The following is a 57,671-nucleotide window of genomic DNA, read 5'->3' on the forward strand; positions in this document are numbered from 1 at the left end:
GAAATTATATCCAAAAACAGCTTATTCTAAGTAATCTTCGACAACTTTGGTTAAACACTTTTTGTGGAGGTCTTAATGTGGGTTGAATTTATCCAACTATTGTTTTATTAGCGGCCTATGTGTTACCTGGCTTGTAAGCGCGATTGTTGAATAAATTCTTTTGGTGTCAAATTATATGCTTTTATGAACGCTTTTGTGAAATAGGATGCCGAGCTAAATCCCACAAGAAACGCCACTTCGTTAATGCGATAATCTGATTCAATCAGTAAGGCGCAGGCACGTTTTAGCCTGTAGTTTCGTACATAGTCGCCAGGGGAAGTTCCGCTAATCGCTTTCAATTTTCGTTGGAAATTAGAACGGCTGATTTTAAATATATCCACCAATGATTCTACATTGAATTGTTCGTCTGAAAGATGTTTTTCGATTTCAGCGTTGAGCTGTGTTAAGAAAGCCTCATCGTGAGCATTGGTTGCTAAAGAAGAATAGGAGGATAATGGTGAAGCATGGAAATTCTCCAATAGATATTTCCGGTTTTGTAGTAAACTGCTGATTTGCGCTTTTAGAAAGGTCATCGAAAAAGGCTTTTCAATAAACACGTCGGCACCAGATAGTAAGCCTTCAACTTTCGTCGCATTTTGTATTTTTGCGGATAGCAGAATGACAGGGATATGCGAATAATTAATGTCATTTTTTAAACGCTTTACAAATGTAATCCCGTCAATCTCCGGCATCATGATATCGGAGACCACAAGATGATAAACTTTATTGTCTAACATGGTCAAAGCTTTTGACGCACTATCAGCAATATCAATATGATATGATACGGCTAACGAATGGCTGATAAAGGCCGTAATGTCCGGATTATCGTCGACCACCAGGATCTGGGTGGGATTATATTCCGGGCTGTCAAGGATCATGGGCAGTTCCTCAACTATTGGACCTGTAGCTTCATGGGCGAGTTGCATGCTTCTAATCGTGAAAATAAACTTAGCACCTCGGGGCAGCATATCTTCAATTTTTATCTCAGCACCCAGCCGGTTCGTCAGATGTTTGACTAAGGATAGTCCGATGCCTGTACCGCTACGGTCTTTATTGGAGTTAAGTTGATAAAAGGGATCAAATACAAGCTTTTTAAAGTCATCCGGTATTCCTGGACCATCATCCGAGACTGTAATCGTAAAAGATTTGTCCGAGTTTCTTTTCAAGTTGATCAAAATATAGGAATGTGCGAATTTCGTCGCATTGGTCAGTAGGTTACTCACAATTTTCATCACAGCATCCAGATCGGTTTCAATAATCAGGTCTTGATCCTGGGGAATTGATAGATCGAAACGGACCCGGTTGCGGTTTACTGATTTTCTGAACCTATCGTAGAGATCTTCTAGCAAATTTTTCAAATTTACAGATTCAGGACTTAGTGGCGGTCCATTCCCATCCATTTTGCGAAAATCAAGTAACTGATTAATCAACACGGTAAGCCGTTCACAATTTTTCTCTATGATCCGGAGATTGTGCATGGTTTCTTTATCTTCGTTTTCTTGTAGTATTATTTCTTCCAAGGGTGCTGTAATCAGGCTCAAAGGTGTACGGATCTCATGCGCAATGTTAGTGAAAAAGTCAATTTTTGATCGGAAGGATTTCTGTTCCTGTTCAGACTGGAAGGCCATTAAATCGCGAGCTTGCTTACGTTTGTTCGCCATGATATAATATCGTAAACAGACATAGCACAATGCAACGAATAGAAGTGTATACGTTATTTTGGCTGGCAAGGAGAGCCACAGCGGCGGTAGTATTTCAATTTGCACCGCTGCACCTTTTTCATTCCATAAACCGTCATTATTGGATGCCTTTACATGGAAAACATATGTTCCCGGCGAAAGATTGACATAACTTACACTTTTGGTGTTACCCGCTGAAGTCCACTCATCATCAGCTCCCTCCAGTTTATAGGCATATTGATTCTTGGAGGGGGATGCAAAGCTCAAGCTTACAAAGGAGATATTGAATGAAGAAAATTGGTGGGTTAGTACAATCTTTTCGTTCTTGTTCAATTGAACCTGAACGTTTTTTTCTAAGTTGGGATTATGCTTGCTGAGTAATTGTATCTGCGTAATGAAAACATTTGGTACAGCTTGATTTTTGACTGCGCTAATTTCATCGGGATAGAAGCTTGTAAATCCGTTGATCCCGCCAAAATAAAACCGACCATCGCTGGCTTTGAAAGATGCTTTGAAATTAAACTGGTTCGTTGAGAATCCGTTCTCCGTTGTATAGAGTTTGTAATTTTTGGGATTGTCAGGATGAAAACAGATAATGCCTTTGTTGCTGCTGAGCCAAAGGTTGCCCAGGGCATCATCGAGTATGCCGTAAATCACATTGTTTGGCAAGCCTTGCGCTTGCCCGATATTGCGAAAGCTATCTTTCGTCTTATCATAAATGAATATTCCTTTTCCCTCACTTGAAAATAATAATCGATGTTGGCTATCAACATAAATACTGGTTAGTTTACTCGAAGAAATGGGATCATTTGGCCGGATCAAACTATAATGAACCCAAGCTTGCTTACGGAGGTCAAATTTTATGGGGCCTGATTGGTACGAGGCGAGCCAGATATTGCCCTCATCATCTTCTTTGATGTCATAGATAAACTGGGTGACTTCAGGGATACGGACAAATTTCTTTTTTTGCTGATCATATCGACTGAGCCCGGCCGGTGTTCCTATCAGAAGATCCCCTTTTTTTGTTTTAAACAGCGAAAAGATGCAATCATCGTTAATTGTTTCCGTATTGTTGGCATCATGTCTGAAATTTTGACGTTGACCAGTTGCCAGATTGTAACGATCAAGCCCGCGGGAAAAAGTGCCGATCCAAAGATGATCGCCATCCAGAAGCAGGGCATGGGTATTATGATAAGAAGCTTTTATCGGTTGCGAAATTTGTTTCTTTTTTTTGTCGTAGTAGTTGATGCCTCCATCTTCCGTTGCGATCCAAAGGTTCCCCTTAGTATCTTCACAAAATTGGCTGACAGCTTTTCCGGACAGAAACCCGGGAAGAATATCCGGGAAAAAGGTCTCCACAGAAAGTAATGCGGTATTGAGATAATTTATACCCCCAAAATAAGTGCCGATCCAGATGGCATTTTCGCGATCTCTTGCGATGGAATAAACATTCTGGTCACTTAGACCGTGTTTATAATAAGGAATGTCTAATCTTTCGGACGTCCCCGTTTCAGTGTGAAACAGGAAGAGTCCGTCATCTGAACCAACAAGAAGCTGGTTTTCGCGAAATTCTCGCAGGGCACGGATATGCGTGACATAGGGATGGCTGGTATTATTTAGAAAGCGACTGAATTCGTTTGATTGTTTGTTGTAACGAAGCAGGCCCTGCGACCAGGTACCTAACCATAGGTCACCTTTAGGGTCTTCCCACATGGAAAGAATTTCAAATTGAGGATCTCCAACTTCGCTGAAAAGCGGGCCGACGATATCAAAATGTGCCTGCTGATTGTTGAAGCGAAGGAGCCCCAGACGTGTGGCTGCCCAAATAACACCGGAACGATCCTGTAGGATAGCCCAGGTCGCATTCTGCCCCAATGTGACTCCCTTGAGTTGTAGCTGCGTAATTTTAGTTGTACTTGGGTTATATTTCCAGATGCCCTGGGACATGGTTGCAATCCAAAGACTTCCTTGCCGATCGACATGAAGGGCGTTAATCGCTGAGTTAAATGTTCCTTTGCCGCTTATGCTAAGCTCAATCTTTTGAAAGGCTGCTGTAATCTTGTCCATGATATACAAACCGTCGTCAGTTCCGATATACAAGTGGCTCGGCGATTTTTCAGCTATACTTCGGACAAAATTATTTCCTAATGACTGTTTCTTTTCTGGTTGGTAATGGTAATTTTTGAAGCTATTCCCATCGTAGCGATTCAATCCATCTTTCGTTCCGAACCACATAAATCCTTGCCGATCCTGGACAATGCAATAGATCGTGTTTTCGGAAAGGCCATCTTCCACCTGCAATTTTCTAAAATGAAAATTTGAATAACGTTGTGCTTGGCAGGTGACCGAACAGACCAGATACAAAAAAACAATACCAAAAATGAGAACCCCTTTCATACCAACTAAAATAAAACTAATAAATGATTCTGTTGATATGGCTGATAACCGATAAATGGTCATTATCGGTTAAAAGATGTATAAACTGGTCAAAAAGCGGGAATGACTTATTTTTACCATTTTTTGGATCATATCTGCTATTTTGTTTCTGTAACGCCTGTTACATTTGAAATAGGTTTAAAGCTAAAACCCGGCCATGGGTTCTTGTCTTTGCCTATTTATAAAAATAACCAGTTTTATACGCTAATAAATCAAATTATGAAGGGAAAATTTTTCATTCTTTTCTTGTGCTTGCTATCCTTTGCAGTAAAGTCACAAACGAGTAACCTTCAAGGGAGGGTATTGAATGAAACGGGACGGCCGTTGCCGGGTGTAACCGTTACCATAAAAGCATCAGGAACCGCAAAGACGACGGACGAAAATGGCCGTTATACAATTGCTGCCAGTAGCGGGCGGGAGCTGATCTTCTCTTTGATTGGTTTTCATTCCAAAACAATTTTATTTAACGGTGAATCAACTTTAGATATCACGCTTCAGGAAGAAAATAAAGACCTGGAAGAAGTCGTTGTGATTGGGTATCAGACGATCAAAAAATCGGATCTGACGGGCGCCGTTTCTGTCTTTAACCCGAAGGAGATGAAAAACACCACGGTAACAGGGACTGTAGGGGATGCTTTGGCGACATTACCCGGGCTCAGTGTACGCACGGCAGGCAATCCGGGAGCAGAGGGTAAGGTTGAGATCCGTGGTACCGGGACATTTGGGTCAAGCACTCCTTTATATGTCGTCGACGGGGTTGTATCGGGAGCAAATCGGGATTTTAATTTCAATGATATTGAGAGTATCCAGGTACTGAAAGATGCCTCCGCTGCTGCGATCTATGGTTCTAGGGCCGGGAATGGTGTTATCATCATAACAACCAAACAGGGTAAAGAGGGGCAGATGAAAATCGAACTTTCCTCCCGGGCCACCGCACAATGGCTGCCACGTTACAACTTAGCCGACCGAAATCTATGGCTAAGTTTGAATGATCTGGCATTTAGCAATGGCAATAGGCAATCGGCCAACCATTTCGAGGGCAATACTGATTGGCAGGAAGAGGTATTTAAAACAGGCTGGCTGCAGGATCAACAGATTGCTTTCTCAGGTGGAAGCAAAGAAAGCCGTTATTATATTTCGGGTAACTATCAGGCTAACACAGGGACGACGATCGGAACATCCAGTAAACGTTTTACGCTACGCTCCAATATGTCTACTTCACGCAATTTTGGAGAACATGTCAAATTAAGTATCGGCGAAAATATCGTGCTGAGTAATTTTAATGTACATGAACTCAATACCAATCCCATTGTCGATGTCTATCGCATGCTGCCAACCATTCCAATCTACGATGAAAATAATGCCGCCAAAGGAGGATATGGTATTGGTGATGGGAATCGGGATGTCACCTTTGGAACCAATCCTTTCGCCAAAGAGGATTTTGAGCAAACGGAAAATGGCAATCTGCGCACCAGAGGAAATGTATTTACCGAATTGGAACTGTTCAAGTCATTCAAATACCGTTTTAATTTTGGCTTTGACCTGAGTAATGATCGTCACATGTATCTTCGAAAAGAAGGTTTCTGGACCTACAACCAACCTTATGATCCTTCCTCCTTAAATAAAAACCAGGCACAATACCGTGGGTTGGTGTATGATAATACCTTAGAATATGCGAAAAAGTTTGACAAACATGATGTCTCTGCCGTTGCGGGTATCAGTTATCAAACCTCCAATTATGAACAGCTTTGGGGAACGAAAAATAATGTGCTCATGTCGGGAAAAAACTATTTTACCAACTTGGATGCTGCACTGGACAACCCAAAGACTGGCAATTATCAAGATCTCGAAAAATTATTTTCTCTCTTTGGCCGGGTTAATTATGCCTATGATGATAAGTATCTGTTCAGTTTTACCATGCGCCGGGACGAATCATCCAAGTTTAATCCAGATTATCGGGTGGGCTATTTTCCATCTGTCTCCGCAGGCTGGCGTATAAGTAAAGAAGATTTTTTTCAGGTACCTTGGATCAATGATTTAAAGTTGCGCGCCAATTATGGTGTTTTGGGTACTTCCAATATAGGTGTTTGGGACTGGGTTTCTTTCATCAATGTATTTCCGCAGGTCGCTTTTGGAATTGATCAGACCGTTCAAAACGGGATGACCCAAGTTAAACTGGCCAATGCCGATCTCAAATGGGAGAAGGTCGCGCAGTTGAATGCCGGATTTGATGCCCAGCTATTCTCCCATAAGCTCAATCTATCCCTGGATTATTTTATCAAAGAAACCAAAGATGTATTGACACCGATGCAAATCTTGATGGCTACAGGCAACAACGGCGGAAATCCTTATGTGAATGCTGCCTCCCTACGCAATACAGGTATCGAACTTGCAACGCAATGGCGTGATAATATTGGTGAATTCGGTTATCAGATCGGCGTCAATGCATCCTATATCAAGAATAAGATCCTCAAATTAGGATATGACAAAAAGGAGTTTACGCAATGGGATACAAAATCCAAAGTTGGTAGTTCCATCGGTAACTGGTATCTAATCAAAACGGATGGTCTTTTCCGTTCAGACGAAGAAGTACAGGCCTATAAAAATAGCCAAGGACAATTGATTCAGCCGAATGCCAAACCAGGTGATGTTAAATATATTGACTTTAACGATGATGGACAGATTACAGATGCCGATCGGCAGTATTTAGGACGAAGCATACCATTATATCAATTGGGGATGAATCTAGGCCTAGATTACAAAGGTTTCGATTTTCAGGTACAATTGACAGGAGCATTTGGCTTCAAATCCTTTAATGGGCCACGCAGTGCGTACGACCGTTTTGACGACAATTCAAACTACCGCGCCGATTATGATCCTTGGACTCCAGAAAATCCCAATGCCAAAGACCCGCGTCCTATTTATGCGGATTCCCGAAATGTTCGCGGCGATCAAGACCGATGGTTGGAGAATGGAAATTATGTTAAGATCAGGCAGCTCGCTTTAGGGTATAACCTGCCGCGTACGTTGTTAGGAAAGACCTTGAAGCAGGTTCGGTTTTATGTTAATGCACAGAACCTGATCACCTTTACCTCCTATCGTGGGCTGGATCCCGAATTTTTGAATGGCAATATTTGGGATCGAAGCTATGATGGTGGCGCATTTCCAAATGCCAAAGGTTTCACTTTCGGAGCCCAAATTACTTTTTAAACCTAATTTTTGAACGCAATGAAAAAGCTACTCTATATTTTATTGGCGGCGAGCCTGATGCAAGCCTGCAAAGTGGATGTGGAAAATCCCAATACCATTACTGTTAAGACCTATTGGAAAACCGAACAGGATGCAGTACGTGGGGTCAACGCAGTGTACAATATGTTCTATAAACCGGGTACCTTTAGCCGCTGGATGTGGTTTCGTTTGGATCTTACCTCAGATGAAGGATTTAGTCAAAGTCCCTGGGCCGAACTTAAAGAATGGACACAGTTTCGGTACAATAACTACAACTTCTGGGAAGGAAATGCCTGGACCTATCGCGATTGCTACGAGGCTATTTTCCGCGCAAATCAAGTGCTGCATTATACCCCAGATATTACATTTGCCAATCCATCTGATCAGGGACCGATTCTTGGACAAGCCTATTTCTTGCGGGGACTATATTACTACTACCTTGCGCTATTATGGGGTGGTACCAATCCCAGCCTTCCAATTGTATTGGAGCCTTCAACCCCGGGAATTCAACCGGAAGGCCATACCGAAGTGGATGTTTATGCGCAGGCAATCGCCGACTTTAGTAAAGCAGCAAGCTTATTGCCCGAAGTATGGGGCAGTTCCGAAAAAGGAAGGGCAACTAAGGGCGCGGCATTGGCTTTTCGGGCAAAATCATATATGCAGCTACATCAATGGAATGAAGCTAAGGCAGATTTGGCTTGGCTGGTAACAGGTGCCGGAAAGGGCTATTATAATTTGACAGCCAATTATTTTGATAATTTCGATAAAGCGAAAGAGAATAATGTGGAATCTGTTTTTGAGATCCAATATTCAGACGCCAATCCCTCTCCGGCGGGCGATGGTGATTTAGACGTGGGGCCCAACCTAGGCTTGAACCGTGGACAATTTTTTGCCCCTCCGGGCATTGGTTGGACCGATGGTGAACTTCGGCCCTGGTTAGTTGATGCATTTAAGAAAGAAAAGAATATGGCCAATGGATTTGATATACGGTTGCGGTATACGGCATTTTATAATGGTATGCAGGACGACTTTCCGAATAATAACAAAATCTATCGATTGACAAGTGATGCGGCCCAGTGGAGTAACTGGCCGGGACGTGTCTTTTTTAGAAAATATGGGTCTGATTATTTCCGTGATTTTGATGACTATTACAATCCAACAAATGTGCGGTTAATTCGTTTTTCCGACGTGTTGTTAATGTACGCAGAATGCATTGCAGCCTCAAATGGTTCACTGACGGAGGCTGTCGCGCTTGTCGACCGTGTACGTGAACGTGTAAATATGCCAAAATTAGCTTTAAATTACCCCGGTGCAACTACCGATAAAACCGCATTCCTGAAAAGATTGCAGACCGAAAGGGTATTGGAACTGGCTACAGAAGGACATCGCTGGGCAGATCTAAAACGTTGGGGGTTGGTAGATTCACAAGAAGGACTTGCCGAATTGAAACAAAGGGATGCCGATTTTAATAATTTTACCCTAGGGAAACATCGTTCGCTACCGATTCCCTCAGATGAGGTCAACAATAATCCAAATGTAAAGCAAAACCCAAATTATTAATGGCTAGGCCGTATAAACTTTATAGGAAATGAAAAAGCTAATTTATATCTGTTTACTGCTGCTATTTTCACTGTATAGCTTCAGCTGCTCAAAATCCGAAAAGAGTGATTTTGTATTCGAACCCGCCGTGCCGCTGGGTGATCCATTTATTCTGTTGCATGAAGGCACCTATTACGCTTACGGTACCAATGCCGAGAACGGTATTGAAGTGTATACTTCAGATGATCTTCGTTATTGGAGCAAATCCAATACACTGGCATTGAAAGGTGAGGATTCCTGGGGTGGACGTTGGTTCTGGGCGCCAGAAATCTACTATATCAAGGATAAAAAGAAGTTTTATATGTATTACAGCGCTAATGAACATATTTGTGTTGCGACCTCAGATTCCCCGTTGGGACCCTTTGTTCAAGAGCCAAAAACACCCATGCTAGCAAGTGAAAAGGCCATTGACAATAGCCTGTTTATCGACAATGATGGCACAGCCTATCTCTATTTTGTCCGTTTTAATAATGGGTCGGCAGTGTGGTCGGCGCAACTTGCAGCTGACCTGAAGACGATTAACAGCAGCAGCCTGAAGCAGCACCTTGTGGTATCACAGGAGTGGGAAAAAGTGTGGGGACTGGTTAATGAAGGTCCATTTGTTATTAAACATAACAATCTATATTACATGACCTATTCGGCGAATAGTTATGAAAGTCAGCGCTATGGCATTGGCTTGGCCACGGCAAGTTCCCCCACGGGGCCATGGACAAAATATGCTGGCAACCCAATTCTGCAGCTGCCTGCGGATTTAGTCGGTGTCGGCCATAATGCACTTTTTCTGGATAAGGAAGGGAAGCTCAAAATCGTCTTCCATGCGCATCACAGCAAAGATAGTATCCATCCACGGGCCATGTATATTGCAGATGTTAGTTGGACAACGGATGCGGTTCCCCTCATGAAGATATCCAGCGAAATTATCCGTCCGAAAATAAAAAGAAAATAAACCAGCAAAATGTATATAGCCAGAAATGGGTACTCAAAAACAATCATTCGAATGAAAAAACACTTTTTAATTTCCTTATTACTAGCCGCAAACGCATATGCCTTGAGGGCGCAGGAGATGAGCCAGGCGATCCTATTAAAGTCGCCCGGCAATCCGGCCAAACGTTTTGAATTACTTGACAAAGGTGGGCAGACACTGGAATCCACGGAGACCATGCCTGTTGATGTGACGCAGACTGTCGTCAAAAATGAGGGGAAAACTATTGTTAAGGTAGTTTTGACCGCCAAAGAACGTGTGTATTTTAATTTTGAAAAGACATTTAAAATTAAAAAATATACACATGCAGAAAGCGAGTTTCTGATGCCGGGTTTTTGGTACCATAAAAATATGCGTTCACCGCAGGAGGCCCCTTCTTTTAAAACCAGCGATAGCTGGCAGGTTCGAGAAGATCGCCTTAGTACACCTTTGACCGGCGTTTTCAATGCGGCATCCCATACTTATTATACTGTTATTCGATTAGATAAAATAAACCAGGATGCCTTGACCACACACCCAAGTGGAGAGGTGATTTTAAGTGGCAAAACTGATCTTGGATTTACAGGATTTAAAAATGCGGAAGGTGCCTCCGCTTTGGTTTTTGGTTTTCCTTACCACGAGGCCCCCAAGACCTATCTCCGAAAACTGACCTTGGCTCCCGAGGTCGTTGCCTTTGAAAAACTTGAAAAAGGTGAAACAAGACAGCTTTCCTGGGAGATCAGCGAAGGTAAAGCCGATAATTATGGTGATTTTGTGTCCAAAGTGTGGAACTACTCATTCGACAGACAGCAGCCATCGACACTTCCGACAGCTTACACTCCAGAACAAGCCAAAGGTATTTTGGCAAACTTCTTTAAGGACAGTTATGTAGGGGATAAAGAACTAAAATACTATTCTGGTGTCCATATGCGTACCGATGACTGCAACAATACTGGCTCTGCGGAAGTTGGATTTGTGGGACGTGTATTGCTCAATGCATACAATGCGCTTGAATATGGAGAAGCCCATGCACAGACTCCATTGGTCCGTAACGCTACAGCAATATTTGATAGCTACCTGCAACATGGATTTACAGCAAATGGATTTTTCAGGGAGTTCGTTGATTTTACACACAACAGCGAAACACAAGAATTCAGTATTCGGAGACAGTCAGAGGGGATCTTTGCGATACTTAACTACCTCAGCTACGAAAAGAAAAAGGGTAGAGAGCATCCTGAATGGGAACAGCGCGTTAAAAAATTGCTTAGCAACTTCGCCAAGCTCCAGCAGTCGGATGGAAGTTTTCCACGTAAATTTGACGATCAGCTGCAGGTGAAGGATGGCAGCGGCGGTAGTACACCTTCAGCGACAGTGCCATTGGTTATGGCTTCCGTCTATTTTAAACAGGGCGAATATCTTCAACAGGCGCAAAAATCCGCAAGATATTTAGAGCGGGAAATCATATCTAAATCGGATTACTTTTCGTCTACCTTGGATGCTAATTGTGAAGATAAGGAAGCCTCATTATATGCTTCTACAGCAATGTATTACTTGGCGCAAGTAAGTAAAGGAAAAGAGCGGCAACATTATTTGGAGCAGTGCAAGAAAGCAGCTTACTTTTGTCTCACTTGGTACTATACCTGGGATGTGCCTTTTGCCGATGGCCAAATGTTGGGCGATGTCGGTTTTAAATCCCGCGGCTGGGGAAATGTCTCCGTAGAGAACAACCATATTGATGTTTTCATCTTTGAATTCGCAGCTGTTCTTGATTGGCTTGCCAAGGAAACCAAGGAACAGCGGCTCACTGCTTTTTCGAGTGTGATTAAGAGCTCCATGTTACAGTTGATGCCGGTTAAGGACCATCTTTTCAATATCGCCAAGGTAGGTTATTATCCAGAAGTCGTACAACATACAAATTGGGATTATGGTAAAAATGGAAAAGGATTTTACAACGATATTTTTGCGCCCGGCTGGACCGTCGCTTCCCTCTGGGAGTTGCTGAGCCCATCCAGAACGGAAGATTTTTTGGCCGCAGCGCAAAAATAGTAATGGTATTTTTGTATAAGTAGTAGTGTGTTTATATAGAAGCCATGTCGTGAGATGTGGCTTTTTATGTACGAACCTTGTGGGAATAAAAACGCAATAAGGCCTTCTTTTTGATGAATTGTCGACTCCTGCTGTTGAGGTATAAGTGTTCAGTTAATATGTTAAGAAAAAAATATGTATTTTTACCTATATCAATTCTTACAGCATCATGATCCGCAATGTTTTAAAGAATATTTTTATCATCATTTCGGTGCTAATCGCCCTGAGTTCATGCAAAAATAAAAAAGCTGAAAAATTCGATGCTCTTATTACGGCCAAAGAATCCCGGGCGTTTTCGATGCTTGTTGGCGAGAAAGGTCTGGAAACGATCAAACTAAATCAGCTGATAGCGCAGGAATATGGTCAGGCTTTACATACCATTGATCAGCAGGAGCTGGTATTTGATTCCATTATTAACGATATTAAGAAGGCGGACATTGTTGGGCTATTAGAAGGAAAAGAAGTTCAGTTAGAAGCTATAAATTACTATAGGGCTTTAAAGGATCTTTTTATGTTTAGCAGACGGGAGATTGTACAGGAGAAACTCATGCACAGTGGAACAAAGGAGCAGCAATATGCTGCACAGGATCAGCTGCTTGTACTTGCCCGACAGAAACAGGTTTGCTATCAACAGGTCTATAAAAGCAGTGAAAAACTGCATGCCAAACGGAAAAAATTTGAAGCTGAAAATGGACTTAAATAAGCTGCTATCAGCTCTTTTCATTCATGTTTTATTTAGCTTATTTTATTGAGTTTTTGTGCGTCCCATCAATTGCCCCATTCTTCTCGTAGTATTGCCATAATGAGTTTGTCATGAAATTTATTATCTCTATAGCATGCTTGGCGCATCTTGCCCTGGAATTTGTCTCTTCTCAATCTCGATCGGACTGCTGTGATTAACCCTTCTGCCCAGCCTTAACTTTCTGTAATTTCCACATCGCTAGTATAATAATGATCAGGAAGGTCGAAAAGATAAAATAACGCGATGCCAACCCATTTTGCGTTGTCACTTTTCCGCTTATCGCAACAATAAAGTTGGATAGCGATGTTACAATATAAACCATTCCACCCATTAAACCGCCGGCAGTACCTGCATATTTAGGGAAAAATAACATGCTAGTGGTAAAAAAACTTGTAAATAAGACACCCGAAATCGTATGAATAAGAAAAGCAAAACCTACCATAATATACAGATTCTGTTGAAATATGCCGACCAGCATTAAAGCGACAACAAGAGATGCTTGTAAGAAAACTGGAGCAATCACACGGGGAAAAAAGTCAAGATGCATACACTTTTTTGTGATAAACCCACCGATCATCCAAGAAAATCCCAAGATTAAGGTACAATAGCCAATTGTGACGGATGAAAAATGAAATGTATTTTCGATAATAAAAGGGCCTGTAATATTGAACAGCATGACAATGGAGTAACTAAATCCCAAGACCAAAATCCCCAAAATAAAAAGCCTATTCTGCAACATCATTTTATACAGGTTCAGGTTGTCCCTTAGATTGATCTTTTTCTTTTGGGCAATACTTTCCCCACTATAAAGAAGTTCAAATAGCAATAGGCCACTGGCGTAAAAGGCTAGAAAATAGAAGTTGGCTTGCCAATTGAATATTTGTTCCAGATAACCGCCCAGAAATGGTGCTAGTATCGGCCCGCAGGACCATACAATAGTAAAATAACTGAGGTAATTTTTCAATCGCTCACCCGTATACAGATCAACGAAAAGTGCACGCGTTGCCACCACCAGAATAGATATGGCCACACCTTGGACAACCCTTAACAGACAAATGAAAAACACGCTCTCTGTATGCGCTATCAACAGGCTGCTCAGTATCAACAGTGTTAAGGCTAGAACCTTCGGGTGATAGCGGCCTATACTGTCAAGAATGTTGCCTATAAATAACTGGGAAATACCATAACTGAGTAAATAACTTGTTAAAGTCAATTGAATATCCCGCTCGTGAACATGTAAACTTTTGGCCATCGCCGGAAACGAAGGCAGGTAGATGTCCGTTACAAACCCGGAAAGGGGCATGGAAACAAATGCCATGAACGTAACTAGCTTAATGCGTTTTGCGGATGCTTCTCTCAACATTGTCTTGCTCTTTTTTATGAAACAAAACTAGAGACTTTTTTAATAGCGTCAATACCATTTGACAAAGTAAAAATTACGAAAATCAAATATCATTTATTTTTCTGTCTGAATTTAAGCGGGGATGTTCCCGCATTTTTTTTAAAGAAGTTGTTGAAATGAGCTGGTTCTTCAAACCCGAGTGTATAACCGATTTCGGCTACATTCCAATCGGTGTAGATCAAGAGGTTTTTAGCTTCTTCAAAAATTTTTCTTTTAATAATTTGTGTCGTGGTCAGATTGGTAACCGATTTGACAGAAGCATTGAGGTGGTTGACATGAACATTTAGCTGTTGGGCGAAATCTGCGGCTGTATGTAAGGATAGGGGATATGCCGGGGAGTCCAGGGGAAACTGTTTATGGAGCAGTTCGTCGAATAGGCGGTACATCCGGAGACTTCCGGATTGGTCCTGTGGGGCTACATCTTCTACTCTCCATTCCAGTGCAAGGTGGAGAACTGCCGCTAAATTGCTCTTGATCGCACTGCAGCGTAACGGATAAGCAGAATTATTCAGACGGAACATATTGTCAAAAAAAGTTGTAATTAGGTTTAGTTGCTCCGCATCCAGAAAAACAATCGGCTTACTCCATTCTTTGAATAATGAGGTCTTTTTAAAAGGTTCAAATGTTTGGCTCCCAGTGAAAAACTCTTGATTGAATAAACAAAAGTAGCCTTCTTGTTTATTTGTGTCACAGACCCAGCTATACGGAATATTCAATGCCGGTAAAAAAAGAGCCGGACGATCGATATACAACTCATGTGGACCATATTTAAACCAACCTTTCCCCAAGATTAGACTGATCTTATAAAAATCACGTCTATTGTAAGGCGTTTTAAAATCACAGTACTTACGGGGTGATATATTAAAATGTGATTTTCCGAGCTCCACATCCAATATTGTCCCATCGCTGGCATGCAGATGGCTCAATCGCTTATAATAATCTTGTATAGTCTCTAATGTTTCACTCATGATTTTCCAAAGTTACAAAAATCAAATGTAATCTTTTTTGTTGATCGGCATGTGTGTCACTTATCAGGGGATTTTAATAATTGTTATTCAGTTTTACTTTCAAAATGATAAGTTCCCGAACCGATTTCTCTTGTTGTCTCGGGTAGTATTACTTTTGCTTTGGTGTTCGCAGGTATAGTGACATCAAGTTTTAATAATCCGTTTTCTAGTGTCCATGCCGATTTTACCGGACCATATGGGCTTTCTAATTCTGCGGCGGCATTGGTTATTTTACCACCTGGTTTGGGTGCGATGACAATAGCTTTGTAACCCGGTTCTTCAGCGACCGAATTGATTCCCGCAATCGTTCTGTACATCCAGTCCCCAATTGCTCCATATGCATAATGGTTGTATGAGTTCATATCTGGTGTTTGAAAAGAACCATCCGGCTTAATTCCGTCCCATCTTTCCCATATTGTCGTTGCACCCATTTTGACCGGATAAAGCCATGAAGGATAGCTTTCCTGCATCAGGAGATCGTATGCTACATCGTTATGGCCAAATCTGGTCAGTACATGACATAAATAAGGGGTACCCAAAAATCCTGTAGTGAGATGATTACCATAATCACGGATGTTCGCTACTAAGCGATTTGCACATGCAGCTCGAAGTTCCTCGGGCAACATATCAAATTGTAGCGCCAGCACATAAGCCGTTTGTGTTCCAGAAACCAATCGTCCCGTAGCTGTCATATATTCCTTCACAAAAGCGGATTTAATATTTGCCAGCAATGCGGTGTACTTCGCGACATCTTCCTGTCTGCCCAATACTTTAGCTGCATTGATCAATAATTGGGTAGAGTGTGCATAGAAAGTCTGGGCAATCAGGTATTTATCTGTAACTGCAGCTCTTCCGTCATTGTCATCATTAGGACGGTAGAAAAGCCAGTCTCCAAAATGAAAACCCGAGTTCCAAAGATTATTTTTGGCTACGGAAGAGATGTAATCAACCCATTTTCGCATACTCTCAAACTGTGTTTCCAGCAACTGCCGATCACCATAAGCCACATACATATCCCATGGAATAATTGTAGCTACATCTGCCCAGCCTGCTGACGCCCCATCATTCGCCCCCAGTACATTGGGGATCACATGGGGGATTGAACCGTTGGGCTGTTGATCGGCCTTCACATCTTTAAGCCATTTGGTGAAAAATCCCGCAACATCCATATTGTAGGCCGCTGTATTGGCAAAGGCCTGTGCATCACCCGTCCAGCCTAGACGCTCATCACGTTGTGGACAATCCGTGGGTACATCTAAAAAGTTTCCCTTCTGTCCCCATTGAATATTATGTTGTAGCTGGTTCAGTAGACTATTGGAAGTAGCGAATTTTCCGGTGGTCTCCATCGCAGAGTATAGCGCGACAGCAGTAAGGTCTTCGGTTGTCAATTCTCCCGGATAACCCTCGACCTTTACATACCTGAAGCCTTGAAATGTAAAATGAGGTTCAAAGACCTGTTCGGTATTCTCCTTTAAAATATAAATATCCTGTGCTTTTGCAGATCTTAGGTTTGTAGTATAAAAATTACCTTCTTTTGTAAGTACCTCAGCATGGCTCAGCGTGATCTTGGTCCCGGCGGTACCCTTGGCTTTGAGCATGACCCAGCCTACCAGGTTTTGTCCGAAATCCACAACGGTATCGCCTGCTGGTGTTTTAAAAACTTTAAGCGCTTTGAACTGTTCATGCTTTTTGACCGGCGGACCGCTCATTGCGACAAGTTTTTCCGATCCTTTCTCCATTGTTGTGACCGCATTCCATTTATTATCTTCCCGATAGCCAATACTGTCCCAACCACTTATTTCCATTCGGGCATCATAGATTTCACCATCATAAATATCTGATGCCATAATTGGTCCGTAAGTATATTTCCAACTTCCATCGGTTTGGATCGTCTCCGTGGTGCCATCTGTGTACTCCATCACAAGCTGCAAGAGCAATCCGCGCGTATCGCCATAAAAATTGTGCTGGTTTCCAAAGCCAATCCGTCCTTTATACCAGCCGTTTCCGAGACTAACTCCAAAAACGTTGGAACCGCTTTTTAGGATCGTGGTTACGTCGTAAACCTGATATTGCAAATGATCCTTATAACTGGTCCATCCTGGAGCAAAATAGGTGTCACTGACGCGCTGACCATTTATACGCGCTTCGTATAATCCCTTCGCGGTAACGTAGGCAATTGCCGATTTAAGCTTTTTATTGACGACGAATTCTTTTCTGAAAATAGGGCTTCTTGCCGCAGTATCTTTTCCGGCCACTTTGATCCATGTCGCTGTCCAATCCGTGGGGCTAATGCCCATGTGAAAAAATGCGGGTTCAGACCAGGCAGAAGTATTGCCGTGATTGTCTTTTACCCGAACTTGCCAAAAATATCTCTTTTTTGCTTGTAATGCAGCTCCCTTATATTTAATCAGTACAGACTGATCTCCTGGTACTTCGGCTCTCCACACCAGGTCTTTTCCTGCGTTCATCGCAGCTTTATCACGACCTACTCTGATTTCATAAGATGCCTGTAATGTATTTTTTATCGGAGAGCTTATCTTCCAGCTGAACCGGGGGCTATCAGTTTCGATGGCCATAGGATTTTTAAGGTGCTCTACTTTAAGGTCGCTTACGCTTAATTTTTGGGCAAAGCTGCTAATAGAAAGTATACATATACATCCTGATATCATAATTTTCAAAAGCAGCGTGTTTATAAATGGTGCCATATTTTAGGATTGAGGGTTAGCCGAAGATCCGGAATGATTCACTATTATCACAAATAAATTTGATATAAGTGTCATGTACTATCCTGTATATTTTTGGTGTATCAACACAGAAGACAAAATTTGGTAAATATTGTTCTAAATAAGTGCTAGATAACAATTCCTGTCTAATGGAAAGATTTTTTACTAGGCGCATATCTTATAATCGCTAAAAAGCATATGTAAAAACTTGTCCTATGCAAAGCTAGAATAGATTGGGTGTTCATATATTAGTAGTACGCTAAAAACAAATAACTTATGGAAAATTATAATAGCACAATCAACCTGAATAGTACAGTAAATAGGGTTTTTAATGCTTTGACCAATGAGATACCACGGTGGTGGACTGAAATGTTCGCGGGTAGCTCAGCTAAATCAGGGGAACATTTTACCATTAATTTCGGTGAAACGGTGTACAAGAAGATGCATGTCGAGGAATTGATTTATAACAAAAAAGTTGTTTGGTATGTGGAGGATTCATTGATAGTAATTCCGGGATTAATAAATCAAACCGAATGGATCGGTACTAAAATAGTTTGGGAAATAACGCAAAAGGGAAATCATGTCGAAATACATTTGACACATATCGGCTTGATTCCTACGATTGAATGTTATGCAGTCTGTACAGACGGATGGAGACAATTTACCGCAAGCTTAAAGTTATACTTAGAAACGGGTGCGGGTACTCCTTTTGTTCAGCCGCTTCTTACTTAATTACTCCTATTCATTTTAGTCGTATTTCTCGCTACTTTAATATAAGAATTTTCTACCAAATTCTATTTGTTGTTAGTTTTGGACAACAGTATTGCTTTTAGATCTGTTTGATTCGCAAGACCTTTTTTGTTAATGATTGCTTTTTAAATTTCACCTATTTATTTCCTTCGTTTACCGAGTTTTTATATCCGTTAACCTAAAGTTGATAGGTTAGGCAACCATTGCGTTGTAGTTTTGGATTAAGAAATAAGTACAACAGAACGAATATAATAAAATCAAGATATTATGAAAGCATTAGTAAAAACATTCGTGGCAGTAGCAATGATAGCAGTATCTAGCCTGGCTATTGCAGCAGATAAAACTTTTTCAAAATCGGAGAAAGCCATAGTTAATCTATTCACGGCAGACATTGCTCTTAATCACTATGTTGCGGTGATCACTGAGGGCGAGTCAACAGGTTTAGAACAATTATTTACAGCAGATTTCAGTCAGAAGATCCAATCAGCAAATGCAATAACAAATGACCGTAAAGAAGTTGTCAAGTTCTTGAAAAAGCAGCGCGGCGAGAAGCTTAATTGTAAGGTAAATACCCAGATCATCCAAGAATCAGCAGATTATATGGTTGCCAAGGTAACGATGCAATTTGAAGGATTTACCAAGACAGACCTTGTGACACTGGTCAATGAGCATGGAGCATGGAGAGTGTCCAGTTCAATTAATGCCTATAAATAAGATAAAGAATCAAAACTAATGGTGAGTCAAGTTAGCTCGTAGCCTGACTATTAGTGAATCGTAAGTTTATAAGTTTAGTTTAGTAGCCACGTCGTGAGATGTGGCTTTTTTATGTTTTTTTAAAAATGAATTGGCTTAATAAGATAAATCAATCGGCTTGCACAGTTCCTGCGAAGTGATTGATCCATTGTCAATTTGCTGTTCTCAGTTGCAAATGCGGGCTTTATAAAGTTTTACTGTTGGAATATGCCCCCCGATTGGGGTTGGTTGTATATATTGAATGTTTACCAGCTATCTTTGGCTTTGGTATATACCGGTTTGTTTGTTTTCGCATTCCAGTTTACAGATTTTTAGGATGGATATCTGTTATTCTTTTTTAATTCCTTTTTAAAGTTAACTTCATAAATTGTTTGAAAAGAATATACGCATAAAAATAGTTAGCTTTAATTATGATAGTTGATCACTTAAAAATGAGAGCGATATATTTTTCGTGCTTGGAGCCATATACCGATGATACCCCATTATTGGAGTCATGTTGGAATTGATGTTTCGTGTATCTGAAATTGTTATGTTCATTCGTTAAAATAAGTCTTTGTTTTTATATTCTGTGAGTCCATGTTACTTTAACCGCTGATAAATTAGGAAGTTCGAGACGTTGATCGGTGGCCGGAATGAATTCGTTCTTGATATAAAATCCGAGAGGTGATTGATAAGGGCTACCATCAGTTTTTATTTCCAGATCATGGTCAATCACCCACCCATTAAGCCGGCATTCATTTTTTTTTAACCTGTTCATTAGTTCAGAGCCTAGACCTTTTCCCTGTGCAATTCTAGAGAGTATAATCACAAACCAACGGTCAGTCTCGCGATCAAATTTAGCCGCCCAACCAATAAGATGATTTTCATTTTTGATAAGGATATGCTCTGGGAATAAAAGAGTCTTGATATAATTCTCGAAATCAGTTATCCTATTATAGGATAAACTGCTTGGATACTCATGGTTCCACAAATTCATAAGAGCAATTATGTCTTCTTCGCTTAGCTTTACAGAGTTCTGCAATGTAAATGTTTTATCCATGGAATGACAATTTATGAACAATATTTTGAGTTTTGAAATATTAACCCAAAGCTTTGCCATATTGTATATCCTTTCACCTCCCAAATCCTACCATTCACCGAGTTTTTCTGTCCGTTGGTCTAAAGAAAATAGGCTAGGGGGGCGTTATGTTGTAGTTTTGAATCAACAAATAAGAACAAGATTGCATCATAAGCCTAGATAACATTGATACATCATTGTACAAATACACAATAGCCGACTATACATGAAGATTTTAATTCTTTTTATTGCACTACTTTCTTTTCAGTGCTCCTTTGCTCAATCCTATGAACAGTTAATGGATCTGGCGTCAGCACAGATAAAATCCCAAAAATATCGCGATGCACTTTCAACATTAAAAAAAGCATTTCATCAACAAGGGGACAGAGGTAAATACGACTATGCCAATGCTTTGGTGGTAGCACTGCAATGTGGTAAAAACGATCTGGCTATTGCATGGTTAGAAGAAGGAGTTAAACTGGGGCTAGGTGACAATGAACAGGAGCTGTCTTATTTTAAAAACGATTCCATTTTTAAACCGATATTAGCTAATAGCTCCTACAAAAGAATCCTTAAACACATGGAATTTCAAATACAGGAAAGATATAAGCGGGACAGAATTTGGCAAAATGAAGTTGCCGCCAATGCAATTTCAGAAAAACAGGCCTTCTACCAACATGCACAAGCAGGCTTTGCCTTGTATCATGTTGATCAGGAAGGGCTGGAAATTCCATATCTTGTATTTGTTCCCCGGGGCTATCATTGTAATGCACCCACAAGAGCATTGTTTTTTTTTCACGGCGGGGTTGTTTCAGATACGGCAGCTTTTACTATAGATCCTCAGACCCGGTTTGAACCTATTTTTACCATTGGCGATAGTACAAATTCGATTGTGATCTATCCCTTTCAAAAAGGAAATCCCGGGTGGAAAAATTACAAGTATATGTCCGCGGTTATTTCGACGATATTAGCTGATGTTAAGCTACGCTATTTTATTGATACCGATAGGATTTATTTGGGTGGATTATCTATGGGAGGTAATGTGTCTTATCAGTTTGCGCAAGAACAGCAAACTGATTTTCGGGCATTTTATGCCATTTCAGCAAAACCAAAGATCGCGGAAGTTTCTCACCCCATCTACTCTCTGCATGCCAAAGATGACAGTCTCTATCGCTATGATGACCTGTTGAAAGTTCGTCGGAAAGTAAAGAAACAACAGAAAAAATGGATGCTGAAATCAGTAGCGAAAGGCGGTCATGGATTTATGTATCTACCCATGGGGGAAAAATCAACACTTGATTTTTTCAGAATGATGTTTAATAAAGAAGAGGAATAATACTTTTTTGTCATCCAATACGTTTTATTCCGCTATCAATGTTCCCCCTTGCGTTAAAATTTTTTGCTTGTTTTTTTTGACGACAAGCGTAATATCCGATGCATCTTTTTCCGCTATAATATTTCGGTAGATAGCATAGGTATAAATTCCGTTGGTAAAAGTGATGACATGATTACCCCCGCTCCCTTCGAAATCCATTTTGCCGTTACTCAGGATAATGTCAGGTGACATGTTTTCTTTTTTTTCGATCTTCCACGAAGCATACCTGTATTTTCCGTTAGCTAATTCATCTATTCTGATCAGGTATTTTTCAGACCTTATTGTATAAACGGGGGTTTTGAATTGTTTTAAAGAATGGTGTATGTATTCTTTTTGTTTTTGAATCAGTGTTTGTCTTAATTTTTTTTCGAATGGACTCTGATAGTTTACTGCGATTATTTTTCCGCCTTCGCTATCTATCCATAGTTTACCATTATCCAGCATGATTCCGCGCCAGCCGACTTCTGTCCATTGGTCCGGTTTTGAATGCGCAATCAGATCTACGAGTTTCTGATCAAAAACCTCATAAAACCTTTGTTTGAATTCCTTCGGTTTTTTTATCGATGGAATTGGATTTTCCCGCTTCAAGGGATAGTTTATGACCGTTGAAATCTCATCTATGTTTTTTTGTTTGAACAGGGAGATAATATGGATGATGTTGGCTTTTTTTGACGCATCTGAATCCTGTGCGTGGCCAAAGCTATAAACAAATAGCGCTACAATTAAAAAGCTAAATTTCATCTGTTCCTTTGTTATCTGGTATGTAAATGCCTATGAAATTAATAAATTAGATCAGTAATGATCAATTGAGATTTCCTGTTCGGTTTTATTTATTCCGTAAATAATATTGTCTAAAACGTCCGGATCAATTTTATCAGCGACCAATTTAAAACCGAGGCGTTCCAGCAGCTTTTTGGAAGCTATGTTTTCGCGATGTGTATACGCTTCAATAGCCTCAATTCCCATTTCATCAAAAGCATATTTTAATAGGGCCTTTACAGCTTCACTCATCAATCCTTTTCCTTGGAATTGCGGAAGCAATTCGTAACCTAGTTCTGCATATTTTTTGCTCCGGTCAATATTCCATAAGGTTATAGTTCCCACAAATTCATTTTGATCTATTGTTTTAATCGTGAAATAGAATTTATTTTTTCTGACCATCTCAATAAACTGTCTTGTCTCTTCAAGACTTTTATTGATATCTCTGCCGATGTATTTAGCGACCTGAGGATTAATCCTGAGCTTATGCATATTTTGCAAATCGGACAGTTCGACAGGCTTTAATAGCAATTTCTCTGTGGCGATCGTGGTTTCCATTCCAGTTCTAATTTTATATCTTGATCAAACAAAAAGTGTCAATCTGAATGTGTGTTAGGATAGTTGATTTAATTGTTATTATATAAATGAAGTTAGTTAATTGGGTTTAATGTTTCTTCTTTTTTGTGTTGTTTTTTATTTCAGTTGCCATTTTTGTTCGATACTTTGCCGGTTCTTCGCCTTCTATCCTATAATTTTCTTCCGAAATAAGCAAAACCGTTTTAGTTTTTTTATATTTGTTTTACTCAATCCTATGGATGTATCAATAGTTCAGCTCGAGCCGTGCTAGGGTCCCGATTTTGGAAATGCCGGCACGATCCTTTTCTTGTTCTAATAGAGATCTATCGTATACGAAATAGGAGAGGGGATAACCAAATACGATAAAGTTATAGCATTTTACTTTTCAGCGAAAGGGATAGTTCTTGCTATTTTGGCGACATCATGTGAGAAAAGAACAAGATTTGGTAATCCATTATTTATATTTTCACTTGAGTGACTATGTATAAACCGAAATATGATCATATGGAAGAAAAAGAGATGCTGTCAGACTTGCGTTTAGGCAGCCAAACTGCCTTTCGTCAGATTTACAGTTTGTATAGTGGTCGTATTTACCTCAATATTCGTAAAATGGTCAAATCCGAACAGGATGCTGCAGAACTTTTACAGGAAGTATTTATAAAAGTATGGGATAAGCGCGAGCTGATTGATGCCGAACAGTCTTTTCGGTCTTATTTATTCCAGATTGCAAAATACACGGTATATAACTTTATCCGCAAAAATAATCTGGAGAAACAGATACAAGCCTATCTTAGTCTCCATAATACACAGCTCTATACCCATGTAGAGGAACAATTAAACGAAAAACAGGACGAACAATGGTTGTCGCAAACGATCGAACAGCTTCCGCCTCAACGCAGGCTGATCTATAGACTTTGTAAGATCGAAGGGAAAAGCTACGCCGAGGTGAGTACCTTGTTAAGGATATCGACTTCAACGATCAACGATCATATCGTAAAAGCTACAAAATATATCAAAGAAAGGCATGGTGTTTTGGATAAGTCAACGCTATTGATCGCTTCTTTTATACTCCTCCAGCAGCATTAATCGCTACCGTTTTCTTTAGGCTGAAAAAAAGTAAAATAAAATTACGATCGGAGCAGATGATGTCTGCTTTTGAAGTGTATTAGCTAAAAAGAAGATAACCAATTGTGGAAAAAAAATTACTTCAATATACTTTGAGGCAGTATATACGAGGGGAGCTTAGTGAGGAAAATTCCCGTGCTTTTCTTTCCTATATAAAATCTGGTGAAGATCGGATACTGCTGCAGGAACTGATACAGGATGTTTTGGACGACCCGGTCGATCAGGGATTGCTTCAGGACCCTGAACTATTGGCGATATTGGACAACACCTGGGAGCAACTGCATCGTCAGATAAATAAACCCAAAACGAAACCAATGTGGTCCCGGAAGACTATCGGTGCCGTTGCCGCTACAGTCATTGGGATCTTGTTTGTTGGATGGTGGACTTTTAGTGGGGTACAGCATAAAGTGCTGCGGCAGTCTACAGCAGAAGTCATATCGCCCGGAAAACAATCGGCTACCTTGACCCTGGCCAATGGCAAACAGATTCATTTGCAGGAAACGATGGATGGACAGATTGCGGATGAAATGGGTATAAAGATTTCTAAAAGTAATGATGGACAGTTGATCTACGAAGTCGGGAAAAATATAGACGGTGATACCGGCCACCATATATTATCAACAACCAAAGGTGAAACTTATCGTATTAAGCTACCTGATGGTACGCAGGTGTGGCTCAATGCTGCCTCCGCCCTTAAATATCCAATGCGCTTTGCTCTGAAGGGAAAAAGAGAAGTGGAATTGACTGGCGAAGCCTATTTCGAAGTAGCGAAGGATATCAGACATCCCTTTGTTGTACAGACTGCGGGTCAACAGATAGAAGTGCTGGGTACCCACTTTAATGTGAACAGTTATTCTGACGAACCGGCACTGCGGACCACACTTTTGGAAGGTCGGGTCGAAGTCTCTTCCCATCATCAAAAACTACGGTTGCTACCAGGACAACAGTCAAGTCTCAGCTCCAATGGAGTACTAAAATTACAACAAGTGGATACCGCGCCAGTCGTTGCTTGGATAAATCATGAATTTATGTTTGACGATGATGATATCGAAAGTGTCATGCGTAAGATAGCGCGTTGGTATAAAGTCGACGTGATCTATCAGGGAAAAAAAACAACAGAGAAGTTCGGTGGCGGCATTTCTCGTTTTGATGATGTCAGGCAGGTCTTAAATCTGCTGGAAAAAACGGGAGCAGTCCATTTTCGGATCGAAGGGAAAACCCTCTATGTTCTTCCATAAGTATTCGTTAAATATTCGATTATAACTCATACCCTAAAAATAATATGATGAAAAAACATAGACAACACGAATAGCGATCCCTGTGGGATACAAGAAAGCAACCAAGATCCCGGGGGACTCGGTTGCTGTTTGGGACAATTAATTTTTAACTATCCAATCTGCAGTATGTTTATGTTTTGGACGACTCGAACATACTGCGAATCAAACCTTGCAAATGTATCAAAATTATATCAGAAAAAAGGAGATAGCTTATCTGCTATTCCGTAAACTATGGCTTATTATGCGCTTGACGACCATAATTATCTTGGTTACTTTTATGCAGGTTAGTGCTTCAACCTTTGCACAGAAGGTAACATTGGAATATTCCAATATGAGCCTTAAAAAAATCTTTAAGGAATTAAAGTCACAGACAGGATACAATTTCCTTTATACAGAACGGCAAATGTCAGTAGCCCAACCCGTCAATATAAAAGTAAAGGAACGGATGTTATCGGACGTACTGGTTCAGATCTTTAAAGACCAGCCCCTGTCGTATCAATTGGACAATAAGACAGTTGTCATCCGCGACCGGCCACAAGCAACGACGATCCCGTCATCGGCGCCCTCCGCGGCAGGATCAGATCAGGAAACGATCAAAGGACGGGTAACCAATGAACGCGGTGAAGCACTTGCCAACGTTTCTGTACGCGTCAAAGGGAATGAATCTGCCGGAACCGCTACCGCTACCGATGGTAGCTTTACGATCCGTAATCTTTCTCCGAAAGCGACCTTGATTTTCTCTTCTGTCGGATATGATCAATTGAGTATGGAACTCGCCTCCATGCGTGCAGAAGATCTGGCGCAGTTGCAGGTCGTAATGAAAAGTAGCAATAGCCAACTGGAAGAAGTTATTGTGATCGGATATGGTACCACCACGCGGCAACGATTGGTTGGTGCTGTCGATCAGATCGGTGCCAAGACCTTTCAGGACAGACCGGTTGGCAACGTGACACAGGCCCTACAGGGGGCTTCGCCAAGTTTGACCATTCAGCAGAAAAGCATGGATCCTAATGATAATGCAATGAACATCAATATTCGCGGGATATCAACTGTAAATAGCAATGCGCCTCTCGTGGTGATTGATGGAATCATTACCGAAGGTGGAACGTTGAACAAGATCAATCCAGACGATATCGAGACAGTATCGGTACTCAAGGATGCGGGATCTACAGCTATCTATGGTTCACGTTCGGCCAACGGTGTCATCCTGGTCACGACAAAAAGGGGACGGCAAAATCAGAAACCTAGCGTTAACATCGGAACACAATGGGGGGTACAACAGCCCAAGATCTTGTTTTCTCCCGTTAAAGGCTATGAAAATGCGACGCTACGCAACCTTGCGCTCACCAATTCAGGAATGGATCCTCAGTTTTCACCCGAAGCGATCGCGGATCTGTACGCACATCAGGATATTGAACAATGGAATTTACCTGAGATCATGAAAAATTCCTTCCAGCAAAAATATAATATCAGTGTCTCCGGTGGCGGTGAAAAGAGTTCATATCTATTTTCGGGGGGCTTTTATAATCAACCAAGCAACTTTGTGGGACAAGATTTCGGGATAAAACGTTACAATCTGCGGACTAACCTCAGTACGGAGATCGGTCGTTTTAAACTGACCTCGATTTTAGCTTATACACGTAATAATAATTTAGGAAATACAGCCGGAAGTGCCATTATAAATGCTTCCCGTCTACCTTCGTATTATTACTATCGGATGCGGGCCGACAATGGCAAATACCTGGTCAACAATGCCCTGACGGATCAGAATCCGTTGGCTGAACTTAACGAAGGTGGTTATGTCAAAAATGACAATGATTATTTTAACATCAACCTGAATCTGGAAGCGAAACTGCTCGATGGTTTAAAATTGCGTGGTATCTTTGGTGCCGATATTTACGCCGACCATCGTTTTATTCGACGTATTCAGGTACCCCTCTATTCTGACCCAAATGCACTGCAGCCACAGGTTTATGTCAATTCGGATCGCAATACCGAGGACTTCAATGAAAAAGCTTCCCTGTTGAATTTCCAGTTGTTGCTCGATTATGACAAAAACTTTGGGAGCCATCACGTCTCGGGTTTAATCGGCGCATCCAATGAGTCCTATACACGTAGGCAAAACGAACTTAAAATGAAATTTACAGATCCTGTGCTGGGTACACCGACCACCGGAACGGTTATCGATCCTGCAACTGCGCGAGTTACACCCAATGGTACTTTACAAAATAGCATCAATTCAATCTTCGGCCGTGCCGGATATGATTTTGAAAGTAAGTATTTTGCAGAATTCAGTTTCCGTTACGATGGCTCTTCCAAGTTCTCGAAAGCAAACCGCTGGGGCTTCTTCCCTTCTGGATCATTAGGCTGGCGAGCCTCAGATGAGCAATTTATGAGCTGGTACAAGGATCATGTCGGAAGTCTGAAGATCAGGTCAACCTATGGTGTACTGGGAAATCAGGCCGTGGATGATTATTCCTATTACTTCACTTATGAATCCTACCCAAACAGTTATGGATTTAATAATAAACCCGTCGCCGCTGCTGGGTTTAATTATGCCAGCCTGGATTTGCGCTGGGAGAAAACCTATAATTTTAATATTGGGCTTGACGCGACTTTCTTTCGGGATAAGCTTACCGCCAGTTTTGATTACTTTAAAAAACGGACAGTCGATATTCTGATGGCACCACAGATTCCCTCGACCTTTGGGACTTCATTAAAAAACCAGAACCTGGGCGAAATGAACAATGAAGGCTGGGAGATCAACCTGACTTATCACGCAACCACAGGAGCGTTTCAACATCAGATCAATGCCAATATGGGAGACAGTCATAACAAGATCGTTGCGATGCCCGGAGATGACCGGATCTCAACCGTGGATAATATTACCAAACTGACACGTGTCGGTCTTCCCTATAATTCCTATTACGGTTACAAAATGGCCGGACTTTTTCAGAATATCTCTGACATAGAAACCTCGGCTCTGCCAAGTGGCATCACTGCAGCGGATTTGCGCCCCGGAGATGTCAAGTATGTCGACCGAAATAACGATGGCATCATCGATGCGCGGGACCGATTTGTCCTGGGCAATGGTTTTCCCCGCTTTACATTTGGGCTGACCTACAATCTTAGCTACAAAGATTTTGATTTTAGCATGTTCTGGCAAGGGGTGGGCAAGCGTGATATGATGATCCGCGGTGAACTGATTGAACCTTTTCATCAGAATTATTCGTATGCCATCTATCAGCATCAACTTGATTACTGGACACCGACAAATATCGATGGACAGTGGCCTCGGCTTACCGCAAATGGGTCTACAGCATCGACCAACAACTTTGGGAAAGATTCCGATCTCTACCTTTTCAACGGAAAGTATGCACGGCTGAAAAACCTGCAGATAGGATATAGTCTTCCAAAAGGAGTTGTTTCAAAATTAGGGCTACAGCGCGTGCGCTTTTTTGTCAACGCCCAAAATTTGCTGACCTTAAGCAAAAACTCCTGGATAGACCCCGAATCTTCTGAATTTGATTCCAACATGGGCGGGTCTGCCAATAGCGCCCGTAACTATCCAACGTTGAAATATTATGGCGGCGGATTAAATATTCAATTCTAATTTTTGATGTGATGAAACGATATAAATTACTTATAGGAGGCCTAAGTTTGGTGGCTGCTGTGCATTTCACTTCCTGTAATAAGCTGGATACCTTGCCAACAGACCGTTTTACCGATGAAAACTTTTGGGATTACCCTGAAAATGCGGAAAAAATGGTCAATATGGCCTATAATCAACTATTTTCTGCAGACCGTTTATGGAATGATGAAGCCCTCAGTGATAATATTTTTGAGGGTAGGTCCAATACAGATCAACGCGCCATCCGTAATGGTACTGCGGACCCGACATTAGGGCGTTTCGGCTCGGAATGGTCAGATCTCTATGGGGGCATCAAAACCTGCCATGTTTATCTGGAAAATGCAGATCGTGTACCGGGGCTGGATGCAGCACTAAAACAACGACGTATAGCAGAGGTTCGGTTTATTCGCGCTTCGCTCTATTTTAGGCTGGTCAATTTTTACGGTGATGTCCCTTTTTTTACCAAGGATATAACCCTAGAGGAGTCCAAGACGATACCAAGGACACCTAAAGCCACCGTCATGGCCTTTATTCATCAGGAATTGGATGAATGTATGACGGATCTGCCCAGCAAAGATGCGCTACCCGCTGATGATAGAGGCCGGATTACAAAAGGTGCGGCTTCGGCTTTTCAGGCACGGGCCTACCTGTATGAGAGCAACTGGAACAAAGTGCTGGAGTATTGCGAAAATCTGATAAAGAAACAGGCGGAATTTGGAACATATGCCCTTTTCGATAGCTATCCCGACTTGTTTACAGCAGCAAAAGAGTACAATTCGGAGGTTATTCTGGACTATGCCTATGTGCCGCAGCTGAAAACCTGGAATAAACTCTACGATGCCGCGCCGATCTCGGCCCAGGCTCGTCTGAATGGTTATGCACCTTTGCAGAGCCTCGTGGATAATTATATCACCCTAGATGGAAATACAATCGCTACAGATCCCAATTATAGCAGTGACAATCCTTATGTAAATCGGGATCCCAGAATGGCCGCAACGATTGTTTTCCATGGCGGTCAATGGACCGACTTTGATGGGACGGTGCGTAAGATTTTTATCAAACCGGGGTCTGGAGGGACAGATAAAGAGCGTCTTGACGAATACCAGGGAGCAAGTGCCAATGCATCACCCACAGGGTATTATGTCAAGAAATATTATGATCAGACAGCGACCGTAAAATATGATGCCGGGCTCAATATCATTATGTTCAGATATGCTGATATCTTACTGATGTATGCCGAAGCGAAAGAAGCGCTTGGACAGCTCGATGCTGCAATATGGGATATGACGATCAAACCTATCCGCAAACGGGCCGGCTTCGAAGCAGCGAAAGCATTGGATTTTCCGACATCCGGTGACCTGAAAACAATTGTCCGAAATGAACGGCGTAGCGAGCTTGCGCTTGAAGGTTTACGTTACTATGATATCCTGCGTTGGAAAGCTGGTAAAACCTATCTGGATGGTCAGGTATTGGGCGCTAAATATGGCGGCAACAATAGCTATATCAAATTGGATATTCGACGCTTTGATGAGAGCCGGGATTATTTATGGTCAGTGCCAAGGACACAGATTGATCTGAATAAAAATCTATTGCCCAATAATCAAGGTTATTCAAACTAAAATTTAATTGAAACAAACCGTCACAGACGATACAGAAAGAAAAAATGTACGTTTTGAACGATAAAATTAAAGAAAAAGACATGAAATGGTATTTTAAAGTTATAGCAATGATCGTATTGGCTGCGGGCATCGTTTCCTGCAAAAAAGATGATATGAAATATTCGGATGCGGATGTATCCGCTGTGGAGAATTTATATGCGCCTGCGGACGGGAAATCAGTCAAATTGTTGAGTTCCAGTTCTGCTGCCTTATATTTTGAATGGGAGTCCGCATTGGTAGCCGATGGGGGAGCGGCCCAATATGAAGTCGTTTTTGATAAAGTGGATGGCGATTTCAGCAAACCCTTATATACGGTTACCTCGGACAATAACGGGAACTCAAACGGAGCAAACATCAGTCATAAAATATTGAATCAGGTTGCTGCCAAAGCGGGAATCGAGCCGGGCACGAGTGGCGATGTCAGCTGGTCCGTCTATTCAATCCGAGGGATGAAACGGGTGCTGGGTAAAGTGAAAAAAGTATTGAACATAAAAAGCCTGGAAGGATTTGCAGATATTCCGGATGAACTGTTTATTACCGGAGAGGGAACAGAGGGTGGGGAAGCAATTACACAGGCATTACCTTTTAAACTCGTCGGCAACGGTGAGTATGAGATCTTTACCAAATTGGAAGCAGGTAAGAAGTATACGTTTACGGATCGAAAATCAGCAGATGGCCGGATCTTCTATTCCGAAGATCAAACAAAATTAAAGGAAAGCGACGCAGGGAGCAATACTGTGACCAAAACAGCCGTATACCGCATTCGAATTGATTTTAATGTTGCGACAATTACCTATGCGGAAATCAAAAGCATGGGGGTTTATTTCTCACCTTCAGGGGCAGTTGTACTCGACCTGCCCTATCAGGGTAAGGGGATCTGGTCAGCGACTGGCATCATCAATTTTAAGCAGGAAAGTTGGGGACGCGACCAGCGCTATAAATTTCAGATGGAAACCGTCAGGGCGGGGAAAGCAGAAACCGTTCAACTTGGGACCCAAAAAGGTACCGATGTGCCACCTAACGGTGCTGATCCGACATATTTCTTCGTCCGTATCCTGCCCAATCTTTCACAATGGGATGACAAGTGGAAATTTGTGGATGCAGTCGATGGACATCCGACAAAAATCTCGATGATCCTACAGGGGGACAAAGATTATACACATGCGGTGGTTCCAAATTAAGGAGGGGAATGATGAAAAAAATAGTAATGTTGTCATCCATGCTGCTGTTGCTGTTTGGATGTACAAAAGTCGAGGATACATACTCATACGACGATACGATTCAGGAATCTTGGACAGCAATTGCGGCGCAGGTATCCGATAAAATGATCACGGGGTTTTGGAATGAAGCGGGGTATTTTAACAACGCCATCAATCAATCCGATCTCGGATTTCAATACTGGCCCAATGCCCACGCCATGGACGTCGTTATCGATGCCTATTTACGAACCAAGGACGCGAAGTATAGTGCCTATTTTAGCAAGTGGTTTGAGGGTGTTAAAGTCAAAAACGGTAATAACTATTACAATGTATTCTACGATGATATGGAATGGAATGCCTTGACCATGTTGCGGTTATATGAAGTTACCAAAGAACAGAAATATCGGGATGCCGTACTGCTTCTATGGGCAGATATCATCAAGGGCTGGAATGAACAATTTGCCGGTGGAGGACTAGCATGGCGGAAAGACATGTTATATAGCAAAAATGCCTGTTCTAACGGACCGGCTAGTATTCTTGCCGCTAGACTTTACAATCTAACAAAAGATGAAAGTTATCTGACATGGGCCAAAAAGATCTATGAATGGCAGAAGGCAACACTTTACAATCCATCTTCAGGGGCTGTATATGATAATATCAATGGTGAGACCGATGCTGTCGATCAGACAACACTGACTTATAATCAAGGAACTTTTCTGGGGACCGCCGTTGAACTTTTTAAGATTACCAAAGATCAGATATACTTAGTCGATGCACAAAAAATTAGTTATTATACCATTACCCGCTGTACCGATATCGGAAATAATATTCTACGTGATGAAGGCAGTGGTGATGGCGCATTGTTTAAGGGGATTTTTATCCGGTATTTTGTCGATTATTTGAATCTTGAGGGGATCAACGCAGACTACCGTGCTAAATTTGAAAAGTTTTTGCTCAACAATGGAAAAATAGCCTGGACTAAGGGAACCAGCCTGCCAACTTTATTTTTTGGTTCTTCCTGGTCTCAGCCGCCAGTTGGAAACAGTGAAATTACAGCCTATGCAAGTGCTGCAATGCTGTTTGAAGGCCTAGCACGCTATCAGACAAAACTAAAATAATAGATTATATACAATAGCCATTAGGTTGCCCGTCAGCTCCTGATGGCTATCTTAAAATAATAAATGCTGATGAAACAAATAAACCGGATAACGACGACAGTACTATTGACAGGCTTGTGCTATATGATGGGACAGGCGCAGGTGAAAAATGGCCAATTTTCTGATCACGCCCAGAAGACCCTAGATGTGATCTATGATAAATATGGGAATACACAAAATAAATTATTGACTGAAAAGTACCCCTTTGACGAGAATTTTAAAGCAGACTACCTAAATAATAACACGCAGGCAGAACAGCAAAAGAAATATGCCTATCTCTGGCCTTTCTCGGGTAGTTTTTCGGCGGTCAATGCGCTGATGGAACAGTCAAAAGATAAAGCAGCCTACCAGAAAATATTGGACCAGAAGGTACTCGTAGGGCTCCATGAATATCGGGACGAAAAGCGTAAACCAGTAGGGTATGCCTCCTATATCAATTCAGCTCCTGCATCGGATCGTTTTTACGATGATAACATCTGGTTGGGCATTGATTTTACAGATAGCTACATACAGACCAAAAAGACAGATTATCTTAAACATGCAAAGGAGATCTGGACCTTTGTAAAAAGTGGTGAAGATGATAAACTAGGCGGTGGTATTTATTGGTGTGAGCAAAAAAAGGAATCCAAAAATAGCTGTTCGAATGCCCCTGCAGCAGTGTTTGCCCTAAAGCTTTTTGAGGCGACCAAACAGAAAGATTATCTTCTTGAAGGCCGACGTTTGTATGAATGGACAAAAGCAGGTTTGCAGGACCCTGATGATAAGCTGTACTGGGACAATATACATCTTGATGGTAAAGTTGAAAAGGCCAAGTATTCTTATAATTCAGGTCAGATGCTGCAGGCTGCAGCATTGCTCTATCGGTTGACCAAAGAAAAGAAATACCTGGATGATGCGCAGCAGCTCGCTGAAGCTTGCCTGGGCTATTTTTTTGAGACAAGATCGGGAAAAGATTTTCCGGTTTTAAAAAATAGTAATTTATGGTTCCATGCTGTGATGATGCGGGGCTATATCAGCCTGTTCGAGCAAGACGGAAATCGAAAATATGTAGACATTTTTGCGAAGAATCTTGATCTGGCATGGCATCAGATGCGGGATCAGGATGGACTTTTTGATAGCGACTGGACCCTGGAGAATCCTAAAAAATCCAAATGGCTGTTGGATCAATGTGCTTTCGTGGAGATGTACGGGCGTTTGGCAAAATTCGGGTATTGACACTTGCCATCAAGAATGACCCGCTTTGCTTTGCCATACATGAGACCTTTGGTCTATCTGTCAAAATCCGTATGCCAGGGAATCATCAATCAAGATTTGTTTAGGGAATGACATGTTCGGACATAAATTACCGGACCTCGGAAGTGGTCAATCCATATTTTTCTTTGAACGACGCGTAAAAATGGCTAAGATTCTCAAAACCTAGATTCAGATAGAAGCTTGATGGCTTTTGATGTTTATACTTGATCAGGTAATAAGCTTCTTCCAGCCGTTTGTTTTTTAGCCATAGTTTAGGGCTGCAGCGAAAAGTTTGGACAAAATCCCGTTTGAAAGCAGATATACTACGTCCTGTTAGCCTGGCGAATGACGCAACGGAAACATTAAACATATAATTTTTGTTCATAAATTCTTCGAGGTCAATTTTATATGTTTTAACGAAATCAAATAGTACATATTTTAGGTCCGGGTTGCTATCGAGCAAGAGCTCGATGGCTTCCCGGACTTTGATATCTGCGAGCTTTGGTGTCGCCTGTTTGGTCTTATTTATGTATGGAGCGAGCGAAATGAAATAACTGCTGAGGAACTCATTGGGTTCAAAAAATAACTTCTGCATTCCTTGGTAATGGCTGTCGACAGCAATTTTATTTTCAGTTGCGTAGTTCTGCAATGTTTCGTTGTCCAGTGTTATTGCAATAAAACTATATTTCCCCGATTTTGAAGGATATTTTATGGTGCGGATAAGCTGATTTTTTTTGACAAGCACAACGGTATTTTCCCGGATTACCGTCGCGTCCTGATCGTGGAAAACATGAGTTTCACCAGAGAGCTGAAATCCCAAAAAATGATCTGGATAAAATTCTTCGGATCCACGATGCTTTTCAAAAGCACAGGAATAGACCAGTCTGTCAAATATTATTTCACGCGTTGCTGCCATCGTACAAAGATTATAAAATTATCTGATTACCAGCACTTGCAATTTCTTTATCCTGTTCGGGAGTTCCGCCCGAGCAGCCTATAGCCCCAATATTTTCTCCGTTGGCATCTTTAATAATTACCCCACCAGGTATTGTCATTAAGCCATCGTTGGTATTGATCATGCCATATGAATGTATTCCGGCGCCCGCGATAATATCTCCCATGACGTCGCTGTCCACACCAAACATAATGGCTGTTTTTGCCTTTTTTATTGCAAAGTCTATGATACCAAAGGCGGCGTCAAGTCTGGCCATTGCCATTAGGTGCCCGCCATGATCCACGATCGCAATGCAAACGGGGATGCCTATTTCATTGGCTTTCTTGACCGAAGCGGCCAATAGTTGTGCAGCCTGATGATATGTCATATTGTTCATCTGTAGTTTATTTTTCAAAAGAGCACGGCAGTTGGTCCGTGCTCAGGAAATGGTGTTTATTTAAATTAGCTTTTTGCTGTCCATGCTCTTAACTGAAGCTGTTTTACAAATTCTTCGGTTTCCTTAGGATATACATTCCTAAAATTAGAATTTTCATCCAGAGCTACGTCCACGATACACTCGGCCATGCCCTGTGGATCCAATTGATCGTTCAATGATTCCACGATACCGTCAAATACAGCAGATGGTGTGAAATTGACTTCAGGATCGTACCAGCGGAATATGCTGTCTGCACCGCGGTCATTGAAGCCCGTGTCGAATATGCCCGGGTTGCAGGTTGCAATCTTGATGTTAAAATTTGCCAATTCGGTTTTAAGTCCTTCCGCAATGGCTTCCATGGCATGTTTTGAAGCACAGTAAGCTGCCACATACGGCACAGTCCATAGCCCACCCATGGAGGTTGTGAAAACGATCTTTCCAGGTTTTTTCTGTTCAATAAATTTTTTGATAAACCCCTGGGCGAGTTCAAGCCCACCAAAAACATTCACATCAAACATGGAACGGATAAGGTCCAATGGCTGTTCAGCAATTGGTCCGCCTTCCATAATACCAGCATTGCTGATCAAAATATCTATGTCATATTTTTTGTGAATATAGGCGAGATCACGTGAGTCAGTTACATCAAGCTTGTCGACAATAAGATCAATCCCCTTTTCTGAGGCATCACGAATGAGGTCACTCACCTGTGGGTACACCTGCGCAGTCGCGATTACTTTGTGGCCCCTGTTTGCCAGATCAAATGCAGCGATTTTTCCAAAACCGCTTGCGGCTCCTGTAATTAAAATTGTTTTACTCATTTTTTCTATCTAAATGGTTTCGTCTAAATTACATGAGTTTGGAAGGAGTAGGTATTTCTGTATGGTTCAATTTTATATTTCCCTGCGGTCCATTTGAAGAATTAACTTTTTTTCCTAACTTATCTTCGAATAAGAAAGTCATAGACCAAGAAGAAAATTCTTTACGGGAGTACATTTTTATTCTATTTGGTAAATTATAATATAACTTATTGATAGTCAATTTATCTGAACGATGGGGCATTTCTATTTAAAATCTGCTGTATTAGCCATTTTATGTTATTTTTTTATTTGTACGGTTGTGGCCCAGCAAACCACATTTCCACAAAAAAATGATTATACCCATTTGCTGGAACGTGCAGGGCGGGAAAACAAACCGATGTTTCTGGTCATCCATCAGCGGCACGAACAGTTTATACCCTTTAAAGGAGATGTTTCCAAAAAGGCAAAGGAGATTCTGAGTACCCAATTTGTTTCGGGAGTCTTAGAGCTTGATCGTGAAGACTTTAATCATCCATTGCATCGGGCATTTCATCTGAACAGTCCGTTTTATCTTTTTACCGATAAAGATGGAGTACCTTTATTGCGTCATGATAATTCAGTTGATGGCGGAAAGGAATTGGAAAGTCTCATTGATTCGGTAACTACCCTAGCAAAAGGTGAAACACTTGGGGCACTCACGGCACAATATCGCAAAGGGATGCGCCAACAGTCCATATTGACCAAGATGCTCCGTTACTATCAGACATTCGATCAATACACAGACCAACAGGTTCTGAACGATTATCTATCTCAGCTGTCTATAGAGCAATTGAATAATTTTGAGACGGTCGTATTTCTGCTAAGCTGTGGGCCGGTATATAATAGTAAAATTTATCTCCTGGCACGTACCAATGGAAAAATGGTCGATAGCCTGTATTCCACGTTGCCATTGCCCGTGCGCAAAAAAATAAACAACAGAATTATACAACGGACATTCCGGGAAGCACTCAATAAAAAGGATTTTTCCTTAGCCCAGAATACAGGTTATTTTGCGTATCAGACCTGGACACCGAACCACTTGCGCGCCTCTATTTCGCAAGCTTTTTATCCCATGGAGTACCAGCGGCTCATGAACGATACGCTGTCGTATATTCAGTTGGCGCGGCAATATTATAATGATCGTTTCTATCGTATTGATCCCGATTCGATGGCACGAATGGATTTTATGCAAGACCGCAAGATCAATCTTTTGCGAAATCGTCCGGTGCTGGATAGTGCCCAAACCGCAGACTTTAAAGAGTGGGCTAATAGAGGACGTCAGTATTATCAGGATGACCAGGCTCGCAACCTAAATTACGGTGCGCAACAGATTTTAGCCTTTGCAAAGAATAACTCCGAGGTTTTGTTTGATGCGATCCGTTGGCAAACGAAAGCAATTGATCTTAACCCCGACATTGCTACATACCATCACACATTGGCTTTACTGCTGTATCAGGTAGGTTTCTACGTCGAGGCGGAGGCAGAGCAGCAAAAGGCCCTGGCATTAGCTAGGTCAAACAGGTTGTATCACAAAGAAATGCAGTCCGTATTGAAACAGATCCAGTCCCGACTATTGTAATCTACTGTCTTTAGGCAACGTATTTAATCGGATCGGAAGAGAATATTGTACACGTACAGGAAGGCCAAACTGATAACCCGGTGTCCATTTTTTTGCTTTTTGGATCACTTCGATACCGCTGGCTGCAGTACCATAGCCAAGATCATTGATCACTTTAAATTCACTTGGTATGCCAGTTGTTTCAATGACGAAGCTGATCAGAAGCTGTCCGGATACTCTGGCATTTAAAGCCTCCTTGGGGTAATTATAATTCTGGGCAATAAAGGTCATCAGTTTTTTTATGCCGCCCGGATATTCCGGCTGAACCTCTCGCTGTGTATAAGGGTGTTTATTTCCGGTGCTATCGGTTGTAAACGCTTTAGTTAATGTCCCATTTTCATACCATTCCTCAAACCTGTTCTTCCCCTTATGAAAGGTACCTTCCCAAAGGCCTTCCCGGACACCGTTCGCATACTGGCCTCTTTCAGTATCCTTTTTGTTTTTGAACTCAAAGGTGCCATTTCCGCCACTGATCTGTACATGTCCTGTGGAGTCCGCATAATAGATTAGGCGGCTATTTTTGTCTGGAAAAAGAAATTCGTTAGGGTGGTTCTCTGATCTGAAGAAAAATCGGGTTTCACGCAAAAGACCATTTTTATGATATCTTTTTAGGGTATCACTTAACCTATTATCCTTATATTCGGCTGAAGTTGCCAAATTTCCATTTTCATAGTAAGTCTCTATAAGGCCCTCCAGATGTAATTTTCGTGGATCAGCTATTTTTGTCCATCCATGGCGTTTTAAATTGCCATTGGCATAATAATCGTTTAATTCGTAAAGCCCCATTTCATTGGGTGCCAACCGGATGATATTGGTGTAAAGGGCCGAATCTTTGAGCGCTGTATGCCCTCCGTTTTTCTTTATATAGGTAACGATGGTCTCCTGTGCTTTTGATGGCATCACAAAACATAGAAAGATGATGTAAAGAAAGTATCTATATAGATTAAATGAATTAATTTTCATACGGACAATTTAAGTATTGCATCTCTCAAATATACATAAGTTTTTATTAAACTTAATATTATTTCACCAGTTGGTTTACTGTTTTTTCTCAATTTAAATAGCTGCAAACGTATATTCATACGGTCATTTTACCATTGACCGGGTTTACTTTTCCTCCTGATATCAAGGCATTAAGAACGTAATTTTCCAGCACATAGGCCTATCCCGGAATCAGTTCATTGTTGTTTTTAAGATAAATGTTATTTTCGTATAAACGAAAGAAACATGAGTATAGCATTGTTACTGAATAGCGGTAGGGCCGAAGACTGGAAGTTAGAAATTAATAGACATCTCCCTGAAATAAAGGTTGAGATCTTCCCTGAGATAGAAAATTATACGGAAGTTGAGTTCGCACTTTGCTGGAAGCCTGCCGCAGGTTATTATACTCATTTTCCCAATTTAAAAGTTATCCAATCCGGAGGTGCTGGGATAGATCATTTATTTCCCAAAGCCATACCATCACATATTCATATCTGTAGAATTGTAGATCCCATGCTAAAAAGCGACATGTTTGAGCATGTTTTGACATGTCTGATGCATTCGATGAAGAATCTTTCGGCTTACGCTGCAGCAAAGGATAAAAGAGATTGGCAGCCTCTCGAATATAAATCCATTGGTCAGACGCATGTAACGGTTTTAGGATTAGGTGAAATTGGTGGATACTTAGCCGAAAGACTCGCTCAATTGGGGTTCAATGTTAACGGATGGTCTAATTCTCCAAAAAAAATGGCGGGTGTAACTTCTTTTACGGGTGTTGACGGACTTCGTTTGGCCGTTGAGCACACAGATTTTATCGTGAATGTTCTACCATTGACCGATGCTACAAGAGGAATTTTAAATCGTGATCTTTTCAATTTATGCCCCAAGGGCGCTGTTCTGCTCAACGTCGGTAGAGGTGAACATCTTGTGGAAGAGGATTTATTGGAAGCAATCGCCGAGGGGCAGATTGCTGGTGCCTACCTCGATGTATTTCATCAGGAACCCTTACCCCGGGATCATCCGTTCTGGCACTGTAGTTCCATTTGTATTACACCGCATGTCGCGAGTAGGACAAATATCAGTTCCTCGGTAACACAGGTGGTGGATAATTATAGACGAATGATTTTGGGACAACCTTTGCTCAATGAAGTTTCTTTGGAAAAGGGCTATTAAAAATTTTAGCTATACACAGGGGGGAGTTTTTCCATTTCTTTCATTCACCAAGTTTCCCATCCGTTAGTCTACGAGAACTTAATTTTAATTTTTTTGGGTTTTAATGCGGTGTACGCATATGAACAATATGTTTATAAACTGTTCGCATGCGTACATTTTCTTTTTCGACGAAAATCTCGGACAGGCCATAATAGGACCTAGAAGGTATGAATGAGCTCGTCGCCGCAACTGGTATAGTATTTGGCATGCAGCTGATAAAATGAAGCTAATGTTCTTTGTGTACGCTATACTACTTCCACCTTCCCATTTCCGCCGTTCACCGAGTTTTGCTGATCGTTGGTCTAAAGTCCATAGGTTAAATGCACATTGAACCCTAGTTTTGAATCAACAAATATGAACAACAGAACTAACACAATAAAATAAAGACATTATGAAAACTTTAGTAAAAACATTCGCAGCAGCGGCCTTAATCGCAATATCAACATTTGCCATGGCAGCTGAAGGTCCCGGTTCAAAAACTGAAAAAGCAACCGTTAACCTTTCCACAGCAGACTTCGCCTTAGAACACTATATTGCGGTAATGACCAAAGGTGAATCCGCGGGTGTGGAGCAATTGTTTTCCGAGGATTTCAGCCAAAAAGTTCAACCGTTCAATACAAAGGCCAACAGTCGCAGTGAGGTCGTTAAATATTTGAAGAAACAAAAAGGCGAACGTTTGAACTGTGCGGTAAGTACAGATATTATCGAAGAGTCAGCTGATAACATGATCGCTAAGGTGACGATGAAATTTGAGAACTTCAGCAAGACTGATCTTGTGAGCTTGGTACGTGAGGGTAATAATTGGAAAGTGTCAAAGTCTATTAATTCATATAAATAAGAGCCATCTCAAGTAAATATATAAATGTTGTAGGGCCACATCGTGAGATGTGGTTTTCTTTAATGTCAAAAGGGCCTGATGTTGATCAGACCCTTTCTCTTAGCGTTTACTTGTACAGTAATTTTTATGTTTCCTATCGTTTCCTCTTTTTTGTTTCGTGCTCCAATGTTTTTTAAGACTGTTGGATTTTCGCTGTACTACGCCAATTTTTAATTTTATTAACGAACCTCTCTGTCGAAAGATAATTGACTGCCGTTTGTATAGTAAGAACAACAATGAACTTGAAATAGTTTGATAAAAACACTATTTTTTGATTTTTATGTCGATTACTTCGATACAAATGAAATCACATCTTTCGTCTGCGAATAAATCAAGTGTTAATTTTATTTCTTAAGCAGTTATTTTAGAAATCCGTTCAAGTAACCTGAAATTGTTTGGGATTGGTTCATAAGACTAACATGCCCCTGGCCGGGGACAATTGCCAAATGAGACTTTGGCATCTGCCCAAAATCGCCAATTACTGCGCCACCTAATAATTGATAAGTTTTTATCAATTCAATTTTATCCAGGCCATCATTGTCCCCTGCGATTAGTAACACTGGCGATGATATTTGAGAAATATTTTCATCCCCAAAATCAAAGGGTTTCTGGGCCAACGCAATCATCTGTTCTAAAAATGCGGTCCATTTCGTTTTATCAGGCGCAACAGCATCATATGCTGCTTGCATAGGACTATTGTCAAATAACTCAGGTTTCATATTGTTGAATGCATTTTTTACTTCGGTCATCCAGCCCTCGCTTTTGTATGTGGCAGAGATGATTACCAATTCGTTTAATCTTTTTGGATACTGAATAGCAAATTTGTATGCTACAGCACCTCCAAAGCTATATCCAACGACATCAGCACGTTCAATTTTCAGATAATCCATTACTCCTGCGACATCATCTGCCAGTATACCATGATCAAATTTTCTATCAGAAAATGGAGAATGACCATGTCCCTGCAATTCGATGGCAATTACTTTTCTATTTTTTGACAGTTCAGGTATTATCTGGCTCCAATTCGAGCTGATGGTCATAAAAGCACCATGTAATAATACAATAGGCTTCCCTTTTCCATAAACTTCATAGAATATTTTGATGCCATTAACGGGTGCATAGCCACTGGTAAAAGCGTGTGGCTGTTGACCATGTAATTGATGAATAGGGTTCATAATGAGTATAATAAAGGATATTTTAAACAGAGTAATGGATTTAAGAAAATTTTTCATAACTGATTTATTTAAGTTTTACATTACAAAGATGATAACCATTTTATGATCAGATACTGTGTAAAAACGACAACTTAAGGGGTGAATACCGTCAGGATGTTGTACCAGGACTGTCATTTCCTTCGCTAGCATCTTACTTTATTCATAGCAGGTTCCCTAGTTTAATTTATTTCGTTAATTTATTAATGTGTAAAATTAATTTTTATTTGAAATTGTATTAATATTTGGTTATTTTTATGTGTTGAATATAGTTTTTGTAAATATTTGATTGTTTTGATGAAATTTAAGCTTATATAATGTATAGACCGCTACTTTTTTTACTATCTTTTTTCTTTTTTTCATTTGTTGGTTGTAAAAAATCAGAAGAAAACGACGCCGTTTCCGGCATGAGCATTTTGTTTTCGGATAATAGTCATGCCGTCAGGGGAAAGGTGAGTTATGATTATACGATGGACAATTGTGGTAATATCAATCTTATTACAGGTGTTAAGGAATCTGACGGAAGCTACTCCGAACTAAAGCTCACTTTGCTTCATAATGGTGCATTAGCTAAGGCACAATATTTTAAGCAGAATTCTTCGAATGATGGTCACTATTTTGCGCCACATCTTCAAGCTGGAAAATCTTTTCAAATCTCTGATTTTAAATATGACAAATCTGGAGGGCACTTATCCTTTTCCTTTAATGGAAAAGTTTACAAAGGAGGTGGACAAGATGACGAGCGGATATTGGCAGGTAAAGTGGATCTGACTGCCATTGAATATGTCCCATGTAAAGGATCGATCATTGATGTGATGACCGAAAACCCTTCTTTCAACTTTTTCTCTATGTATTCGTCGGCCGGTACGTTATCCAGTGGCCTTGGCACGGCGAATCAGTATACTCAGTATGCATATAATGTTTACTCCAATGCTGGTCAGTATTTGAGTTTGAGACTTGACAGTGATATCTCAGAACTCGTAAATAAAGAAATAGTATTTGACGATAGTAACGAAAAGCGCGGTGTAAGATATTTGGAATATCAAGGACCATTTATGCTAGCAGAATCCTATGGGTATTTTGATCACAACTGGAAACGTTTTCAAACCAGAGGAAAAATTACTAGTATACAAAGAACAATTGGCGAACGGTCTTTTGAACCGTATTACCAGGGCCTGATCATTATGGATATTCTCAATGAAGGCAGAGTGGTGAAGGAAGGCGTTGAGTTACCATTCTATGTGAAATCCCTTAAATAGTCATGTAAGAGTTTATTCATCGTGTTTATGTTTTTTGGAAAACTAAATTATTAAGAACTTTCTTTGTCATGCGGCTCATGAACGAATCTCGATAGGTCTGTCCGATAGGGACCGTATTTTTATAATGTTCCAATTGAACCATATTTCCGTTGATCATTACAATAAATGGAATAGCAATGATAAAAGACTTATGGATTCGCACAAAGCGATCAGGCATTAATATGTTGTTTAAAGCGCTTATGTTGAGCTGGACCATAATGCTTTTATCATCTGACGTGTAAAAACATACATATTTTGCTTTTGCTTCGATATATACGATTTCGTTCAGCTTAATTTTTACCAGCTTCCCTTTATACTCTGTTTTGACCAGTATAAACTCTTCCTCTTGTTTAGTGTTAATCGAAAGCTGTTGTTGTACCCTTTCTACCGCTAGCAGAAAGCGTGGAAAAAATATGGGTTTTAAAAGGTAATCCACAACGTTTAGGTCAAATCCTTCAAGAGCATATTCTCTGTATGCCGTCGTGAGAATTACCTTATACCTTTCATTCAACATCTTCAAAAATTCCAGTCCGGTTATTCCGGGCATTTGAATATCTAAAAACAACAGATCGACCTCAGTGTTGTTAAGCAGCTGTAATGCGGCTACTGGATCGGCTGCGGTACCCACTAAATTTAAATAGGGGATCTGCTCAATATGTAGCGTCAGCAGTTCGATATTGTGGGGTTCATCGTCAATTACTATACAATTAATCATGTGTTAGATATTTATAACAATTTCGGTCATGTAATAATTTCCATCTTCCTTAATCGTAAATGTATGTTTGCTGCCATACATCAGATTCAGGCGTTGTTGCACATTATTTACGCCGATACCTTTTGATAATTCTTTTGGGCCATTTCTTTTCTTATTGCTTACCCGGAAGTTTATTTTGGAGTTCCTGGCAAGAATTTCAATTGCCACCTGATTTTCAGCATCATGAAGTTCACCATGTTTAAATGCATTTTCAACCAGCGTAACTAATGTTAAGGTAGGGATTTTAGCATCTTTGAGTTGAATATCTTCGCTGTATCTGATTTTTATGTTGTTATTGAACCGGATTTGGTTCATCTGGATAACTTTTTTTATTTGCTTGGCTTCTAAGGCTAATGGTACAATTCCCTGTTCACCCCAATCCTCCAATGCGTAACTCATTATTTCGGATAGCAGATGAACGGCCTGTGACGCTTCAGGATTGGTTTTATACGTTTTTGTGTAAATTAAGCTCAGCGAATTAAAAAGGAAGTGAGGATTGATCTGATATTTTATTGCGGCGAGTTCCGCTTTTAATTTTTCGCGCTCCAATTGTTCTTTACTCCTGCGAATTACGTTTGAACAAATAGCTACGGCAGTAAAATAGGATATAATGGTGGACGCAATATTTAGTATTGTTGTTGTGATAAAAAATGAAGCTGGCGTTAGGTTACCGACACTTTCTGGATTGGTTCTATGCACAAAAAATGTCCAGTAATATTCATAAAGAGTCAGCAAGGTGAAGAAAGCGATGACTTGGATTGATATTTTTCCCCAGCGTCGGTCCATAATCGCGGGTATAGCAAAATGATATATAAGCACGTAGAAAACTACCGTGCCTTTTATAATGGTATGGGTAAAACTTACATAGAGATTGATTCCACCTTCAAATTGATCAACTGTTTTGTCAAAGCCCTGAAGTTGTACTAGAAAGAGAAATACGGCAACACTCCATATTCCATAAATCAGGAAAATAACCAAAAACTCTTTCCACTTTATCCTGACTGCTAGCGACATTTAAATCTTGTTTGATTAACTTATTGCTGTTCTTAATTTTATACAAAATTAGTTGAAATGGATGATGATCAAAAGTTTTATCTATTGACAATAGGATTATAGGCACGAACGGCACGATTGGTTACATCAAAATAGAGAAGCGATATTGGGCTGGTAGTTAGTTATTTTTCTCGTAATATCAGTATAATAATTTCCGGTCCGAAATACCCGGACCAGAAATTGATACACTAGGAAATCCTGTATTTGTTAATTGTTGCAAGCTCGGATATTAGTTGTGTACTATAGAATTCATTGAAGAATGATAACGGGAGTGGCTGGATGAGCATAAAATTATCAGGATGCGATTTATTTATATTTAACAAATGTGGCTAGAATTTTTTTAACCTTGATATTATTTGTAATTGAACCGCCTGCATAAGTATTATTCTTTTTACCATTCTGTAGATTTCCAAAGTCTGATTTTGAAGATCCTGTCACTTCCTCGGTGAGCTTCATGACCACAGCATCCGCACCTTTGGATTGGCCGAGTGTTATTACCTTTTGCTGTGCGGCCTCTATGGAGCCAAAACCTTTGCCTATATCCGTTGTTCCCATTACTTCATATTCTTTTTTAATGTCATTTACATCAAAAAAAACATCTACATGCTGGGTTGGAGCGTAACTTTTCCCAAAGTAAGATGGAGCAGAACAAGAGGTAGCGGCTAAGGCAATCATTGCAATCGATTTGATAAATAAATTTTTCATTTGTTTAATTCTGTATGAGTGATTTTATTTTTTATTTGGTGCAATATTAGGGGAAAGCTATGCAGGTATAAAGTTTTAAGCATCAAAAATGGTATTCGTGGTATAAACACTGTAATTCAAGGCCTTAAATAGCTTAAGCATTATTTCAATTGTGGCGAACCCCTTATTTCCCATATTTTATATTGATTGCTTATTATTTAGCGGAGTTATTGGAGATCGGATTTTTGAATCTCTCTAATTTTACGCCTATGTAGTTTACCATTAGAAAAGAATGATTCTTTTTGTCACTTAGCTATTTCCTTGACCGGGCGGTGTCCAAGACTGATATGTTAAATATTTGATTTTTTTATGATAATAAATATTTATTTAGTGATAATCGTTAAATATTTATTATTATTGTATTAAATATAAACTCGTTAATTATGAAAAAAATGGACAACATCGTTTTTAAAGGATTACTCGTAGTCGCCTGGATCATATTTATTGGATTATCTATTGAAGCAGGAGCCATTATTGTTAATTTCATTTTCAGTATTTTCAAACCAGAATTCGTCGGAAGACTCTATCAAAAACTTGATCTGTCGGCTATGTACAAGCAGAGCCAAATGTCTTTTTACACGATCTATTCTTTTATCATTGTCATTGCAATATTGAAAGCACATTTATTTTATCTTGTGATCGAAATGATGCACAAATTGGATCTGAATAAACCCTTCAATAATTTAGTTTCCAAACAGATTACAAAGATCAGTTACTTAACATTTTCAATTGGGTTGTTGAGTTATGTTGCACAAGAAACTGTAGGTAGAATAATAAGGAAAGGCCTCGAAGTCGGAAACTTAAATCAGTTCTGGACCGATAGCCAAGCATTCATTTTAATGGCTGCGGTGATTTATGTGATATCCGTTATTTTTAGTAGAGGAATTGAATTACAAAACGAAAACGATTTAACCGTATAAGATGCCGATAATTGTAAATTTAGATGTTATGATGGCTAAGAGAAAAATGTCATTGAATGAACTATCAGAGAAAGTTGATCTTTCACTTTCAAATCTTTCGATATTAAAAACTGGAAAAGCCAAGGCGGTAAGGTTTAGCACATTGGAGGCAATCTGTAAAGTATTAGAGTGTCAGCCGGGAGACATCTTGGAATTTGTAGCGGATTGAGGAATTAGAGCGGGATTCCAAAATGAAGATTTACTAAAAGTAGTTATTGTTCAATAACAATAGTGATTCTATCGTTTACCCTTTTTTGTTTTCGTCATCCAGTGTTTTTCTGGACAATTAGATTTTCACTGTACGACGCCAATTTTTATGTTAATCCATTCTTTCGAAAGGTGTCATATTCACCTGCCCATTTCCATCATTCACCGAGTTTTCTTGTCCGTTAGTCTAAAGCCCGTAGGCTAGGGGCGGATTGTGTTGTAGTTTTGAGTCAACAAATAAGAACAACAGAACTAACACAATAAAATAAAGACATTATGAACTCATTAGTAAAAACATTCGCAGCAGCAGCCCTAATCGCAGTATCAACATTCGCAATGGCAGCTGACAAAACAGCATCAAAAACAGAGAAAGCAAACGTTAACCTTTCCACAGCAGACTTCGCATTAGCGCACTACGTTGCTGTCACTACTGAGGGAGAGTCGGTAGGCGTAGAGCAGTTATTCGCGACAGATTTCAATCAAAAAATACAAGCTTCCAACGCACAATCTAACAGCCGTAGTGCAGTTGTCAAATCCTTAAAAAAGCAAACAGGGGAGAAACTAAATTGTGTGGTAAGCACCGATATCCTCGAGGCGTCAGCGGATTACATGATTGCCAAAGTAACGTTGAAATTTGTAGATTTTATCAAGACTGATCTGGTGACTTTGGTTCGCGAAGGTAATGACTGGAAAGTATCCAAATCAATTAACTCATATAAATAAGAGCCATCTCAAGTAAATATATATGTTGTAGAGCCACATTGAAAGATGTGGCTTTTATTTTTATTGCATCAACTTCCTTCAAGCAGTCAATACTGAGTGAGCTCTAATGAAAACTTAAAAATTATAGTCTATTCCAAAGCTTATGTAACGGGGCAGTAGCCTATACTCTGTTGTCGAGCGCGAGATGTCTGTGAGCATAGCGTTTCTGAATGAGCGGGTGTTGAAGATGTTTTTGGCCGTTATGTCAAACCGGGTCTTGTATTTTCTGAGGTCGTAAAATACTGAAAAATCCGAAAAATAATACGTTTGGGCTTTTTGTTGAGGCATGGCTCCAAAGCGATAAGATTCGTTCTTGAGGCTGAACTGCAGATTGTCACCAAAGCGCAAAAAGAGATTCAAAAAAGCCTGGCCATTGGTTAGGGTGTTTGTGCTGCCTTCCGAGCGGTAGCTGTTGGTTTGTAGGCTATACCCTGTAAACATATTGAAGCTGGATTTCCACGAACTTCTGAACGAAAGCCCATAGTCGTATCTGTTTGTGCGGATTTGCCGACGTCCCAAGCCGGCTACCAATGTTTCGTAATTGGCCGTATTAAAGCCCACATCCAGACGAATATTTCCGTTTAAGAGTTTTAGATAATAATTTAGCTCTCCTTTATAGTAGGTAAGGGTTTTGTTTTTGAGCAAGCGCTGTTGCACGAGGTTAAAATTGGGGTTGAGGTCGCTTTCCGTGCCAATATAGTCAAACAGGATTTGATGCCCGATTTGGAGGTTGGCAAAAAATCGGTCGCTCATAGTGCCATAGGTGTACAGAAGTGTTCCGCCTGAACTGCTCAAGGTGGCTAAGTTGTCCATACCTTTTACAAAATTGCGTACACCAGTCGTGTAATAATTGGGTATCAGGTCGGTAAGTTTGGTGTTCTGCTGTTGGAAAAATAAATCAGTTTCCAGCCGTCCTTTGTGGTGTACGGCCCATTTGCCTGATAAGCCGGGCGAGAGCTGTAGGTTGTTTTTGCGGTTTTGCTTCTCGAAGTTAACCAGCCCGCTGTGCGCCAAGCATAATTGCAGGCGGGGAGTCACTTCCCAGCTGCGGTGTTTTACCGTATATTTAGAAATAAGATTAGTTTGAAACAAGCGGAGGGTCATTTCATTAGCAAATTCTGGTGGGTACACTACCGTTTTGTGCTCCGCTTCGGGGCCAGGCAGTAGCCGCAATTGGCTGTTGAACTGCTGCTGCTGATAGGTTGAGCTAATACCGAGTTCAAAAAAATTACCATTTTGTTGTCGGCTTACATAATGTGTGGTAACACCAAGGTAGCGCAGATTGTTGTCTATATGCTGTTGTACCTCGCTTACCGAGTGGGATCCGAACAGGTCTTCGTAATAATATTGATTGATGCTGTAATCGACCGGCGACTGCTGGTTGATGAAGCGTATGGAACTGACCAGAGCTTTCCGGTCCGACAGCTTGTAGCTGTACGTGAGGTTGTGGTTGGTGAGGTAGCCTTTGTTTTTGGTGGTTTCTAAACTGGCCATGGAATTAAAAAGCAGTGTGCCCACCTCGTTGCTGTTCAGCGAGCCCAGCGTGCCGGTATAGTTCAGTGTGGCATGTGGGTTGGGCTCGTATTGCAGTTCCAATTTTGTGAAATAGTTGTTGATTTTGCGCGCAAATTCAAATTTTTCGGTCGTTGTAAACTGGATGTCTTCTAGGCTGTACTCCTGTACGGAATTGCGGTAAAAAGATTTTTTTGTGGGATTGGCAAAGCCCAGCCATTTTATCTTAAATGCAGCTATCGGGTTTAAAATGGTATTTAATGAGATGAGCCTGTCGTTGTTGAAATTCGTGCGGCGATAATCGAAGTTGGGTAGGTTAGGTGTATTGTCAATAAGGGTAGGCGTGCTTATATCCACGCCAATCTGTCCAGGCTCGTTAGCCGAGCCGGACTGTATAAGGTGGTTGATGCTGCTTACGGCATCGTAGCCATTGTTGTTGGCGCTGGCAAGGAGGTAATATTTGTTGCGCTTGCCAAAATTCATGAGGTTGGCGCTGGCTTGATAATACTTTGAGCCAATTGGTGAGCCCTGCAGCCCCACTGAACCCAGCCACTGGTTTTTGCTATCCGCTTTGAGTTGCAGGTTAAGGGCGACCTTGTCCGAATTTTCGATGCCCTTTAATTGTTTGTTGTTGGAATAGCGCTGCAGTACCTGAATTTTTTCCAGTGGCTGCACGCTCATATTTTGCGTAAGCAGGCGGTAACCCTTCTCAAAAAAATCGTCACCTTCGATCATGACCTTTTCCACCTCTTTGTTGCCAATCTTGATGCTGCCATCAGTACCTACATTAATCCCCGGAATTTTGCGCAACAAATCTTCCACGTTGCGTTCATCGCCCTGCAAAAAAGAGCTTACCGCCAATTCTAGGGTATCCCGACCCCGTAGGTAAGGCTGTTTGGCATGTACAATGACCTCTTGTAATCGCTGCACACCACCGGGTTGCATTTGTGCGTCAATAAGGGTGTCCGCTAGGGTAGGCGCAATGGTTAGGCTAAGCGGTTCAGTGCCAAGTGACTTAAACTGTAAAATGAATTTTCCACTTTGTGCGGTTTGCAAGCGGTAATTTCCTTGGCCATCACTAAAGGTGTAGGTTAGCATTCGGGAATCGGCCGCAAGACGCAAATCAATGCGCACACCGCCCAAAGCTTCACCTTTGACGCTGACCTTGCCATGTATGGCGACCTGCGCCGGTGCAAATAAGGGCAACAGGCATAGCCCAAGCCATCCTATTAAATGCTTAATTTTTTTCCCACTCATATACTTGCTCTACACTGCCACGAATTTTTTTATGTTCTACGTTTACACCGTCCATCATCGGCATCTTGCTCATCATTACGCGCATCTGCTCTTCGGTTTCGAGATCATCTTTTTTTATGTAGCTCTCCAGGCTGAGCTTGGGCAGCCCATGTATGTATTTTTCGTTAACGGGTACATCGCCTGTGTAGGGATATTCAATTTCCTTTAGCAGCCAATAGTGCGGGTTGGCCCCTTCGTTGTATAGCATAACGATAAGACCGGGCAGGCCACCAAATTTGTATGGCCCGGCGGGTACCGGAATATCGTTGGTATAGTAGGCCACTAGGGTCGTACCTCGGTATGTGGCGGTAGCCTTGTGACATATGTGTTTGCCCAGCGTATCTACATCGGTGTAGTTGGTGTTCCAGACTAAGGGTGGAAACTCGTCGCTAACGAGGTAGTTGCTGCCTTTGAGCGAGCGGGTTTCAACCAGTTGAGGCACATTGTTTTTTTGGATAACGATGTTTCGGTAGACTTTGCCCATATCTAGCGTTACCGACATACTGCCGCTCAGCTCTTCATCGTTGGTATTTTCAGTGGATTGCGGTTTGGGTTGGGCCAGCGAATCGCGAATAGAGGTTTTTATCCCGTCCTGAAAATAAACCTGTTCCCGAAAAGTCGCCACGGGCGATAGCAGGTATTCGTATACCGCCTTTAGTTTTTGGCCATAAGAAACCGTTGTAGCCAATGAGAATAAAAAGAATAGAAAATATTTGTTCATGATCGTTGGATTGGAAAAAGCGAGGCCTGAGCCCCGCTTAAATTTTTACATTTGTAATTCGAATAAAATAGGGTACAGACTATATCCCTAGTTCACCACTTGCAAGCATATGTCTATAAATCGTTCTGCAGTTGTCGAAGAATCCTGAACAGGAATTTTCTACATAGGTTTGCGAAGTGTAGGTACCTACCACCTGACCGCTGCCATTGTAAACATTTAGGGTATAAACACATTTTGTCAACATGCTTTTGCTTTCCTTTGACGCTTCGGAAACTTTAGCCTTAGCATTGCTTTCGGCTAGCTTTTCAGTGGTTGTTTTTACGTTTGCATTTTCTTTTGATGCTTTTGCGTCTGTGCCGGCAAAGGCCGCAGTTGATAGCGCAGCTACGGCTACCAAACTCATTACTAATTTTTTCATTTTTTTAAGTTTTTTTGTTTAACCATACATACCTTTGGGGCATGTTTTAATTCTCTGGTAATAAAAGTAGGACAAGGAAATGAAATGATTTCGACCGTTTGGTATTCGTATGGGCTGATCTATTATTCGCCCTGACTTATTCGATTTTTAGTTCTGCATACTTGGTGACACCTATTGCTTCGTCTGGCGAAGGCCTTACAGCAGATACAGCAGAGTGGACTGATATTTATAAAATCCGAATGACTATCGGGCCTTAAAACAACGGTAAAAGTAGAGGCGAATGGGATTAGGAGAGTTGAATAGCCCCCAGAGATAGGCAACTTGGGGAAAGATTGAAGTATATTTGTAAAAACAAAAGCAGGGCATAAGCCCTGCTTTTGTTTTGTGTGTTACACAAGGATCATATTAGTTTCCTACCCAATCATGCATCGCTGCGAAGAAACTCGCGCAACCACTAGCTGAAGATGCATAATCTGTGTAGACTGCGCTACCCAATAACACGCCGTCAGAGCTATAAATACTTACTTTGAAATTACAGCGGACGAATCCCGCTGCAGCTTCTGTAGTTTCCTCCGTAACACGTACTGTTTTGTTGGCAAGGCGGTGGCTAGTTGTTTTCACACTTGCATTTTCTTTGGGCGCTTTTGCAGTTGTACCAGCAAATGCCGCAGTTGATAGCGCAGCTACGGCTACCATACTCATTACTAATTTTTTCATTGTTTTTAAGTTTTTTGTTTAACCATATATGCCGTTTTTGGGCATGTTTTAATTCTCTGGTAATAAAAGTAAGGACAAGGAAATGAACTGACATGAGCAATTGGTATCCGTAGGTGATGATGTATTATTTGCGAAGAGTGATTTATTATTCGCAGGTGGCTTTAACGTCAAAAGGGCCTGATATTTATCAGACCCTTTCTCATAGCGTTTATTTGTACAGTAATTTTTATGTTTCTTATCGTTTCCTCTTTTTTGTTTCGTCATCCAACGTTTTTCAGGACTATTGGATTTTTACTGTACGACGCTAATTTTTATGTTCGTCCTTTCTTTCGAAAGATAGCTAATAGCCGTTTTGTATAGTAAGAACAGCGGTCGATTTGAAATAGTTTTATTGGAGTAAATTATTTTTGATAAATTGAATTGACTTATTAAAATTGACAAGGCTTATATCATCAAAAACTTTTGGCACTACTTTCGGTATGTCCTGCTTTGAAGATAAATTTGCCGTCGAACTGCATATATTTTCCAGTGAGCAAGATGAGACGATCATTAATAATCATTGCAAAATATCATTATAACAAGGGTAACTAATTGTAAGTACTAGAAAATTATGGTAAATAGAAGTGTGATCAAAAAGCTTTCAGACAACGAGCTCGAAAAGTATATAAAACCAGATAGTAGGTCAGTAGCGGATGCTGTTCAATATGCTTATGAGATTCTTAAAGATAGGGGGCGATATTTTGCTCCCGCTGAATCAGAACAGATCGAAGCGTTAATCAATAAGAAGCGAGAAGCAGAGTTTGCGGAGGAGAATTCTTGGGATGAGGGAGCTACAACTGATGAAGATGCTATCAAACTATATAAAAATAGCGCGATATTATTTTTTTGCCTGTTTTTTGGAGTTATTTTCGGCGCTGTGCTCCAAGCTTTAAATTTCGTAAGAATAAAAGATATCAAGGGGGCTGTTGTCTCTTTGTTATTTGCAATCGGCTACACTCTGTTACAGATTTTTATTATGGATTATATAGGTGGAAACTATATGGACATCACCGATAGTAGTTTTTATATCAGGCTACTTCTTTCAGGTATTGGAGTAGTCGGCTTATCTCTTATTCGCGGGCTTATGTTTCCCAAAGATCTTAAATATAGAAGCAGGTCTACTGTAGTCCCGGTCGTGGTATCATTTTTAATATTGGCTGCTATTTTTATAATGTACACAACAGGTTGATCTTAGTGAAAAGCAATCATGCAAATGAAATCAATATCCATACGACGATAAGAATGGAAGATTGCATTCTTTCACCTCGCCATTCCCGCCGTTCACCGAGTTTTCCTGTCCGTTAGTCTAAAGCCCATAGGCTAGTGGCGTACTGTGTCGTAGTTTTGAGTCAACGAATAAGAACAACAGAACTAACACAATAAAATAAAGACATTATGAACTCATTAGTAAAAACCTTCGCAGCAGCAGCCTTAATCGCAGTATCCACATTCGCTATGGCAGCTGAGACACCAGTATCAAAAACTGAAAAAGTAAACGTTAACCTTTCCACAGCAGATTTCGCTTTGGACCATTATGTTGCAGTAACTACTGAAGGAGAGTCGGCGGGCGTAGAGCAGTTATTCGCGACAGATTTTAATCAAAAAATCCAAGCTTCCAACGCACAATCTAACGGCCGTAGTGCAGTTGTCAAATCCTTGAAAAAGCAAAAAGGGGAGAAACTAAACTGTGTAGTAAGCACCGATATCCTCGAAGAGTCAGGGGATTACATGATTGCTAAGGTGACTTTGAAATTTGAAGATTTTACCAAGACTGACCTCGTGACTTTGGTTCGCGAAGGTAATGACTGGAAAGTGTCCACATCAATCAACTCATACAAATAGGAGCCATCTCAAGTAAATATATAAATGTTGTAAAGCCACCTCGAGAGATGTGGCTTTTTTACGTCAAAAGGGCCTGATTCTCATCAGACCCTTTCTCTTAGCGTTTTATTGTACAGTAATTTTTATGTTTCCTATCGTTTCCTCTTTTTTGTTTCGTCATCCAACGTACTTTGAATACTACTGGATTTTCACTGTACGACGCCAATTTTTATGTTGAACCTTTCTCTCGAAAGGTAGCTGGTAGCCGTTTTGTATAATAAGAACAATAGCCGATTTGAAATAGTTTTATAAAAAATATCTTTTTTTCAAATCAATTGTTGAACGGATTTTTCTCGTTTATATATTCCTTATTATACAACAAGTAGTTCTGATTTAAGTGGATTATCTAATATCTCAGACATAGACCATCATTTTAAATTTTCCACGACAAATCCAACCCAATCTTTTTGGGATATTGAAGGGTCGAGGTAATGATCTGGCTGTAGGCCTACATTGTCTATTGCCATTTTTGGGATCCGGTAGCTTTTCGACCTGCAGTACCACAGCTGAAATTCACCACTTGGCGAATCTACATGGTGCATATTTGATATATCCAGAGCGCCATAGGTGCTTTTCCCATAAAGTTTGACCTTGGCGCTCTGTTTTGCCTCGAGCAGAAACTGTTCGGTAGTACTACCACAATATTCGTTTATCAATATGGCTACCTTTTGCGGAAACGGAAGAATTCGATCCATGCTATCAATAGAGATAATATTTTCTTTAACCCGAACGTATTTGCCAAGGTTTAAGTTCAGCTTGTCATAGATATCTTTAAATTCTTTCCTTGACCTTTCATCATATAAGGTATCCTTAGAGAGCGACAACAATGCAGCGTTGTTCAACTCTGTGGAAAGCAATTCCAAACCTACTGTTCTAATAGGATTAGTATATAGGTAGGGAATCAATGAAGAATATGCATCATCAGATCCTCCTCCGTTGTTCCTTAGGTCAATGATCAGATTTGGCGTGTGAATAATTTTTTCATGGTTTACACGCAGAACGCTGTCGATGGACCTTTTATTAGACATATCGAAACTTGGTATACGGATATATACTGTCTTGTCTGAAATTTGTTCAAAGTAAGGACCACGGGAATATAAATAGTTTATATAACTTTTGACAAGAGGAGTATCTTTAAATGATTTGGACTTACGTACAAAAAAAGCCATACCATTGATATGGATCATATTGTTTCCGATAAATTCCACGGATACATTCTCTCGCGCGCTAAAATTTCTCATCCAGATTGTTGCTCGATAGTTTTCTCCGTTCTTATACAGCTTGAATTTCACCTGACCCTTATTCCAAGGGGTCTCTGGAGCATCCAGCACAACGCCTGTATAGCCACTATCGGTAGGAACTATACCAACTTTGTAAGGGGCGCTTTCCCATATGCCAATGGGTGAGGGCTCGCTTTCCTTATCAATCAGACGATTGAGCTCTTTTTCCTTTAAGGTTAATCTTTCATGCTTTCTGATTTTATTTTCATCTGGTTCAACGACTTGTACGGGTTCAGGTTCCTTTTTTAGATCAACAATTCCAAGATGTCCCTTCCTAAAGAATTTAAACCATTTATAAATCAAATTTGTACAGTCAGCTTTGTTCTTGGCCGCTTTCGCCATTTTCATTATTTCATCTGTGTGAAGGTCGTAGGCTTGTTGTCCTTTTTCCTTCAATATGTACTCAAATCCAGCGTCGTTTTTTTCGAAAGTGTTCTTGATCCATGTAATTTCAGCATGGCAATCGCATTGTGATCCTGCTCGTACCTTATTAATAGAGAGCAAAAAGGAATTGCACAGAATAAACCAAAATAAGAAGTTTTTAATGACTTTCATAATGTCTATAAATGTTAGGTTATTGGATGTAAATTTTTATTTCGTTTCAAAGACACACTATACCCAATAGTCGATCCATTTTGGTAATATGCTGATTTTAAGTAGTGAAATAGAATGGTTTGATACGGAAACTGTTCGGAAGCGGACATAATTGTTCGATAATGATCAGTAATAAAGGAATTCCACTCTTTGGATCGTTTGATCAGATGTGAAAAACTAGTTGATCGCGGGCTTAGAGCACCGACATCCTTGAGGAGTCAACAGATTATAGGATTGCTAAAGTAACTTTGAAATTTGAGAATTTTACCGAGGCTGACCTGGTTAACTTGGGGTGTTTGGGCAACGAATGGAAGGTGTCCAAATCGATCAATTCGTTTAAAAAAATCTTAATAACTAGTGGTCTGCCATACTAAGTTATAGGCAGACTACTAGTGAATTAAATATTTATTATAGCCACTTAGGGAGATCTGGCTTTTTTTACATCAAAGGGCCTAACTATGATCACTTACTTTCTCTTCACATTTTCTTGTACAGCAATTGTTGGACAGCCCCCTGGTTTTCAAAAGCCAATGTTGTTATCTTGGGGGGACAGCTTATTCACCTAATACCTTGACGATGGCCAAGCCTACAGCCTTGGCTGATTGCGGATTTTGGCCTGTGATCAATCTGCCGTCAACGGTAACATGCGACTGCCAAGGTTCGGATTTTTCATAGATTCCACCTATTGCCTTTAGCCTATCTTCTAATAAAAAGGGGACGACATTGCTGAGCTTTACAAGCTCTTCCTCTTCATTGCTAAAGCCGTTGACTTTTTTTCCTTTTATCAAATATTCACCGGTGCTCAGTTTGATGTTGGTTAAGCCAGCAGGTCCATGACATACAGCTGCAACAACGCCATTTGCCTCGTATATCTTGCTGG

The 57,671-nt window shown here is 40.7% G+C and carries 46 protein-coding genes (2 of these 46 cut by a window edge); 25 read left to right on the forward strand and 21 right to left on the reverse strand.

Annotation, left to right across the window (positions count from 1 at the left end; translation table 11 throughout):
* Positions 1-34: the 3' end of an alpha/beta hydrolase gene (locus HMAT_RS18575; RefSeq protein ID WP_104384349.1), read on the forward strand. Its footprint begins 824 nt before the window's first position; the window shows 34 of its 858 coding nt (coding positions 825-858); its start codon lies beyond the left edge, outside the window; its stop codon occupies positions 32-34.
* A gap of 88 nt (positions 35-122) precedes the next feature.
* On the opposite strand, the gene HMAT_RS18580 is transcribed toward HMAT_RS18575, so the two are convergent.
* Positions 123-4,115, reverse strand: a complete 3,993-nt coding sequence (locus tag HMAT_RS18580; RefSeq protein WP_104384471.1) for a hybrid sensor histidine kinase/response regulator transcription factor — start codon at positions 4,113-4,115, stop codon at positions 123-125.
* Positions 4,116-4,373: 258 nt separating this feature from the next.
* On the opposite strand from HMAT_RS18580, the gene HMAT_RS18585 reads away from it, so the two are divergent.
* The 5 genes from HMAT_RS18585 (at position 4,374) to HMAT_RS18605 (ending at position 12,730) form a co-directional block, all read left to right on the forward strand.
* Positions 4,374-7,364 (forward strand): TonB-dependent receptor, encoded by a 2,991-nt coding sequence (locus HMAT_RS18585; protein WP_104384472.1) that lies wholly within the window; start codon positions 4,374-4,376, stop codon positions 7,362-7,364.
* A gap of 18 nt (positions 7,365-7,382) precedes the next feature.
* Complete coding sequence (locus tag HMAT_RS18590) at positions 7,383-8,942, forward strand: RagB/SusD family nutrient uptake outer membrane protein (protein WP_104384350.1); 1,560 nt, start codon at positions 7,383-7,385, stop codon at positions 8,940-8,942.
* Between the two features lie 28 nt (positions 8,943-8,970).
* Positions 8,971-9,927, forward strand: a complete 957-nt coding sequence (locus HMAT_RS18595) for a glycoside hydrolase family 43 protein (RefSeq protein ID WP_104384351.1) — start codon at positions 8,971-8,973, stop codon at positions 9,925-9,927.
* 51 nt (positions 9,928-9,978) lie between these two features.
* Positions 9,979-11,988, forward strand: a complete 2,010-nt coding sequence (locus HMAT_RS18600) for a hypothetical protein (protein WP_104384473.1) — start codon at positions 9,979-9,981, stop codon at positions 11,986-11,988.
* Positions 11,989-12,196: 208 nt separating this feature from the next.
* Positions 12,197-12,730, forward strand: coding sequence for a hypothetical protein (locus HMAT_RS18605; RefSeq protein ID WP_104384352.1), 534 nt, complete (start codon positions 12,197-12,199; stop codon positions 12,728-12,730).
* 193 nt (positions 12,731-12,923) lie between these two features.
* Here the strand turns inward: HMAT_RS18605 and HMAT_RS18610 are convergent, their stop codons facing one another.
* From HMAT_RS18610 to HMAT_RS18620, 3 genes are all read right to left on the reverse strand, one after another.
* Entirely contained in the window at positions 12,924-14,132 is a 1,209-nt protein-coding gene (locus HMAT_RS18610; protein WP_104384353.1) for an MFS transporter, read from the reverse strand.
* Between the two features lie 89 nt (positions 14,133-14,221).
* Complete coding sequence (locus tag HMAT_RS18615; protein ID WP_104384354.1) at positions 14,222-15,139, reverse strand: AraC family transcriptional regulator; 918 nt, start codon at positions 15,137-15,139, stop codon at positions 14,222-14,224.
* An 83-nt stretch (positions 15,140-15,222) separates the two neighbouring features.
* Positions 15,223-17,754: a glycoside hydrolase family 78 protein gene (locus HMAT_RS18620; RefSeq protein ID WP_233789446.1), complete on the reverse strand. Its 2,532-nt coding sequence runs from the start codon at positions 17,752-17,754 to the stop codon at positions 15,223-15,225.
* Between the two features lie 423 nt (positions 17,755-18,177).
* Between HMAT_RS18620 and HMAT_RS18625 the strand changes: the two genes are divergently transcribed.
* On the forward strand, positions 18,178-18,633 hold the full coding sequence (locus tag HMAT_RS18625) for an SRPBCC domain-containing protein (RefSeq protein ID WP_104384356.1): 456 nt from the start codon (positions 18,178-18,180) through the stop codon (positions 18,631-18,633).
* Positions 18,634-18,918: 285 nt separating this feature from the next.
* Positions 18,919-19,365 (forward strand): nuclear transport factor 2 family protein, encoded by a 447-nt coding sequence (locus HMAT_RS18630; RefSeq protein WP_104384357.1) that lies wholly within the window; start codon positions 18,919-18,921, stop codon positions 19,363-19,365.
* 598 nt (positions 19,366-19,963) lie between these two features.
* Here HMAT_RS18630 and HMAT_RS18635 read toward each other — a convergent pair.
* Positions 19,964-20,443, reverse strand: coding sequence for a GNAT family N-acetyltransferase (locus tag HMAT_RS18635; RefSeq protein WP_104384474.1), 480 nt, complete (start codon positions 20,441-20,443; stop codon positions 19,964-19,966).
* A 244-nt stretch (positions 20,444-20,687) separates the two neighbouring features.
* Here HMAT_RS18635 and HMAT_RS18640 point away from each other — a divergent pair, with 244 nt between their 5' ends.
* Positions 20,688-21,797: a dienelactone hydrolase family protein gene (locus HMAT_RS18640; RefSeq protein WP_104384358.1), complete on the forward strand. Its 1,110-nt coding sequence runs from the start codon at positions 20,688-20,690 to the stop codon at positions 21,795-21,797.
* Between the two features lie 24 nt (positions 21,798-21,821).
* On the opposite strand, the gene HMAT_RS18645 is transcribed toward HMAT_RS18640, so the two are convergent.
* Both HMAT_RS18645 and HMAT_RS18650 read right to left on the reverse strand, forming a co-directional pair.
* Positions 21,822-22,577 carry a hypothetical protein gene (locus tag HMAT_RS18645; protein WP_199768705.1) on the reverse strand — a complete coding sequence of 252 codons (756 nt, stop codon included), beginning with the start codon at positions 22,575-22,577 and terminating at the stop codon, positions 21,822-21,824.
* A 51-nt stretch (positions 22,578-22,628) separates the two neighbouring features.
* Positions 22,629-23,153, reverse strand: coding sequence for a GNAT family N-acetyltransferase (locus tag HMAT_RS18650; RefSeq protein ID WP_104384359.1), 525 nt, complete (start codon positions 23,151-23,153; stop codon positions 22,629-22,631).
* A 498-nt stretch (positions 23,154-23,651) separates the two neighbouring features.
* Here HMAT_RS18650 and HMAT_RS18655 point away from each other — a divergent pair, with 498 nt between their 5' ends.
* The 7 genes from HMAT_RS18655 (at position 23,652) to HMAT_RS18685 (ending at position 34,433) form a co-directional block, all read left to right on the forward strand.
* Positions 23,652-24,257, forward strand: coding sequence for an RNA polymerase sigma factor (locus tag HMAT_RS18655; protein WP_104384360.1), 606 nt, complete (start codon positions 23,652-23,654; stop codon positions 24,255-24,257).
* A gap of 104 nt (positions 24,258-24,361) precedes the next feature.
* Complete coding sequence (locus HMAT_RS18660; RefSeq protein WP_104384361.1) at positions 24,362-25,534, forward strand: FecR family protein; 1,173 nt, start codon at positions 24,362-24,364, stop codon at positions 25,532-25,534.
* Positions 25,535-25,748: 214 nt separating this feature from the next.
* Positions 25,749-29,186 (forward strand): TonB-dependent receptor, encoded by a 3,438-nt coding sequence (locus HMAT_RS18665; RefSeq protein ID WP_233789448.1) that lies wholly within the window; start codon positions 25,749-25,751, stop codon positions 29,184-29,186.
* A gap of 11 nt (positions 29,187-29,197) precedes the next feature.
* Complete coding sequence (locus HMAT_RS18670) at positions 29,198-30,823, forward strand: RagB/SusD family nutrient uptake outer membrane protein (RefSeq protein WP_104384362.1); 1,626 nt, start codon at positions 29,198-29,200, stop codon at positions 30,821-30,823.
* 53 nt (positions 30,824-30,876) lie between these two features.
* On the forward strand, positions 30,877-32,043 hold the full coding sequence (locus HMAT_RS18675; RefSeq protein ID WP_158655986.1) for a SusE domain-containing protein: 1,167 nt from the start codon (positions 30,877-30,879) through the stop codon (positions 32,041-32,043).
* 8 nt (positions 32,044-32,051) lie between these two features.
* Complete coding sequence (locus HMAT_RS18680) at positions 32,052-33,179, forward strand: glycoside hydrolase family 76 protein (protein ID WP_199768706.1); 1,128 nt, start codon at positions 32,052-32,054, stop codon at positions 33,177-33,179.
* 69 nt (positions 33,180-33,248) lie between these two features.
* Positions 33,249-34,433 (forward strand): glycoside hydrolase family 76 protein, encoded by a 1,185-nt coding sequence (locus tag HMAT_RS18685; RefSeq protein WP_104384477.1) that lies wholly within the window; start codon positions 33,249-33,251, stop codon positions 34,431-34,433.
* 127 nt (positions 34,434-34,560) lie between these two features.
* Here the strand turns inward: HMAT_RS18685 and HMAT_RS18690 are convergent, their stop codons facing one another.
* From HMAT_RS18690 to HMAT_RS18700, 3 genes are all read right to left on the reverse strand, one after another.
* Positions 34,561-35,367, reverse strand: a complete 807-nt coding sequence (locus HMAT_RS18690) for an AraC family transcriptional regulator (RefSeq protein ID WP_104384365.1) — start codon at positions 35,365-35,367, stop codon at positions 34,561-34,563.
* Positions 35,368-35,377: 10 nt separating this feature from the next.
* On the reverse strand, positions 35,378-35,782 hold the full coding sequence (locus HMAT_RS18695; RefSeq protein WP_199768707.1) for a heme-binding protein: 405 nt from the start codon (positions 35,780-35,782) through the stop codon (positions 35,378-35,380).
* A 65-nt stretch (positions 35,783-35,847) separates the two neighbouring features.
* Positions 35,848-36,639: an SDR family oxidoreductase gene (locus tag HMAT_RS18700; protein WP_104384366.1), complete on the reverse strand. Its 792-nt coding sequence runs from the start codon at positions 36,637-36,639 to the stop codon at positions 35,848-35,850.
* Positions 36,640-36,871: 232 nt separating this feature from the next.
* Between HMAT_RS18700 and HMAT_RS18705 the strand changes: the two genes are divergently transcribed.
* Entirely contained in the window at positions 36,872-38,236 is a 1,365-nt protein-coding gene (locus HMAT_RS18705; RefSeq protein ID WP_104384367.1) for a hypothetical protein, read from the forward strand.
* On the opposite strand, the gene HMAT_RS18710 is transcribed toward HMAT_RS18705, so the two are convergent.
* On the reverse strand, positions 38,228-39,238 hold the full coding sequence (locus HMAT_RS18710) for an energy transducer TonB (protein WP_104384368.1): 1,011 nt from the start codon (positions 39,236-39,238) through the stop codon (positions 38,228-38,230). The genes HMAT_RS18705 and HMAT_RS18710 overlap by 9 nt on opposite strands.
* Before the next feature lie 264 nt (positions 39,239-39,502).
* Between HMAT_RS18710 and HMAT_RS18715 the strand changes: the two genes are divergently transcribed.
* Positions 39,503-40,429 (forward strand): glyoxylate/hydroxypyruvate reductase A, encoded by a 927-nt coding sequence (locus HMAT_RS18715; RefSeq protein WP_104384369.1) that lies wholly within the window; start codon positions 39,503-39,505, stop codon positions 40,427-40,429.
* A 430-nt stretch (positions 40,430-40,859) separates the two neighbouring features.
* A complete protein-coding gene (locus tag HMAT_RS18720; protein WP_104384370.1) occupies positions 40,860-41,306 on the forward strand; it encodes a nuclear transport factor 2 family protein in 447 nt (148 codons plus the stop codon).
* Between the two features lie 398 nt (positions 41,307-41,704).
* On the opposite strand, the gene HMAT_RS18725 is transcribed toward HMAT_RS18720, so the two are convergent.
* Complete coding sequence (locus HMAT_RS18725; RefSeq protein WP_104384371.1) at positions 41,705-42,577, reverse strand: alpha/beta fold hydrolase; 873 nt, start codon at positions 42,575-42,577, stop codon at positions 41,705-41,707.
* 386 nt (positions 42,578-42,963) lie between these two features.
* Between HMAT_RS18725 and HMAT_RS18730 the strand changes: the two genes are divergently transcribed.
* A complete protein-coding gene (locus HMAT_RS18730; RefSeq protein ID WP_158655987.1) occupies positions 42,964-43,815 on the forward strand; it encodes a hypothetical protein in 852 nt (283 codons plus the stop codon).
* Between the two features lie 25 nt (positions 43,816-43,840).
* Here the strand turns inward: HMAT_RS18730 and HMAT_RS18735 are convergent, their stop codons facing one another.
* The 3 genes from HMAT_RS18735 to HMAT_RS18745 form a co-directional block, all read right to left on the reverse strand.
* On the reverse strand, positions 43,841-44,569 hold the full coding sequence (locus tag HMAT_RS18735; RefSeq protein WP_104384373.1) for a LytTR family DNA-binding domain-containing protein: 729 nt from the start codon (positions 44,567-44,569) through the stop codon (positions 43,841-43,843).
* 3 nt (positions 44,570-44,572) lie between these two features.
* Positions 44,573-45,622: a sensor histidine kinase gene (locus tag HMAT_RS18740; RefSeq protein ID WP_104384374.1), complete on the reverse strand. Its 1,050-nt coding sequence runs from the start codon at positions 45,620-45,622 to the stop codon at positions 44,573-44,575.
* Between the two features lie 345 nt (positions 45,623-45,967).
* The gene (locus tag HMAT_RS18745; protein ID WP_104384375.1) at positions 45,968-46,366 is read right to left on the reverse strand and encodes a hypothetical protein; all 399 of its coding nucleotides are present in this window, start codon (positions 46,364-46,366) and stop codon (positions 45,968-45,970) included.
* Between the two features lie 422 nt (positions 46,367-46,788).
* Here HMAT_RS18745 and HMAT_RS18750 point away from each other — a divergent pair, with 422 nt between their 5' ends.
* From HMAT_RS18750 to HMAT_RS18760, 3 genes are all read left to right on the forward strand, one after another.
* Entirely contained in the window at positions 46,789-47,325 is a 537-nt protein-coding gene (locus HMAT_RS18750; RefSeq protein ID WP_104384376.1) for a DUF2975 domain-containing protein, read from the forward strand.
* Between the two features lies 1 nt (position 47,326).
* Positions 47,327-47,533, forward strand: coding sequence for a helix-turn-helix transcriptional regulator (locus tag HMAT_RS18755; RefSeq protein ID WP_104384377.1), 207 nt, complete (start codon positions 47,327-47,329; stop codon positions 47,531-47,533).
* A gap of 314 nt (positions 47,534-47,847) precedes the next feature.
* A complete protein-coding gene (locus tag HMAT_RS18760; RefSeq protein WP_158655988.1) occupies positions 47,848-48,294 on the forward strand; it encodes a nuclear transport factor 2 family protein in 447 nt (148 codons plus the stop codon).
* Between the two features lie 114 nt (positions 48,295-48,408).
* Here HMAT_RS18760 and HMAT_RS18765 read toward each other — a convergent pair whose 3' ends face one another.
* The 4 genes from HMAT_RS18765 to HMAT_RS18780 all read right to left on the reverse strand — a co-directional run bounded on the left by HMAT_RS18765 (position 48,409) and on the right by HMAT_RS18780 (position 52,997).
* Positions 48,409-51,102 (reverse strand): hypothetical protein, encoded by a 2,694-nt coding sequence (locus HMAT_RS18765; protein WP_104384379.1) that lies wholly within the window; start codon positions 51,100-51,102, stop codon positions 48,409-48,411.
* Positions 51,083-51,862, reverse strand: coding sequence for a GLPGLI family protein (locus tag HMAT_RS18770; protein WP_104384380.1), 780 nt, complete (start codon positions 51,860-51,862; stop codon positions 51,083-51,085). The genes HMAT_RS18765 and HMAT_RS18770 overlap by 20 nt, the downstream gene beginning before the upstream one ends.
* A gap of 79 nt (positions 51,863-51,941) precedes the next feature.
* A complete protein-coding gene (locus tag HMAT_RS18775) occupies positions 51,942-52,280 on the reverse strand; it encodes a hypothetical protein (protein ID WP_158655989.1) in 339 nt (112 codons plus the stop codon).
* A gap of 405 nt (positions 52,281-52,685) precedes the next feature.
* A complete protein-coding gene (locus HMAT_RS18780) occupies positions 52,686-52,997 on the reverse strand; it encodes a hypothetical protein (protein ID WP_158655990.1) in 312 nt (103 codons plus the stop codon).
* A gap of 610 nt (positions 52,998-53,607) precedes the next feature.
* Between HMAT_RS18780 and HMAT_RS18785 the strand changes: the two genes are divergently transcribed.
* Together HMAT_RS18785 and HMAT_RS18790 are read left to right on the forward strand one after the other, a co-directional pair.
* The gene (locus HMAT_RS18785) at positions 53,608-54,225 is read left to right on the forward strand and encodes a hypothetical protein (RefSeq protein WP_104384383.1); all 618 of its coding nucleotides are present in this window, start codon (positions 53,608-53,610) and stop codon (positions 54,223-54,225) included.
* 206 nt (positions 54,226-54,431) lie between these two features.
* Complete coding sequence (locus tag HMAT_RS18790) at positions 54,432-54,878, forward strand: nuclear transport factor 2 family protein (RefSeq protein WP_158655991.1); 447 nt, start codon at positions 54,432-54,434, stop codon at positions 54,876-54,878.
* A 407-nt stretch (positions 54,879-55,285) separates the two neighbouring features.
* Here HMAT_RS18790 and HMAT_RS18795 read toward each other — a convergent pair whose 3' ends face one another.
* Positions 55,286-56,752, reverse strand: coding sequence for a S41 family peptidase (locus tag HMAT_RS18795; protein ID WP_104384385.1), 1,467 nt, complete (start codon positions 56,750-56,752; stop codon positions 55,286-55,288).
* A gap of 593 nt (positions 56,753-57,345) precedes the next feature.
* Positions 57,346-57,671 carry the 3' portion of a type 1 glutamine amidotransferase domain-containing protein gene (locus tag HMAT_RS18800; RefSeq protein ID WP_199768708.1) on the reverse strand. It continues 433 nt past the right edge of the window, so only the last 326 of its 759 coding nucleotides appear in the window; its start codon lies beyond the right edge, outside the window — the gene reads right to left on this strand; it ends in the stop codon at positions 57,346-57,348.

It is taken from the genome of Sphingobacterium sp. HMA12, from assembly GCF_002933815.1.
Lineage (GTDB): Bacteria > Bacteroidota > Bacteroidia > Sphingobacteriales > Sphingobacteriaceae > Sphingobacterium.

Excerpts from the sequence above, each read along its gene's own strand:
- HMAT_RS18580 (WP_104384471.1), bottom strand. The coding sequence starts at position 4,115 with ATGAAAGGGGTTCTCATTTTTGGTATTGTTTTTTTGTATCTGGTCTGT.
- HMAT_RS18585 (WP_104384472.1), top strand. The coding sequence starts at position 4,374 with ATGAAGGGAAAATTTTTCATTCTTTTCTTGTGCTTGCTATCCTTTGCA.
- HMAT_RS18590 (WP_104384350.1), top strand. The coding sequence starts at position 7,383 with ATGAAAAAGCTACTCTATATTTTATTGGCGGCGAGCCTGATGCAAGCC.
- HMAT_RS18595 (WP_104384351.1), top strand. The coding sequence starts at position 8,971 with ATGAAAAAGCTAATTTATATCTGTTTACTGCTGCTATTTTCACTGTAT.
- HMAT_RS18600 (WP_104384473.1), top strand. The coding sequence starts at position 9,979 with ATGAAAAAACACTTTTTAATTTCCTTATTACTAGCCGCAAACGCATAT.
- HMAT_RS18605 (WP_104384352.1), top strand. The coding sequence starts at position 12,197 with ATGATCCGCAATGTTTTAAAGAATATTTTTATCATCATTTCGGTGCTA.
- HMAT_RS18610 (WP_104384353.1), bottom strand. The coding sequence starts at position 14,132 with ATGTTGAGAGAAGCATCCGCAAAACGCATTAAGCTAGTTACGTTCATG.
- HMAT_RS18615 (WP_104384354.1), bottom strand. The coding sequence starts at position 15,139 with ATGAGTGAAACATTAGAGACTATACAAGATTATTATAAGCGATTGAGC.
- HMAT_RS18620 (WP_233789446.1), bottom strand. The coding sequence starts at position 17,754 with ATGGCCATCGAAACTGATAGCCCCCGGTTCAGCTGGAAGATAAGCTCT.
- HMAT_RS18625 (WP_104384356.1), top strand. The coding sequence starts at position 18,178 with ATGGAAAATTATAATAGCACAATCAACCTGAATAGTACAGTAAATAGG.
- HMAT_RS18630 (WP_104384357.1), top strand. The coding sequence starts at position 18,919 with ATGAAAGCATTAGTAAAAACATTCGTGGCAGTAGCAATGATAGCAGTA.
- HMAT_RS18635 (WP_104384474.1), bottom strand. The coding sequence starts at position 20,443 with ATGGATAAAACATTTACATTGCAGAACTCTGTAAAGCTAAGCGAAGAA.
- HMAT_RS18640 (WP_104384358.1), top strand. The coding sequence starts at position 20,688 with ATGAAGATTTTAATTCTTTTTATTGCACTACTTTCTTTTCAGTGCTCC.
- HMAT_RS18645 (WP_199768705.1), bottom strand. The coding sequence starts at position 22,577 with ATGAAATTTAGCTTTTTAATTGTAGCGCTATTTGTTTATAGCTTTGGC.
- HMAT_RS18650 (WP_104384359.1), bottom strand. The coding sequence starts at position 23,153 with ATGGAAACCACGATCGCCACAGAGAAATTGCTATTAAAGCCTGTCGAA.
- HMAT_RS18655 (WP_104384360.1), top strand. The coding sequence starts at position 23,652 with ATGTATAAACCGAAATATGATCATATGGAAGAAAAAGAGATGCTGTCA.
- HMAT_RS18665 (WP_233789448.1), top strand. The coding sequence starts at position 25,749 with ATGTATCAAAATTATATCAGAAAAAAGGAGATAGCTTATCTGCTATTC.
- HMAT_RS18670 (WP_104384362.1), top strand. The coding sequence starts at position 29,198 with ATGAAACGATATAAATTACTTATAGGAGGCCTAAGTTTGGTGGCTGCT.
- HMAT_RS18680 (WP_199768706.1), top strand. The coding sequence starts at position 32,052 with ATGATGAAAAAAATAGTAATGTTGTCATCCATGCTGCTGTTGCTGTTT.
- HMAT_RS18685 (WP_104384477.1), top strand. The coding sequence starts at position 33,249 with ATGAAACAAATAAACCGGATAACGACGACAGTACTATTGACAGGCTTG.
- HMAT_RS18690 (WP_104384365.1), bottom strand. The coding sequence starts at position 35,367 with ATGGCAGCAACGCGTGAAATAATATTTGACAGACTGGTCTATTCCTGT.
- HMAT_RS18695 (WP_199768707.1), bottom strand. The coding sequence starts at position 35,782 with ATGAACAATATGACATATCATCAGGCTGCACAACTATTGGCCGCTTCG.
- HMAT_RS18700 (WP_104384366.1), bottom strand. The coding sequence starts at position 36,639 with ATGAGTAAAACAATTTTAATTACAGGAGCCGCAAGCGGTTTTGGAAAA.
- HMAT_RS18705 (WP_104384367.1), top strand. The coding sequence starts at position 36,872 with ATGGGGCATTTCTATTTAAAATCTGCTGTATTAGCCATTTTATGTTAT.
- HMAT_RS18710 (WP_104384368.1), bottom strand. The coding sequence starts at position 39,238 with ATGAAAATTAATTCATTTAATCTATATAGATACTTTCTTTACATCATC.
- HMAT_RS18715 (WP_104384369.1), top strand. The coding sequence starts at position 39,503 with ATGAGTATAGCATTGTTACTGAATAGCGGTAGGGCCGAAGACTGGAAG.
- HMAT_RS18720 (WP_104384370.1), top strand. The coding sequence starts at position 40,860 with ATGAAAACTTTAGTAAAAACATTCGCAGCAGCGGCCTTAATCGCAATA.
- HMAT_RS18725 (WP_104384371.1), bottom strand. The coding sequence starts at position 42,577 with ATGAAAAATTTTCTTAAATCCATTACTCTGTTTAAAATATCCTTTATT.
- HMAT_RS18730 (WP_158655987.1), top strand. The coding sequence starts at position 42,964 with ATGAGCATTTTGTTTTCGGATAATAGTCATGCCGTCAGGGGAAAGGTG.
- HMAT_RS18735 (WP_104384373.1), bottom strand. The coding sequence starts at position 44,569 with ATGATTAATTGTATAGTAATTGACGATGAACCCCACAATATCGAACTG.
- HMAT_RS18740 (WP_104384374.1), bottom strand. The coding sequence starts at position 45,622 with ATGTCGCTAGCAGTCAGGATAAAGTGGAAAGAGTTTTTGGTTATTTTC.
- HMAT_RS18745 (WP_104384375.1), bottom strand. The coding sequence starts at position 46,366 with ATGAAAAATTTATTTATCAAATCGATTGCAATGATTGCCTTAGCCGCT.
- HMAT_RS18750 (WP_104384376.1), top strand. The coding sequence starts at position 46,789 with ATGAAAAAAATGGACAACATCGTTTTTAAAGGATTACTCGTAGTCGCC.
- HMAT_RS18755 (WP_104384377.1), top strand. The coding sequence starts at position 47,327 with ATGCCGATAATTGTAAATTTAGATGTTATGATGGCTAAGAGAAAAATG.
- HMAT_RS18760 (WP_158655988.1), top strand. The coding sequence starts at position 47,848 with ATGAACTCATTAGTAAAAACATTCGCAGCAGCAGCCCTAATCGCAGTA.
- HMAT_RS18765 (WP_104384379.1), bottom strand. The coding sequence starts at position 51,102 with ATGAGTGGGAAAAAAATTAAGCATTTAATAGGATGGCTTGGGCTATGC.
- HMAT_RS18770 (WP_104384380.1), bottom strand. The coding sequence starts at position 51,862 with ATGAACAAATATTTTCTATTCTTTTTATTCTCATTGGCTACAACGGTT.
- HMAT_RS18775 (WP_158655989.1), bottom strand. The coding sequence starts at position 52,280 with ATGAAAAAATTAGTAATGAGTTTGGTAGCCGTAGCTGCGCTATCAACT.
- HMAT_RS18780 (WP_158655990.1), bottom strand. The coding sequence starts at position 52,997 with ATGAAAAAATTAGTAATGAGTATGGTAGCCGTAGCTGCGCTATCAACT.
- HMAT_RS18785 (WP_104384383.1), top strand. The coding sequence starts at position 53,608 with ATGGTAAATAGAAGTGTGATCAAAAAGCTTTCAGACAACGAGCTCGAA.
- HMAT_RS18790 (WP_158655991.1), top strand. The coding sequence starts at position 54,432 with ATGAACTCATTAGTAAAAACCTTCGCAGCAGCAGCCTTAATCGCAGTA.
- HMAT_RS18795 (WP_104384385.1), bottom strand. The coding sequence starts at position 56,752 with ATGAAAGTCATTAAAAACTTCTTATTTTGGTTTATTCTGTGCAATTCC.